Consider the following 57276-nt stretch of genomic DNA (forward strand, 5'->3'; position numbering starts at 1 on the left):
CAGTTCCGCCTGCGCCCGCATCGGCCACCCCACCGGCACCCGTCTCCGGCTCGGTCCCCGTGAGGCCCGCCTCCGGCTCCGTCTCCGCCACGCCCGCGTCCACCCAGATCGCTCCCGCGCCCCCGGAGACCCCCCGGCCCCCCAAGCCCGAAGGTGTCGTCTGGGACGAGCAGGACCTGCTGGAGTTCGCCGTCGGCAAGGTGGGGAACGTCTTCGGGCCCCGGTTCGCCCGGATCGACGGCTACCCGCGGCGCGTCCGGCTGCCCGCACCGCCGTACCTCTTCGCCACCCGCGTCACCGAACTGCGCGCGGAACCCGGCGAGTTCAAGCCGTCGTTCATCCGCACCGAGTACGACGTGCCGGAGGACGCCTGGTACGCAGTGGACGGCCAGGTGCCGCCGGCCGTCACCATCGAGGCCGGCCAGTGCGACCTGCTGCTGATCAGCTACCTCGGCGCCGACTTCACCAACCGGGGCCGGCGCGTGTACCGGCTGCTCGACAGCAGCCTCAGCTTCCTCGGCGACCTGCCGCGCACCGGGCAGACGCTGCGCTACGACATCTGGATCGACCAGTTCGTGCGCCAGGGCGACACCCTGCTGTTCTTCTTCCACTACGACTGCTACGCCGACGGCGAGCTGATCCTGAAGCTCACCGACGCCTGCGCCGGCTTCTTCACCGACGAGGAACTGGAGAGCTCGCCGGGCCTCGTCCAGGGCAGGAGCAAGCCCCAGGGCCCCGCGGAGCGCTCCGCGTTCAAGCCGCTCGCCCGCACCGACCGCACCGCCCTGACCTCCGCCGACCTCGACGCCCTCGCGGAGGGCCGGATCGCGGACGTGTTCGGGCCGGGCCACCGCCAGCCCCCCGGCTGCAACACCGCGCTGCGACTGCCCACCCGGCCCCTGCTGATGGCCGACGAGGTCACCGCCCTGGACCGCACCGGCGGCAGCCACGGCCTCGGCCGGATCGAGGCCGTCAAGCGACTGGAACCGGACGCCTGGTACTTCACCAGCCACTTCCCGGACGATCCGGTGCTCGCCGGCTCCCTCGTCGCGGAGGGCGCGGTGCAGCTGCTGGAGACGTACGCGCTCTCCCTCGGCCTGCACCTCACCCTGCCCGACGCCCGCTTCCAGCCGGTGCCCGGACTGAAGACCGAGGTGAAGGTGCGCGGGCAGATCACCCCGCGCAACAGCCGCATCGAGTACCGCGTCGACATCACGGACGTGACCCTGCTGCCGCGGCCCGCGCTCGTCGCCGACGTGGTCGTGCTGCGCGACGGCACTCCGTCGATCAGCATCACCGGCCTCGGCATCCGGCTGCGGGAGAAGCCCGGCACGCCCTACCGCCCCGAGGCCGGCGGGCGCGTGCCGCACTTCCTCGGCCGGCTCTCCCCGGCCACCGGCGAACCCGCGCTGCTCAACGAGTTCCACATGGCGCACGCCGCCAAGGGCGACCTGGCGATCGCGATGGGCCCCGAGTTCGAGATCTACGCCGACAGCCGGGCACCGTACATCCCCAACGGCGACTTCCTGTTCGTGGACCGGGTGATGAAACTCGAAGGCACCCGCGGCACCCTCAAGAGGGGCGCGGTGATGGTCACCGAGTACGACTCGCCCGAGGACGCCTGGTACTACGCCGACAACGGCGGCCCGGTCATGCCGAACTGCGTGTACATGGAGTCCAGCCTGCAGGCGGCGATCCTCCTCGGCTACTACCTGGGCGCCACGCTGCCCTACCCGCAGGAGCAGTTCAGCATCCGCAACCTCGACGGCCGCGCCACCCTGCTGAAAGACGTCGACCTGCGCGGAAAGACCATCCAGCACCGCTCCACGCTGCTGTCCAGCGACCGCATGCCCGGCTCGATCCTGCAGAACTTCTCCTACGAACTCTCCGCCGACGGCGAGGTCTTCTACACCGGCGAGTCCCTCTTCGGCTACTTCAACGACAAGGCGCTCGCCCGCCAGGTCGGCCTGGACAAGGGCGAGGAGGTGCTGCCCTGGCTGGACCGGCAGCCGTCCCGGCCCGCCGGCACCCGCCGGATCGACCTGGCCGCCCACCGCGCGGCCGGCCGCGGACCCCGCATCGCCGGCGGCAAACTCGACCTCGTCGAGTGGCTCGACGTCCTGCCCGGCGGGGGCGAGCACGGCGGCGGCTATCTGCGCGGCCACCGCTCCGTCCGCCCCGACGAGTGGTACTTCTCCTGCCACTTCCACCGCGACCCCGTCATGCCCGGCTCCCTCGGCGTCGAGGCGCTGCTGCAGGCGATGCAGGTGTACGCCGTGGAGGGCGGACTCACCGACGGGCTGCGCAACCCGCGCTTCGCCCTGCTGCGGGGCACCCCGACGACCTGGAGCTACCGCGGGCAGATCCTGCGCACCGACCCCGACCTGGAGTTCGACGTCCACCTCAAGGACGTCCGCCGCGAGAGCGGGCGCATCGTCCTCACCGGTGACGCGAACGTGTGGAAGTCGGCCTTGCGCATCTACCACGTCGGCGACATCGGCGTCGAGATCCACCACGACTGATCCCCACGACCGATTCCCACGACGGATTCCCCACGACTGATCCACCACGAACAGCGGCCCCCACCAGCCCACGAGGGAGACAGCAGATGACCACCGAGCAGCCGCGGCCGCGGTGGAGCGGACCCGTGGCACCCGCGGTCGGCGACAGCGCGATCCAGGACGTCCTCACCCGCCTCGACGAACCCGTGTACGTCCTGCGCGGCCCCCACGGCCTCGGTGCCGCCGCCGGTGGCACGGCGGGCCCCGGCGGGGAGCACGAGATCGTCGCCGCCGCGCCCGCGCTCGGCCCCGAACGCCTGGGCAGCGCCGCGTTCCTGCGCGCCCACGGGGTGCGGCAGGCCTACATGAGCGGGGCCATGGCCGGCGGCATCGCCTCCGCCGACCTGGTGATCGCCATGGCCCGCGCCGGCTACCTCGCCTCCTACGGCGCGGCCGGGCTGCTGCCGGAGACGGTGGAGCGGGCGCTTCAGCGGTTCGCCGCCGAGATCCCCGGGCTGCCGTACGCCTGCAACCTGATCCACAGCCCGAGCGAGGAGCGGCTGGAGCGCACCGCGGTCGAGCTGTACCTCAAGCACCGGGTGCCGTGCGTGGAGGCGTCGGCCTTCCTCGGGCTCACCCCGCACCTGGTGCGCTACCGGCTCGCCGGACTGCGCGCGGGCGGGCCGCACGGCGTCGTCGCCGAGAACAAGGTGATCGCCAAGATCTCCCGTACGGAGATCGCGGAACTGTTCATGCGGCCCGCGCCCGAGGCGATGGTCAGCGCCCTGCTCGCGGACGGCGCGATCACGGCGGAGCAGGCGCGGCTGGCCGCCCGGGTGCCGCTCGCCGACGACATCACCGTCGAGGCCGACTCCGGCGGGCACACCGACCGGCGTTCGCTGCCCGCGCAGCTGCCGGTGATCCTGCGGCAGCGGGACGCGCTGATGAAGGAGCTCGGCCACCCGGTGCGGATCCGGGTCGGCGCGGCCGGCGGCATCGGCACGCCGGACGCGGCCTGGGCGGCGTTCGCGATGGGCGCCGACTACGTGGTGACCGGTTCCGTCAACCAGTCCTGTGTGGAGGCGGGGACCTCCGACCGGGTCAAGGAGATGCTGGCCCGCGCCGAGCTCGCGGACTGCGAGATGGCGCCGGCCGCGGACATGTTCGAGATGGGGGTCGAGCTGCAGGTCCTCAAGCGCGGCACGCTCTTCCCGATGCGGGCCAAGCTGCTGTACGAGCTGTACCGCGACCACGACGGCCTCGACGCGATCCCCGCGCCGGTGCGCGCGCGGATCGAGCAGCAGATCTTCCGGCGGCCGCTGGCCGACGTCTGGGCGGACACCGCGGCGTACTTCGAGCGCCGCGACCCCGCCCAGCTGGCCCGCGCCGCCGAGAACCCCAAGCGGCGGGCCGCGCTCGTCTTCCGCTGGTACCTCGGCATGGCCTCCCGCTGGGCGACCACCGGCGACGAGGACCGCGCCGTCGACTACCAGATCTGGTGCGGCCCGGCCATGGGCGCCTTCAACGACTGGGTGCGCGGCACGTATCTGGCCGCCCCGCGCAACCGGCGCGTCGCCGACGTGGCCCACCACCTGATGACCGGCGCCGCCTTCCACCAACGCCTGTCACTGCTCCGCGCGGCGGGTCTCGCCCTGTCCCCGGCGATCGCCGCCTACCCGGTCCCGCACCCCGACGCAGCCGAGCAGGTGCTGTCATGACCACCCCGCCCACCGCCGCGGAGCGGCCCGACGACAAGTCCGGCCAGGCGACCGCGCACCCCGTCGGCCTCACCCCGCCGGCAGCCGCAGAGCGACCTGACGCCACGCCGGCTGCCGCCGCCGAGCATCCCGGCGGGGCATCCGCCATTGCCGAACGTCGAGCCGGCTTGCCCGCAGCCGAGGGGCCGGACGGCGCTTCCGTGGCCGTGGAGCGACTCGACGCCGTGCCGACGGCCGCCGAGCGCTCTCATGGTGCCTCCGCCACCGCGGAGCGGCCTGCCGGCCCGTCCGCGGCCCTGCGACCCGGCGGTTGGTCGGTCGCAGGCGAGTGGCGCGACGCCTCACCGGCTCCCGCCGAGCAGGCCCAAAGCACCTCCGGCGCCGGCGAGCCGGCCGCCGGCCCGTCCGGCGGCGAGGGGCCGGACGGTGCCTCCGCCTTCGGCGAGCGGCCCGGTGGCCCGGCTGTCGCTGCCGAGGGGACCGGGGCCGTGTTTCCCGGGGCCGAGTCGCTTGATGCGTTGCTCGGGGATCCGTGGCGGGGCGGGAATCCGTACGGGTTCGCCGCCGCCGTGGCCCGGGACGGGCGGGCCGAGTTCCCGCATGCCTTCGCCGAGCGGCTGGAGTCGGCCGATCTGCCGCTCGCGCATGTTCCGGCCGGGCTGGGCGGCACGCTGACGGGGCTGGACGACACGCTGCAGCGGGTGCGGGTCGCGGCCCGCCGGGACGCGGCGGTGATGCCGGCGACGCTGCTGTCCTGCGCGGCCGTGGCCACGGTCCTCGCGGCCGGCACGCCCGGGCAGGCCAGGGCCGTCGCCGACTGGGTGCACGCGGGCCGTACCGTCGCCTTCGCGCTCTCCGAGGAGCACGCGGGCAGCGACGTCCTGGCCAACACCTGCCGGCTGGAGGAGGCGCCCGGCGGCGGGTTCACCCTCACCGGGAGCAAGTGGCTGGTCGGCCGGGGCGCCACCGCGCACGCCGCGCTGGTCGTGGCGCGCACCGCGCCCCGCGGCCCCGCCGCGTTCACGGCGGTGCTGCTCGGCCCGCGGGAACTGGCCCGCGTCCGCCGGGCGGCCGCCCACCCGGTGACCGGCATGCGCGGCATCGACTTCGCCGACCTCGTCTTCGACGGGACGCCCGTTCCCGCGGACGCGGTGGTCGGCGCCGTCGGCGGCGGGCTGGCCGCGGCGATGCGCGCCCAGCAGCTGGTGCGGCTGCTGAGCACCGCGGCCTGCCTCGCCACCGCCGACACCGCCCTGCGTACGGCGCTGCGCTTCACCCGCTCCCGCAAGGCCGCCGGCGCGGCCGTCGCCGGCACCGCCCACACGGAGCGCGACATCGCCCTTGCCGGCGCCGAGTTGATGGCGGCCGACGTGCTGTCGCTGACGGCGGCCCGCTACGCCCAGCTGTCGCCCGGCACGTTCGGCCTGTGCTCGCACGTCGTCAAACGGGTCGCCACCCGGCTGACCGCCTCCTCCATCGTCCGCTCGCGCGGCCTGCTGGGCGCCCGCGGGTTCCTCGCCGACGGTCCCGGCTCGGTCGTCGACAAGGCCCAGCGCGACAACGCCGTCGTCGAGTCCATCGACACCAGCCCGCTCGGGGTGCTGCGGGCCGTGGCCGCCCAGCTCCCCGCCTACGCCGAACCGCCCCAGGACGCGCGGACGGCACCGCGGGACGTGCGGGCGCTGTGCGCGTACGGCGAGCCGCTGCCCGCCCTCGACCACACCGCCCTCGACCTGGCCGCCCGCCCCCGGGACCGCGTGCTGCTCGGGTTCGCCGAGCACGCCGCGACGGTGGCCGCGCGGCTGGAGGAGTGCGGGGCGCCGCGCGCCGCCGAGCTGGTGCGCGAGGTGCGCGCGGCGCTCGCCGCCACCGTCGCCGCGGCCGCCGACGCCCGCCGCGACCGCGCCCGCGCGGCCGGCCCCGAACCGCTCGACCTCGCCGACAGCGGCTGCCTGCTGTACGCGGCCGCCGCCGCGGCCCTCGCCTGGTGGGCGCACTCCGGCCGGGGCCTGTACGGCGAACGCGCCGACGGCGCCGGCTGGCTGACCGCCGTCCTCGCCGTGCTGCTGGCCCACGCCGACGGCCGCGACCCGCGCCGGGTGCCGGCCGGAGACCTCGCGCCCGCCGCCGAGGCCGTCACCCGGCTGGACGCCGACCCCCAGCTGTTCACCGCACTCCCGGTGCGGCTGTCCGACGCCCCGGGCCCCGCGTGAGCCCCCGACCGACCGAGGAGGAGCGGACATGACCGACCTCGCCGCGCTCATGGCCGACCTGGAGAACCACCTGGGCGACCCGTGGGACCCCGCCGGACCCATGCCCTACCCGCGCGTCCTCGCCCTGGACGAGGAACAGCGCTACCCGCACGTGTTCGTCGACCACCTGGCCGCCTGGGGCCTGTACGACTGGATCATCCCCGCCGACCAGGGCGGCCGCGCCGTCGACGTCGAGGACGGCTTCAACCTCTACCGGCTGGTCGGCCGCCGCGACCCCACCGCCGCCACCGCCATGGTGCTCACCAGCCTCAGCTACATGCCGGTGTGGGTCGCGGGCACCGAGGAGCAGCGCCGGCACTTCGCCGACGCCGTCCGCGGCGGCGCCAAGCTGGCCTGGGGCCTGTCCGAGCGCCGGCACGGCAGCGACGTCCTCGCCAACGAGACCACCGCCACCCGCACCGACGGCGGCTGGCTCCTGAACGGCGAGAAGTGGACGATCGGCAACGCCACAGTCGCCGACACCGTCATGGTCTTCGCCCGCACCCGCCCCGAGGGCGGCCCCGGCGGCTACTCCGTCTTCGCCGTGGAGAAGGCGGGCCTGACCGAGGGGCAGCTGCGGCACCTGCCGGACGAGCCCCTGCACGGGCTGCGCGGGCTCGACATGAGCGGGGTGGCGCTGCGCGACTGCCTCGTGCCGGACTCCGCGCTCGTCGGCCGGGCGGGACAGGGCCTCGAAGTGGCGCTCAAGAGCAGCCAGCTGGCCCGGATCGCCATCTCCAGCATCGCCATGAGCTGCGTGGACACCGCGCTGCGCACCACCTGCGACTTCGCCCTCTCCCGCGTCATCTTCGGCGGCACGGTCGCCGAGGTGCCGTACTCCCGGCGGCAGCTGGCGGAGAGCTTCGCCGAACTGCTCGTCGCGGACGCGCTGACCACCGGCGCCGTCCGTTCGCTGCAGCTCGCCCCGGCGCAGGCCAGCGTGTGGTCCTCGGTCGTGAAGTACTTCGTGCCGACGCTGCTGGAGGAGACCCTCTCCCGCCTCGCCACCGTCCTCGGCGCCCGCTACTACCTGCGCGCCCACCCCCGGCACGGCGTCTTCCAGAAGATGCTGCGGGACTTCGCCATCTCCAACTTCGCCGACGGCAACACCGTGGTGAACCTCAAGAACATCGCGCTGCAGCTCAAACGGCTCGCCGCGGACACCGTCGAGCAGGACCCGGCGCGCGTCGAACGGGCCGTGGAGGCCACCGCGCGCCTCTTCGACCCCGCCCACCCCATGCCGCCGTACGACCCCGCCGCGCAACAGCTGTTCAGCCGCGAAGGCGACGACAACGTGCTCGCGCTGCCCGCGGCCGCCGCCGCGCTGCGCCGCGCGGGCGAGACCGCCTCCGGCCGCGACGCCGGCGTGCTCGCCCGGTGCGCCGACACCGCGGACGCGCTCGCGGCGGAGGTGCACCGGATCGCCGCCGAGCACGCCAAGCTGGCCGCCGAACAGGGCCGGCGGGCCGGGCAGTCCGCCGAGCTGTACGACCTCGCCAAGCAGTACGCGGCGGTCTCCGCCGGGGCCGCCTGCGTCCACCTGTACCTGCACGGCCGGGACTCGCTCGCGCCCGCGCTGCGCTCGCCCGCCGTGCTGCTGCTGTGCCTGGAACGGCTGCTGCGCCGCTTCCACCCCCTGCGCCGGGTGACGGGACCCGACGACGTCGACGCGGTGGCCGCCGCGCTGACCGACACCCACAGCGCGGGGCTGCTGTTCGCCTTCCGTCCGTACCCCGTGCGGTGGTGACACTCCCGATGCGCCCCCCGACGCGCGCGATGGCGCAGCCCCCCGGCACGGCGCCGGAACCGGCCGGCGACCCGCTCGCCGGCTCGGCCGACGTGTGGCTGCTCGCCGAGGAGGACGTGGACCGGTTCGCCGCGGCGACCGGCGGCCTCGCCCTGCTCACCGAAGAGGAGCGGGCCCGGCACGACCGGCTGCTGTTCCCCGCCGCCCGCACCCGCTTCCTCGGCGCCCGGCTGCTGTCCCGGCAGGTGCTCTCCCAGTACGCCGACGTCGAGCCGGACGAGTGGCGGTTCGCCAAGGGCCGCTTCGGCCGGCCCACGGTCCAGGGCAGCGACTGGGGACTGGACTTCAACCTCACCCACACCAACGGGCTGATCGCGGCCATCGTGGTGCGCGGCCGCACCGCCGGCGTCGACGCGGAGGCCACCCCGGCCCGCCCCGAGGCGCTGCAGTTCGCGCCGAAGGTGTTCACCCCGCTGGAGCAGGAGATCCTGCGCCGCGACCGGGAGGACCAGCAGGGGCACGCCTTCGCCGACTCCTGGGTGGCCAAGGAGGCGTACACCAAGGCCACCGGCATGGGCATGGCCCGCGGCTTCGACGCGTTCTCCGTGCACCGGCTGCGCGGCGGCGGCCTGGCCGTCGTGGACGACGAGATCCCGGAGGACGAACGGCCCCTGTGGCAGATCCAGGTGATGCAGGTCTGGGACCGCTTCGCCCTCGGCATCGCCATCCGCGCCAGTGAGGACGACACGGGCCCGATCCCGGTCCGCCTCCGCTCGGCGATGGCGGAACTCCTGCCCCGGGGAGCCACCGGATGAGCACCGCCCGGCGTGCCGCCCCACCGGCCGCTCCGCCACCCCGGCCCGCGTGCGTCCTGCCTCGCCCCTGCCCTTCATGCGTTCGGCGCTGCATCCGGCCGCGTACGTCCGGCGTCGCCCCCGCCGGGCGTGCCGGGCGTGCGCCCGGCTGCGGTGTCCACTCCCGGTCTGGCCGCTACCTGCCAGCAGCGGCGGTTTCCGGCCGTCGTCGGGGGTGTGTTGCATGGAAGCCGGGAACCGCCGGACGACGGGGGCGGTGGGACGGAGGGCGAACCATGCCGGCGAAGGGGAACGCGGAACTGCTCGCGGGGTGCGCCCGCGGCGAGGCGGAGGCCTGGGACGAGACCGTCGACCGGTTCGGCCGGCTCGTGTGGTCGGTGGCGCGCAGCCACCGCGTCAGCCGGGTCGACGCCGAGGACGTACGGCAGCTGACCTGGTTCCGGCTGATGCAGAACGCCGACCGCATCCGCGACCCCGACCGGCTCGGCGACTGGCTGGCCACCGTGGCCCGCCGCGAGGCCATCAAGGCGGCCACCCGCGACCGCCGGCTCGTCCACGTCGGCGACCGCGAGGTGCTGGAGTCCCTGCTGGACCGCCACCGCGGCCCGCACGAGAGCCCCGAGCAGATCACCCTGCGCGCCGACCGCGGCCGGGAGGTGCGCCGCGCCCTGGACGGCCTGTCCGAGCAGTGCCGCGAGCTGCTGCTGCGCGCCCTGCAGGACCCGCCGGCGTCGTATCAGGAGATCGCCGCCGCGCTGGCCATGCCGGAGGGCTCCGTCGGCCCGATCCGCACCCGCTGCCTGCGCCGCCTGCGCCGCGCCCTGGACCAGGCCGCCGCCGAGCCCGGCCCGGCGCCGGCCGGCTGCGCCCGCTGCCCGCTGACCACCCCTGACCGAAGCACCGCCGACCGAACCGAGGTAGCCAGGTGAGGACTTCCCCGCACAGCCCCGTCCGGCCGGCCGGTGGGCACGCCCGCACCGGCGCACCGCTGAAGCGGCGGGAGGGGCGCAGGTGACCACGTCCACGCGGAGCGCGACCCGGCTGGTGAGCCGGGAGATCACCACGGGGGAGACGCTCGGCGAGGTGGAGCTGTCCACCCCCGACGCGGTGGCCTCCGCCGCCCGGCGGGCCGCGCACGCGGCGCCCGGCTGGGCGGCCACGCCCGCCGAGGAGCGCGCCGCGGTCGCCGACCGCGCCGCCGGCCTGCTGCTGGAACGCGTCGACGAGGCGCAGGAGCTGCTCGTGCGGGAGGGCGGCGCGATCCCCGGCAAGGCGTTCTTCGAAGTGCACCTGGCCGCGCAGGAGCTGCGGCACGGCGCCCGCCTGGCCCGCGACGGCGGCCCCGCGCACCCGCCCGGCGACGACCCCGGCCGCACCGCCCACGTCACCCGCGTCCCGCTGGGCGTGGTCGGCGTGATCGTGCCGTGGAACTTCCCGCTGCTGCTCGGCATGCGCTCGGTCGGCCCGGCGCTCGCCCTCGGCAACGCCGTCGTGCTCAAACCCGACCCGCACACCCCGCTCAGCGGTGGCCGGCTCTTCGCGGAGGTGTTCGCGCAGGCCGGGCTCCCGGACGGGGTGCTGCAGGTGGTGCACGGCGACGCGGAGACCGGCAGCGCACTGGTGCGGGCCGCGCAGGTCGACATGGTCTCCTTCACCGGGTCCACCGAAGTGGGCCGCGACATCGGCGCCGCCTGCGGCCGGCTGCTGAAGCGGGCCGTGCTCGAACTCGGCGGCCAGAACGCCTATGTCGTCCTCGACGACGCCGACGTGGAACAGGCCGCCGCGGCCGGCGCCTGGGGCTCCTTCCTGCACCAGGGCCAGATCTGCATGTCGGCCCGCCGCCACCTGGTGCACCGCGCGATCGCCGAGGAGTACACGCGGGCCCTCGCCCGGCACGCCGCCGCCCTGCGCGTCGGCGACCCGCACCGCGAGGACGTCCAGATCGGCCCGGTGATCGACCGCGGCCGGCTCACCGCCGTCGCCGCCGCCGTCGAACACGCCGTCGCCCAGGGCGCCCTGCTGGTCACCGGCGGCCGGCCCCGGTCGCCGTACTACCCGCCGACGGTGCTCGCGGGCGTCACCGAGCACATGGACGTCTTCCACACCGAGGTGTTCGGGCCGGTCGCCACCGTCACCCCGTTCACCGACGACGCCGACGCGGTCCGCCTCGCCAACACCTCCGACCACGGCCTGACCGCCGCCGTCTACACCGGCGACACCGCCCGCGGCGAGCGCCTCGCACGGCAACTGCGCTGCGGCGTCACCCACGTCGGCGACCAGACCGTCGTCCAGGACGCCGGCCTGCCCTTCGGCGGCGTCGGCGCCTCCGGCAACGGCTCCGGCTTCGGCGGGCAGGCCGCCCTGGAGGCGTTCACCCGCTGGCGGACGCTGACCACGAGCGCCCCGCCGCGCACCTATCCCTTCTGACCATCCCTCACGAGGAGTTCGCGTGGCCGCAAAGGTCGAGCTCGTGCCCCAGGTGGCGGACCCGCCCGAGGGCACCGTCGTGTTCCTGATCGGCATGCGGATCAACAGCCTCTGGAAGGTGCACCGCTGGCTGCCGTCCTTCCTGGCGATGATCCCGATGCTGGTCGAACTGAACAAGCAGCAGGAGTACGGCTTCCTGGGCGCCCGCACCTGGATCGGCCGCACGGTGGTCGTCGTCCAGTACTGGCGCGGCATGGACGAGCTCATGACGTACGCCCACGACACGAACGCCGCCCACCGCCCCGCCTGGGCCCGGTTCAACCGCGCCGTCGGCGACAACGGCGCGGTCGGCATCTACCACGAGGCGTACGTCGTCGACCCGGCGCGCACGCACACCGTCTACCGCAACATGCCGCCCTTCGGCATCGCCCGGGCCACCGCGAGCGTCCCGCAGCGCTCCGCCCCGGCGCAGCGCGCGAGCGGCTCCCGCGGCGGCAGCTGACACGAGCGGAGAACAACGTGACGACGACCCCGGGCCCGGTACGGGCCGGACAGGACGTCCAGTGGCGCCGGTGCGCGTCCTGCGGCGCCTTCATCTACGGCAAGCGCCTCGACCGCAACCGCAAGGTCTGCCCCGAATGCCAGTTCCACTTCCGCATACCGCCCGACGTGCGGATCGACCAGCTCGCCGACCCCGGCAGCTTCGAGGCGTTCCCCGACCCCGGCCCGCCGCGCGACCTGCTGGGCTTCACCGACAGCAAGCCCTACCCGGAGCGGCTGCGGGACGCGCAGGCCCGCACCGGGCGCGCCGACGCCGTCCTGGCCGGGCGGATGACCGTGCGCGGCCGGCCCGTGATCACCGTCGTCCTCGACTTCAGCTTCATGGGCGGCAGCATGGGCACCGTGGTCGGCGCGGCCGTCGCCGCGGCCGCCCGCACCGCGCTCGCCGAGCGCACCCCGCTGCTGCTGGTGGCCGCCTCCGGCGGCGCGCGGATGCAGGAGGGCGCGCTGTCGCTGATGCAGATGGCCAAGACCGCCCAGGCGATCGCCGCCCTGCGCGAGGCCCGCGTGCCGGTGGTCAACCTCAACACCGACCCCACGTTCGGCGGGGTCAGCGCCTCCTTCGCGATGCTCGGGGACGTCGTCCTCGCCGAGCCGGGCAGCCTCATCGGCTTCGCCGGGCCGCAGGTCATCCGCAACACCATCCGCCAGGAGCTGCCGGCCGGCTTCCAGAGCGCGGAGTTCCTGCTGGAGCACGGGATGATCGACGGGGTCGTCCCGCGCGAGACCCAGCGCGAGACACTGGCACGGCTGCTGACCCTGCTCGGCCCGTCCGTGCCGGAGCTGCCCGAACCCACCGCGCCCGAGGGCGAGTTCCTGCTCACCCGCCCGGTGCCGGCCGTGCGCACCACCCGCGAGACCGTCGCCCTGGCCCGCACCATCGACCGGCCCACCACCGCCGAGTACATCGGGTACGTCTTCGACGACTTCGTCTCCCTGCACGGCGACCGGGCGCACGGCGACGACCAGGCCCTGCTCGGCGGCCTCGCCCGGTTCGGCGGGCAGAGCGTGGTCGTCCTCGGCCACCAGAAGGGCCACGACACGGCCGAACTGGTGCGCTCCAACTTCGGCATGCCGCACCCCGAGGGCTACCGCAAGGCGCTGCGCCTGATGCGGCTCGCCGACCGGTTCGGGCTGCCGCTGATCGCATTCGTCGACACCCCGGGCGCCTTCCCCGGCATCGAGGCCGAGGAGCGCGGGCAGTCCGTCGCCATCGCCGAGTGCATCCTGGAGCTGTCCCGGCTGCGCGTCCCGGTGGTCTCCGTGGTCACCGGCGAGGGCGGCAGCGGCGGCGCCCTCGCCCTCGGCGTCGCCGACCGGGTGCTGATCCTGCAGAACGCCTACTACTCGGTGATCAGCCCCGAGGGCGCCTCCACGATTCTGTACGGCACCGCCGAGCACGCCGGCCGCGCCGCCGACGCGCTCCGCCTGACCGCGTCCGACCTGCTGCGGCTCGGCGTCGTCGACGGCATCGTGCCGGAACCGCCCGACGGCGCCCACACCGCGCCGCACACCACCGCGCTGACCCTGAAGAGCGCCCTGGCGCACACCCTCACCCCGCTGCTCGGCCGCTCCGGCGAGCAGCTCGTCGCCGCGCGACGCGAGCGGTTCGACCGCTTCGGCGACCTGGACCTGCAGCCCGTAGTGGACTGGGAGAACGACGATGAGCACTGAGGCGACCACGACCACCCCGGCCGTCGAGCCGACCGTGGAGGAGCTGCGGGCACAGGCCCGGCTGCTGGCCGGCGAACTCCCCGGCACCCTGCGGCGGATCACGCTGCGGGCCGGCGCGATCAGCGTGGACGTGGAGTGGGAGACCACCCCCGCCCCGGCCCCCGCTCCCGCGGCCCCTGTCCCCGCCGGCGCGGCGGCGGCCCCCGCGGCGGTGTCCGCCGAGACGCCCGCGCAGGGCACGGCGGACGCCGCGCCCGCGGACGTCGTCCGGGTCGGCGCGCCCCTCGTCGGCACCTTCTACCGGGCCGCGAGCCCCGGCGCGGAACCCTTCGTGAAGGTCGGCGACACCGTGGAGGCCGGGCAGCAGCTCGGCATCATCGAGGCGATGAAGCTGCTCAACGCCATCACCGCCGACGTCAAGGGCACCGTGCAGGCCATCCACGTCCCCGACGGGGAGGTCGTGGAGTACGCGCAGCCGCTCATCGACCTCGTCCCGGCCGGCTGAGGCGGGGCGCATGTTTGACAAGGTGCTCATCGCCAACCGCGGCGAGATCGCGCTGCGGATCATCCGGACCTGCCGCGACCTCGGCGTGCGCACGGTCGCCGTGTACTCCACGCCGGACGCCGACGCCCGCTTCGTCCAGGCGGCCGACGAGGCCGTGCACATCGGGCCGGGCGCACCCACCCGCAGCTACCTCAACATCCCCAACATCATCGGCGCCGCCGTCAAGACCGGCGCCGAGGCCATCCACCCGGGGTACGGATTCCTCTCCGAGGACCCCTACTTCGCGGAGATCTGCGCCGACGACGGCATCACCTTCATCGGCCCGCCGCCGGAGGTGATGGAGAACGTCGGTGACAAGGCCACCGCCCGCAAGCTGATGACGGCGGCCGGACTGCCGCTGCTGCCGGGCACCACCGAGCCGGTCGACTCGGTGGAGGCGGCCGAGGAGATCGCCCGCGAGATCGGCTACCCGGTCGTCATCAAGGCCGCCGCGGGCGGCGGTGGGCGCGGCATCACCGTGGTGCGCCGGCCGCAGGACCTGCGCGAGGCGTACACCACGACCCGGGCGAGCGCCCAGGCGGTGTTCAAGAACAGCGCCGTGTACATCGAGCGCTATCTGCCCCGCACCCGGCACATCGAGATCCAGGTGCTGTGCGACGACCACGGCGGCGCCGTGCACCTCGGCGAGCGCGACTGCTCGGTGCAGCGCCGCCACCAAAAGCTCGTCGAGGAGTCCCCGGCGCCCGGGATGAGCGAGAAGCTGCGCACCCGGCTCGGGGAGGCGGCGGTCGCCGGGGCGCGCGCGGTGGGCTACCGGGGCGCCGGCACGGTGGAGTTCCTGCTGGAGCCGGGGGAGACGGGCGAGGACGCCTTCTGGTTCATGGAGATGAACGCCCGCATCCAGGTGGAGCACCCCGTCACCGAACTCGTCACCGGGGTCGACCTGGTGGCCGAGCAGCTGCGGGTCGCTTCCGGCATGCCGCTCACCGTCACCCAGGACGACCTGAGCCTGCGCGGCCACGCCATCGAGTGCCGCATCAACGCCGAGGACCCCGCGCGCGGTTTCGTGCCGACCCCCGGCCTGCTGGAGAACTACCGCGTGCCGGGCGGCCCGTGGGTGCGGGTGGACACCGACTACGTGCCCGGGGCGCGGGTCAGTCCCTACTACGACTCGATGATCGGCAAGCTCGTCGTGTGGGGGCCGGACCGGGCCACGGCCCTGGACCGCGCCCTGCGCGCCCTGGGCGAGTTCGAGGTGTCGGGGCCCGGCGTGCACACCACCATCGGGCTGCACCAGGAGATTCTCGGCCATCCGGAATTCCGCCGCAGTGGCGTCACCACGGATTTCCTGGAACGCCACTTCGCTCTCTGAGGAAACAACCGCGGGCGCGGTGATGGAAATTCGTGATCGCCGTATTCGGCAATTCGCTCATCCGCGCCTTTACTTGACCCCGGACGAATCCAAGAGTGGGTGGTATGTCTGCTCACCCGACCACGAGCCACCCCTTGCGCGTCGTCGTCTCCAGCGTTTCCTCGGATGCGCACATGTGGAATCTCGTCCATCTGCACCTGCTGCTCGAAGAGGCGGGACACGAGGTGACCAATCTCGGCGTGTGCCCGCCGGACGCCACCGTGATGGACGCCTGCCGCGGCCCGGGCCGGCCCGATCTGCTGGTGCTCAGCACCGTCAACGGGCACGGCCACCTGGACGGGCTCCGGCTGATCCGCGCGATCCGCCGCGACGCGGAACTCGCCGGACTGCCCGTCGTGATCGGCGGCAAGCTCGGCGTGCGCGGCGGGGACGGCGAGGGCTTCGGCCGGCGCCTGATCGAGGCGGGGTTCCAGGCGGTGTTCGACGAGTCCGAGAGCACGCCCGAGCGGATGCTCGCCGGCTTCACGGACTTCCTGACGGCCCTCGCCGAGGACATCGCCGCCACCCGCCCCCACGCCGCGGACGCCACCACGGCCCGCCCGCCTGTCGCGGGCACCGCCACGGCCCGCCCGCACACCGCGGACGCCGCCACCGCCCGCGCCGAGGACGCCCCCGCCGGGCTGCCGGTCGCGCTCGGAGCGCGCTGATGGCCTCCTTCGCCGGCTTCGTGCGCGGCGCGGCCGCGGCCGGCCGGCTCGTCGTCCAGCCCCGCATGGGCTTCGGCACCGTGGAGCGGATGCGGGCCGGACTGACGGCCGTACGCGACTGCCGGGCCACCGCCGTCGGCACCGTCACCCTCGACAGCTACACCCGCGTCGGCGACCACGCCTCGGCCCGCCGCGCCCTGCGCGAGGGCGCCGACCTCAACGGCTTCCCGCTCCTCGCGCACGGCGCCGCCGCCGTACGGGACCTGCTGGACGCCGCCGGCCTCCCGGTGCAGGTACGGCACGGCTCGCCGCTGCCGCTGGACCTGTTCCGGGTGATGACAGCCGCCGGCGTGGACGCCACCGAGGGCGGCCCGGTGTCGTACTGCCTGCCCTACGGCCGGGTCCCGCTCGCCGAGTCCGCCGACGACTGGGCCCGCTGCTGCGACCTCGCCGCGAGCGCGCCCCGGCCGATGCACCTGGAGACCTTCGGCGGCTGCATGCTCGGCCAGCTGTGCCCGCCCTCCCTGCTGGTGGCGCTGAGCGTGCTGGAGGGCATGTTCTTCCGCGAGCACGGCGTCGCCTCCGTCTCCCTCAGCTACGCCCAGCAGGTCCACCCCGGCCAGGACCTGGAGGCCCTCGCGGCCCTGCGCACCCTGGCCGGCGCGTACCTGCCCGACGTGGACACGCACCTGACGCTCTACACGTACATGGGTGTCTTCCCGCGCACGCCGATCGGCTCGTTCCGGCTGCTGGAGGACAGCGTCCGGCTCGCCGTGCACAGCGGCGTGGAACGGCTCGTCGTCAAGACACCCGCCGAGGCCCGCCGTATCCCCACCGTCGGGGAGAACGTCGAGGCGCTGGAGTTCGCCGACGCGATCGCCCGGCAGGCCGCCGCCGACTGCGCCCGCGACCACTGCCCGCCGCCGGCCGGCACCGGGCTGCTCGACGAGGCCCGCACCCTGGTGGAGGCCACCCTCGAACTCGGCCGCGACGTCGGTGCCGCCCTGGTCGCCGCGTTCGCCCGCGGGGTCCTCGACGTGCCGTACTGCCTGCACCGCGACAACGCGGGACGCTCCCGCGCGGTGATCGACGAACGCGGCATGCTCGGCTGGTCACGGGCGGGCGGCATGCCCGTGCGGGTGCGCCGCACCGACGCCGACTGCGCCGCCCCGGTCACCGCCCGCTGGCTGACCGCCATGCTCGCCCACAACGAGCGCCGCTACGACCGCGAGGACCTGGTCGGCGCGCTGCTGCGGAGCGCGGCATGAGCGCCCGCACCCTGCTCGCCGACACCCTGGCCGCCGTCCGCCGGCGCGGCGCCGTGCGCGCCCTGGTCTCCCAGGGCCAGCCCGGCCTGTCCGCCCGCACCGCCGACGGCCGCTGGCAGGGCCTGGACGCCGACGTGGCCCGCGCGGTCGCCGCCGCCGTCCTCGCCGACCCCGAGGCTGTCGACTGGTGCCCGGTGGGTCCGGCCGAGCGGCTGAGCCGACTGGCCGGCGGCGACGCGGACCTGACGGTGTGCAACGTCAGCTGGACCATGGGCCGCGAGGCCGCGCACGGCCTGCTGTTCGCCGGGGTCACCTGCTACGACGGCGAGGGCTTCCTCGTCCCGGCCGCCTCCGGCGTCGACGACCCGGCCCAACTCGCCGGCCGCCGCCTCGCCGTGCACGCCGGCACCACCACCCCGGCCAACCTGGCCGCCTGGTACCGGCCGCGCGGCCTCGCCGTCGAACCGGTCGCCCACGACACCCCGCAGCGGGCGCTGGCCGCCTACGCCGCCGGTGAGTGCGCCGCGTACGTCCTGGACAAGGTCGCGCTCGCCGGGGCCCGCCGCACCCTGCCCGACCCGGGCGCGCACCGGATCCTGGCCGCCGAGATCTCCCGCGAGCCGATGGCCGCCGTGGTGCGCGACGACGACCCGCGCTGGTTCCGCGTCTGCCGCTGGGTGCTCCAGCTGCTGTTCGCCGCCGAGTACGAGAGCCACCGCCACGGGGTCGTGGGCCGCTACGCCGTCGCCCACCAGGCGGGCCGGCACGGACCCGCCGCCGGCCTGGACCCGCTGTGGGCCGCCCGGGTGCTGGACGCCGTCGGCAGCTACGCCGAGCTGTACGAACGCAACCTCGGCCGGGCCTCCGGGCTCGACGTGCCCCGCGGCCCGAACGAGCTGTGGACCCGGGGCGGACTGCACTACGCCGTGCCCCTGCACTGACGACGCACCAGGAATGAGGTACCGACCGTGACCCCACCCACCCCCCGCCCGCGCGGATCGCGGCAGGCCAGAGGAGCCCTGGAACTCACCGCGGCCATGGTGCTGTCGGGCACGCTGGGCGTGTTCGTCGTCGAGTCGGGCGTGTCCAGCTTCACCGTGGTCTTCTTCCGCTGCCTCTTCGGCGCGCTCGCGCTCGCCGCCTACTGCCTGCTGCGCGGGCTGCTGCGGCACCACGGCTTCACCCGGCGCACCCTCGCGCTCGCGGTGCTCGGCGGGGTGTGCATCGTCTTCAACTGGGTCCTGCTCTTCAGCGCCTACGGCCGGACCTCGATCTCGGTGGCCACCGTCGTCTACCACACCCAGCCGTTCTACGTGGTGCTGCTCGGGCTGCTGTTGTTCAAGGAGCGGCTCGACCGGCACCAGGCCGGCTGGATCCTGCTCGCCTTCGCCGGGGTGCTGCTGGTCGCCGACCTCGGCTCCGCCGACGGCCCCGACGGCGCCGGCTACCTCCTCGGCGTCGGCCAGGCGCTGCTCGCCGCGCTGCTGTACGCCTTCGCCACGGTCATCGCCCAGCACCTGAAGTCCGTACGGCCCGAACTGACCGCCCTGGTCCAGGCGACCGTCGGCATCCCGCTGCTGCTGCCATTCGCGCACTTCGCGCAGACCGCGCACCTCGGCGCCCGCTGGGGCTGGCTGGTGGGCCTCGGCGTCATCCACACCTGCCTGATGTACATCCTGCTGTACGCCTCGTACCAGAAACTGCCCACGGCGCGGATCGCCGTCCTGTCCTTCGTCTACCCGGCCGTGGCCATCTGCGTGGACTTCCTCGTCTACGGCCACCGCATCACGCCGCTGCAGGCCCTGGGCGTCCCGCTGATCGCCGCCGCCGGACTCGGCGTGAACCTCGGCTGGCGGCTGCTGCCCACGGCCCGCCGACGGCCCCCGGCGGACGGGACGCCGGCCCCCGCGCTCACCCGGATGGGAGACACCCGATGACGTTCGTCAACGACCCCCACGCCCCGCGGATCGCCGTCGTCGGCGCGACCGGGGCGGTGGGGCACACCCTCATCGAGCTGATCGCCTCGCGCGGGCTGCGCCACCGCGGCGTGCGGCTCGCCGCGTCCGCCCGCTCGGCCGGCCGCCGCCTCGACGTGGACGGCGCCACCGTCGTCGTGGAGGACCTCGACGGGTTCGACTTCTCGGACGTGGACCTCGCGTTCTTCTCCGCCGGGACGTCCGTCAGCCTCAAGTGGGCCCGGTCCGCCGCCGCGCAGGGCGCGCTGGTCATCGACAACACCAACGCCTTCCGCATGGACGACGACACCCCGCTGGTGGTGCCCCAGGTCAACGCCCACGTGGTGACCGGCCGCCCGGCGAGCGGCATCATCGCCAACCCCAACTGCTCCACCATCCCGCTGGTGCGGCTGCTGACCACCGTCCAGGAGCGCTGGGGCATCCGCCAGGTCGTCGTCAGCACCTACCAGGCGGCCTCCGGGCAGGGGCAGCACGGCATCGCCGAACTGCGCGAGGGCAGCGAGCTCGCCCTGCGCGACCCCGGCGCCGAACTGCCCGCGGAACGCTTCAGCGCGCCGCTCGCCTTCAACGTCGTGCCGTTCATCGACCGGCTGCTGGAGAGCGGGTTCACCCTGGAGGAGCAGAAGATGCTCCAGGAGTCCCGCAAGATCCTCGGCCTGCCGCACTTGGACGTCACCACCACCTGCGTGCGGGTGCCCGTCGTCACCGGCCACTCCGAGGCGGTGTGGGTGGAGGCCGCCGAGCCCGTCGACCGCACCGAACTGGTCGAGCGGCTGGCCGCGCTGCCCGAGGTCACCGTGCACGACCGCGAGGCACCCGGTGGCTTCCCCACCCCGCTGACCGCGGGCGACCCCGACCATGTGCACGTCGGCCGGGTGCGCGTGGCGCCGCACAACCCGCGCGGCTTCTGGCTCTGGCTGGTCGCCGACAACCTGCGCATCGGTGCTGCCCTGAACGCCGTCCAGATAGCCGAGAACATCCTCGAACGGGGGCTGCTGTGAGCGACGCCGCGATCCTGAAGTTCGGCGGTTCCACCTTCCGCACGCACGCCGCCTACGACGACCTGGCGGCCGGCCTGGAGGCCCGGCTGGAGCGGGAGAAGCGCCCGCTGGCCGTCGTCGTCAGCGCGATGCAGGGCGAGACCGAGCAGTTCCGCAGCCGGCTGCACGAGGTCAACCCGCACCCCGAGGACGCCACCTCGGCCGGCATGCTCGCCACCGCCGACCTGATCAGCGCCCACTTCCTGGCCACCGCCCTGCACCGCCGGGGCCGCAGCGCCACCGTGCTCGCCGGGCACCAGGTCGGCCTGATCACCAACTCCTCCTTCCTGTGGGCGCGGGTCATCGAGACCGACCCCGGCCCGCTCAGCCGCACCCTGGGCGAGCACGAGGTCGTGGTGGTGCCCGGCGGGCAGGCCGTGGACGCCCAGGGCCGGCCCACCTGGCTCGGCAAGAACAGCTCCGACCTGTCCGCCATCGCCGTCGCCCGCGCCGTCGGCGGCGGGGCCTGCGAGATCCACTCCGACGTCGACGGCATCTACACCTCCGACCCCCACCTGGTGCGCGGCGCACGGCTGCTGCCGCGGGTGTCGTACAACATGGCCGCCCTGATGTCCCTGTACGGCGCCAAGGTGCTGCACCGGCGCGCCGTCCAGCTGGCGCTGCGGCACGGCATCGAGATCGTCTGCCGCTACAACCGGGCCCCGTTCTCCCGCGGCACCACCATCAGCCGCGAGGGCGACCAGATGGCCGCGATCGTCTTCAACCAGCGGTCCGTCGTCCTCGGTTACGCCGACGACGAGACCGCCGACCTCGCGCACGGCGTCTTCCACACCGCCGGCATCGACACCGTGCGGCTCACCGACGGGCCGCGGGTCGCCGTCGTCGGCGGCTACGTCGACCTGGAGGCGGTGCAGCGCCGGCACGGCCTCGACCCCGGGCGGCCCCTCGGCGTACCCGTGGCCGAGATCCGCGGCTCGAAGGTCACCACGCACATCGCGGCCGACGGCGAGGACGCCCTGCACCTGGCCCAGCGGCTGCACGACCGGCTGGACCTGCCGGCCCAGGACCGGGCACCGCAGCCCCACCTCGCGGGAGTGTGAACGAACGTGACGTACGCCGACATCGCCCTGCCCGACGCCGTGCGCGACGCGGTCGGGGTGCAGCTGAGCCTGCTGCCCGACCCGTGTCTCGACGTCGACCGGGCCCTGACCCGCTACCACCAGGTCTTCGCCGCCCTGCCCACCGAACTGCTCCAGCAGGTGCTGGACTTCGGCCGGCACAACGACACACCCGGCCTGATGCTGGTGCGCAACCTCCCGGTCGACGAGCACCTGCCGCCCACCCCCGCCGACGGCCGGCCCGCCGGCGGCCGCGACACCTTCGTCGCCGAAGGGGTGCTGCTGGGGCTGACCGGACTGCTCGGGGAACCCCTCGGCGTCCTCACCGAGAAGGACGGCCGCCTCGTCCACGACGTCGTCCCGGTCCGCGAGGGCGCCCGGGAGCAGACCAACCAGGGCTCCGCCGTCTTCCTCAACTTCCACAGCGACATCACCTACGACCCGACCGGCCGCTACGACATCGCCAACCCCGACTTCCTCGTCCTGAACTGCCTGCGCGGCGCACCCGGCGACGACGCCGTCACCTACTACGCCGACGCACGCGCCATCGCCGCCGCGCTGCCCGAGCGCACCGTCGAGACGCTGCGCAGCCCGCTGTTCCGGCTCAACGCCCCCGGCAGCTACACCCGCACCGCCGCCGACGGCGCCGACGTCTGGTCCGAACCGGTCCCGCTGCTCAGCGGCGCCCCCCGGTTCCCGGAGATCGCCGTGTCCGCCAACGGGGTGCGGCCGCTGACCCGGGGTGCCGAGGACGCCCTTCGCGCGCTGAAGGAGACCTGCCGGGCCGTCGCCGACGAGGTCAGGCTGCAGGCAGGCCAGGCGCTGCTCATCAACAACCGCAAGGGCGTCCACGCCCGCTCCACCTTCCGCGCCCACTACGACGGCCGGGACCGCTGGCTGCAGCGCACCTACATCCGCCGCAGCCTGTGGAGCGTGCGCTACCGCGCCACCCCCGAGGACCGGCGCGTCCATTTCTGACGGGCATGGCGCGGACCGACTGCCCTAGGCTGAACGGGAACACATGGACGACGAAGCGTTGTGGCCATACGGGGGTGGGGAGTTGACGGACGGCGTGCCCCACCTCGGCGAACTCGCGGTGACCGCCTACGGCGTCGCCCTGGACAGGGGCCGCTTCCACGACAAGGAGATCGCCGCCGCCCTCGGCGAGGACGTCGGCCGGGTCGAGGAGGCGCGCAAGGCGCTGCAGGACCTGCACCTGCTCAGCCCCACCGTCCCCGGCCGGCCGGTGGTGCCGCTCGACCCGGAGATCGCCGAGGCCCAGCTGATCTCCCCGCTGGAGGTGGCGATCGCCCGCCGCCGGCGCGAGATCGGCCGCGTCCACCAGGAGCTGCGCACCCTCGCCGCCGACTACCGGGCCCGCCGCGGCGGGCCCGCCGGCGACGTGCCCATCACGGTGTACGACGACGTCGACGAGGTGCGCCGGGAGATCGACCGGGCCCGCTACGGCTGCACCAGCGAACGCATGAGCCTGCAGTCCGGCGGCGGCCGGCCCCCCGAACTGCTGGAGGCCGACCGGGAACACACCCTGGAACTGCTGCGCCGCGGGGTGCGGGTGCGCATCCTCTACCAGCACACCGCCCGCACCAGCCTCGCCACCCGCACCTATGTGCAGGAGGTCACCCGGCGCGGGGCGGAGGTGCGCACCGTCGGCGAACTCTCGGAGCGGCTCATCATCTACGACCGCAAGGTCGCCTTCATCCCCAAGGAGCAGAACGAACGGCGGCCGCCCGGCGCGGCCGTCGTCAGCGAGCCCACCGTCGTCGGCTATCTGTGCCGGTCCTTCGAGACCGTGTGGCAGATCGGCCGGCCCTTCGAGGTCGACGGCCAGCCCGCCGAGTACCAGCAACTCGCCGAAGAGGTGCGGATGTCCATCATCCGGCTCATGGCGCTGGGGCTGAAGGACGAGGTCATCGCGCGCCGGCTGGGCATGGCCGCGCGCACCTGCCGCCGCCACATCTCGGCCATCATGGAGGAGATGGGCGCGGTGAGCCGCTTCCAGGCCGGGCTGATGATCGGCCGTCAGGGCCTGCTGACCGACGACGACCTGTCCGGCGCGGCGGAAAACGGAACGACCACCGGGGATTGTGGCCGCTAACGGACGCCCCTGACCGAAACAAGACAGCGGCCGGACATGGAAATGCGTACCTCCCCGGTGATTCCCTGAGATGAGAAATTCCGTCCGGTGTCGGCCCAGGCAGGGAGAGGACATGGATATCAGGCAGCTGGCGGCGTTCCACAAAGTGGCGACGCTGCTCAGCTTCTCGCGGGCGGCGACGGAGCTGAAGTACGCGCAATCCAGCGTGACCAGCCAGATAAAGGGGCTGGAGATGTCCCTCGGGGTGGACCTCTTCGACCGCCTCGGCGGCCGGGTCCAGCTCACCGAGGCCGGGCAGCGGCTGCTGCCGTACGCCGAGCAGATGCTGGCCCTGGCCGGTGAGGCGCGCGGCGCGACCATCGGCTCCGAGGAGCCGTCCGGCGTGCTCACCATCGGCTCGATGGAGAGCATCACCTCCTACCGGATGCCGCCGCTGCTGGAGTTCTTCCACCACCGCTACCCGGCCCTGCACATCGTGCTGCGGCCGAGCCTGTGCGCCGAGACCTGCCACGCGCTGCGGCAGGGCATGTTCGACATGGGCTTCCTGATGGAGGCGGAGACCCGGCACCCCGGCGTGCAGACCGAGGTGCTCGGCTCCGAGCCGCTGACCGTGGTGGCCGCGCCCGACCACCCGCTCACCCGGGTCGCGAAGGTCACCACCGACGAACTGCGCCGCACGCAGGTCATCTCGGCGGAGGCCGGCTGCGCCTACCGCGAGCTGTTCGAGGCCGAGCTGAACGACGGCACGGGGGAGGCGCTGCCGTTCCTGGAGTTCGGCACGATCGAGTCCATCAAGCGCGGGGTGGCCGCGGGCCTCGGCATCTCCCTCCTGCCGTCGGCGTGCGTCGCCGACACGCTGGCGGCGGGCACGCTCGTCGAACTCGACTGGGACATCCCCTTCGAGGTCCACACCCAGCTCGCCTGGCGCCGCGGCAAGAACCTCACCCGCGAGATGCGCGCCTTCGTCGACCAGACGATCCGCTTCCTCGCGGAGGAGTACGGTAGGTAGCCCCGCCGGGGTCAGGCGGCCGCGCGCGGAGGACACGGCCCCCTGACCCCGCAGGCGGCCCCTCCCGGTCTCCCGCGGAGACGGCCTGCCTCTCGCGGTTTCCCCGCACGCTCCCGCGCCCCCGGCTCCGGTGCGCACCCCGGACTCCCACCCACGTTCCCGCGCCCCCGGCTCCGGTGCGCGCCCCGGGCTCCCACCCACGTTCCCGCGCCGCCGGCTCCTGTGCGCACCCCGGGCTCCCGCCCCGCGTCCTCGATCTCGGGGACGCAGCACGACGGCCCTCCCGGACATCGGGAGGGCCGTCGGGGGAGCGGGACCTGTCAGGGGGCCGGGGCCGTCGACGGGCGCAGGCCGCGCAGGGTGTCGGTGAGGACGGCGATGTGGGCGTCGACCGTCTTCAGGCCCATGCCCATCGTGCTCAGACACAGATGCGTCGCCCCCAGGTCGCGCCAGCCCGTGACGAAGTCGCCCCAGGCCGACTCGGGGACCTGGGCCAGCTTCAGACGGGCCTCGAAGCCGAGGGCGGACGGGTCGCGGCCCGCCCGGTGGGCGTAGGACCGCACCCGCGCCACCATCGCGCGGGACGTCTCGTCCGGCGGCCCCTGCGGCAGCCAGCCGTCGCCCAGCTCGCCGGCCCGGCGCAGCACCCGCTCCGCGTCGCCGCCGAACCAGACGGGGATGGTGCCCCGCGGCGGCCGCGGCAGGATCCCGGCGTCCCGCACCCGGTGCCAGCGCCCCTCGAAGGTGACCGTGGGCTCCGCCCACAGCGCGCGCAGCAGTTCCACCTGCTCCGCGCAGCGCGCCCCGCGGTCTCCGAACGCCGTGCCCAGCGCCTCGTACTCGACCGGGTTCCAGCCGACGCCCACGCCGAGCCGCAGCCGGCCCCCGCTGAGCACGTCCACCTCGGCGGCCTGCTTGGCGACCAGCGCGGTCTGCCGCTGCGGCAGCACCAGCACCCCGGTGGCCAGCTCCAGCGTCCGCGTCACGCCGGCCAGATAGCCGAACAGCACGAACACCTCGTGGAAGAGGTCCTCGCTGGTGTAGCCGCGCCACCCCGGCCGGTGGGCCGTACCCGCGCCCAGCACGTGGTCGAAGGCGACCACGTGCCGGAAGCCGGCCTCCTCCACCGCCTGGGCCCACGCCCGGACCGCTCCGGGGTCGGCGCCGATCTCCAGGTGCGGGAACACCGCACCGATCCGCATGTTCCGGTGGTTCTCCATCGTCCGGCCCGGTTATCCGATCCCGGCCAGACCCCAGCCGTCGTCCTCCCCGGACGCGGTCCGCCCGTGCACCGCAGCGGTGACATCCACCATGGGAACCTCCTCGTCGTTCCGTGCCGGCCGATCCGGCCGCCGTCCCACCCTCCTCACCGCACCCGCCCCCGGGGACCCCCCGAGAGGCCCTTCCCCGCACTCCGTCACACCGGCGATGACACTGCGTCAAGTGCTCTGTCAACCGGGAGAACTGACGTAGTACCCGGCCGGAGCTGACCAAGTCCGCCGGCCCGAACGCGCTGGACAGGACCCCCGCGCGCCCGCTCACTAGCGTCGGCCGGGACCGAACACCCCGCACGCCCCTCGCCCGCCGCGGCGGCCTGCCCCCGGAGATGCCCATGAGTTCCGCGGAAGACCGGCTCGACGTGATCGAGACCTGCACCAGGATGCTGTGGTACGTCGACCTGCGCCAGTGGGACGCACTGCCGGCCGTGCTCGCCGAGAAGGTGGCGCTGGACTACACCAGCCTCTTCGGCGGCGAACCGGCCGTCCGCGCCCGCGAGCAGGTCATCGCCGACTGGTCCGCCGGCCTCGGCCACCTCGAGGCCACCCAGCACCTGATCGGCAACCAGCTCGCCGACGTGCGCGGCGACGAGGCGGTGGTGACGGCCCACTTCCAGGCCACCCATGTGCTGCCCGTCCCGCACGGCTCGCCGACCTGGACGCTCGGCGGCCGCTACCGCTTCGAGCTGGCCCGCACCACCCGCCCCGAGGCGGCCGGCTGGCACATCACCGGCCTGGTGATGACGGCCCTGTGGGCGGACGGCAACCAGCAGATCATGACCGCCCCGGACAGCCCCAAGGAGACGACATGAGCGAGACCACCGAGCACACCCGGGACGTCGCCAAGCGCTGGTTCTCGGCGCTCACCAGCGGCGACTTCGGCACCGCCCTCGGCCTGCTCGCCGACGACGTCGAGTGGATCAACTACCGCCCGGTGCCCGGCTACAACGACGACATGAAGTGGATCGGCACCCTGCACAGCCGCGACGCGGTCGCCGAGAGCGTGCAGGTCTTCGCCGGCCAGTGCGACGTGATCTCCGAGGAACTGCTCGACCTCGTCGTCGAGGGCGAGCGCGCCGCCGGTGTGATCCACGAGATCTCCCGGGTGAAGGAGACCGGCCTCGAGTTCGAGATCGTCTTCACCCACTGGCTCACCGTGCGCGACGGCCGCATCGTCCGCTGGGAGTCGCACACCGACCCCTCGCCCATCATCGCCGCGCTCCGCGGCGACGACCCGAAGGCGTCCCGGTGAGCGCCGAGCTGATCGCCGCCGTACGCGCGCGCAAGACGGAGGAGGTGCGGCGGCTGCTGGCCGCCGGCGCCGACGCGAGCACCCGGGAGACCGGCTCCGGCCTGACGGTGCTGATGATCGCCGCCGGCCAGGCCGACCCGGCGACCGTCGGCGCCCTCATCGCCGCGGGCGCCGACGTGCACACCGCGGACAGCCGGGCCGGCGCCACCGCGCTGCACAAGGCCTGCCAGGGCGGCGACCTGGACGTCACCCGGCAACTCGTCGAGGCCGGCGCCTTCGTGGACGCCGTCGCCCCCACCACCGGGCACACCCCGCTGATGGACGCCCTGTGGTACAAGTTCCCCGACCTGGTGGAGTACCTGCTCGCGCAGGGCGCCGGCCTGAAGCTGCACACGCACTACGGCTTCTCGCTCGAGGAGCACTTCGCCTACGAGCTGAACGTCAACACCTTCGGCAAGGACAAGCTGCTGCGTGCCGAGCGGCTGCTGCAGGAGCGCCGCGAGAGCGACGCCCGCGCCGTCGAGGCCCAGCCGCTGATGGCCGCCGTCGCGGAGGGCGACACCGACCGGGTGCGCGAACTCCTCGCCGCCGGCGCCGAGGTGGACGTCCGCCACCCCATGCTCAACGGGTTCAACGACGCCCACACCCCGCTGCTGGTCGCCGCCCGCGACGGCCACGCCGAGATCGTCCGGCTGCTGCTCGACGCGGGCGCCGACATCAACGCAGTCGAGCCCTGCTTCGGCGCCGTGCCGCTGCACAAGGCCGTCTACAACGGGCACGCCGGCATCACCCGCGACCTCGTCGCCCACGACGGGATCGACCTGGACTTCCAGGGCGCCACCAACGGCTACACCCCGCTGCACGACGCGCTGTGGCACGGCTACGCCGACTGCGTCACCGCGCTCCTCGACGCCGGGGCACGCCTCGACCTCGTCGGCCACGACGGCAAGACGCCGCTCGACCTGGCCACCGAGGTGTTCGGCCCCGCCGACCCGCTGACCGAGCGGATCGCGGCACTCGCCGCGGTCTGACCACCGCCCGCCCGATCCCCAGGGGGATCCCATGCTGTTCTACGTCCAGATGCGCTGGAACCACGAGGGACGCATCTCCCTCGACGAGCTGTGGGACCTCGAGCGCGAGGAGGCCGAGCACGCCCAGGAGACCATCGACTCCGGGTTCTGCGTCGGCATCTGGAAGGTCGCCGCGCAGAAGCGTGTGATCGCCATCATCGACTCCCCGGACGCCGAGGAACTCGACCGCACCGCGCTCGGCCGGCTGCCGATGCGCGAGTACCTGGAGTTCGAGGAGGTCTGGCCGCTGCGCGACTACCTCGGCTTCGCCGAAGACGTCAAGAAGGCCTACAAGGTCTGACCCCCGCGCCGCCCGGAGGCCGCCATGATCCACCAGTTGATCTTCGCCCACCCCAAGCCCGGGATGTCCGAGAAGGAGTTCCAGGACTACTGGGTCGACGTGCACGCCGTGCAGTACGCGAGCAAGATCCCGCAGATCAAGAAGTACCTCATCGACACCCGCATCCCCTTGGGCCCGGAGCCCGACGACCCGCTGTGGAGCGGGATAGCCGAGATCTGGCTGGAGAACGAGCAGGAGCAGCTCGCCTCGCTGCAGACCCCCGAGTTCCTCGAGGGCGCGCGGCTGGACGAGCCGCGGTGGGCCGCCTTCTGGCGCACCGTCGTCCTCGACACCGACGCGCACGTGCTGCGCGCAGGCGACCACCCGGCCCCGCCCGAGGGGGTCAAGCTCGTGCTGCTCGCCAAGCGCAGCAACGGCACGAGCGTCGAGGCCTTCCGCTACCGCAGCCTCGGCGCCCACGCCGAGCAGATGCTGGACGTCCCCGGACTGCGCCGCTACCTGCAGTGCTTCACCCGGGACGGCGCCTACGCCATCGGCGAGGCGCTCCTCGACGCCGCGTACCTGCTGTCCTTCGACAGCGTCGAGGCGCTCGAGAAGGCCGTGGACTCCCCGCAGTTCGCCGCGGCCGTCGAGGACCTGAAGCAGTTCGTGGAGCCCCGCTATCTGCACCGGATGGCGGTCCGCGAGCACTGGGTCATCGGCTCCGAGAACAGCTGAGCCCGGGCGCCCCCGCCCGGCCGGCCCGTACCACGCACACAAGTAGAGGTGTTCCTGTGACTACTTCCACGCAGCCCGGACGGAGCGGGACCCGTACCGGCCCCGCCCTCGCCACCCTGGCCCTGGGCGCGTTCGTCATCGGCACGGCGGAACTCGTCATCGTCGGCATCCTGAACCTCATCGCCAAGGACACCGACGTCTCGGTCGGCACCGCCGGACTGCTGGTCACCGCCTACGCGCTCGGCATCTGCGTCGGCGGGCCGCTGCTGACGGCCGTGACCATCAAGCTCGGCCGTCATCTGCTGCTGTGGTCGGCGCTGGCGGTGTTCCTCGCCGCCAACGCGCTGGCCGCCGCCACGAGCGCCTTCGGTGTGCTGGTGCTGGCCCGCGTCGTCTCCGGTGCCGTCCACGGCCTGTTCATCGGCGTCGCCTCCGCGCTCGCCGCCCATCTGGTGCCGCCCGGGCAGCAGGGGCGGGCCGTGGCCATGGTGTTCGGCGGCATCGCCGTCTCCACGGTGATCGGCGTGCCGCTCGGCACGCTGGTCGGCCAGCAGATCGGCTGGCAGGCCACGTTCGCCGGCATCGTCGCGCTCACCGCGGTCGCGCTCGTCGCCACGCTCGTCCTGGTTCCGCGGGTCGGCATCACCGGCCCGGCCGGACTGGGCTCGCAGGCCCGGCACGCCTTCGCGCCCCGGGTGCTGGCCCAGCTCGGCGTCGGACTGCTGCTGCTCGGCGGCCAGTTCGCGGCCTTCACCTACCTCGCCTCCTACCTGGAGGACGTCACCGGCATCTCCGGCGGCGTGGTCAGCGCCTTCCTGCTGGTGTACGGCGTCGCCAGCGCCGTCGGCGTGTTCGGCGGCGGCCGGTTCGCGGACCGCGGCGCGGCCCGCACCCTGGTGGTCGCCAACCTGGCGCTCGCGCTGATCCTGACGGCGCTGCACTTCGTCGGGAAGAACCCGGCGCTGACCGCCGTCGCGCTCGCGGTGTGGGGCCTGGTCGGCTTCGGCCTGGTGCCCTCCTTCCAGCTGCGGGTGATCAGCCTCGCCGGCCCCGGCGGCGACCTCGCCGCCACCCTCGGTGCTTCCGCCGTCAACGCGGGCATCGCGGGCGGCGCGGCGGTCGGCGGCTGGGCGGTGGAGAGCCACGGCGTCGACTCCGTCGTCGTCCTGGCCCTCACCGTCATGTTCGTCGCCCTCCCCGCGACCTGGGCGGCCTCCCGCTGGCTGCGCCCCCCGGCGGCCGAGCCCACCCCGTCCGAGACCCCGGACACCACCCGGACCGCGGCAACGGACGCGGTCGAAGCCCCGCCCCGCCCGGCCTGACCCACCGCCCGGTCCGCCTCGCCCCGAGGCGGACCACGCCGAGCCGGTTCCGGCGGCCCGGGCCCTCGCCCGGACTGTGCCGGACCGGCCGGCGTGGGCACCGCTGCGGCCCGCAGGCCAACCCCGCGCCATCGCCTGCGGGTTCGCCCGGAACGAGGCCGGCCCGGCCACGCACGGACCCGCACCACTCGCGGCACCCGCGGGGCGGCCCCGCGCCGGCGGCGCGCCCCACGCGGGCGGGCCGCCGCCCCTGGGCGGCGCTCCCCACAGCGGGAGCCGCACGGCCCACCGCGAGGCCGGGCATGCCCGGTCCACCGGTCACCGGGCGGCCGGTATTTCCGGCCCCGGATCACCGGGGCGGCCGGTACTTCCGGCCCCCAGGTCACGGGGCGGCCCGTACTCCCGGCCTCCAGGCCACCGCGCGCCCGGCCCGCGGCCGTCGCCCGGCCGGACCGCCCGGACCCGTCGAAAGGACGGACCCATGCAGATCATCGCCAAGGACAGCCTGCCCACCGTGCAGATCAACGGCGAGGTGGCGGCCCACATCCTCAACGCGAGCGACCACGACGGGATCACCGTCTCGGCGTTCATCGTCGACGTCGCCACCGACGCCGGCCCCCCGCGCCACAGCCACCCCTACGAGGAGATCTTCATCATCGTCGAGGGCACGGTGCGCCTGGAGGCCGGCGGCGAGAAGGCCGACGCCACCCCGGACGACATCGTCGTCGTCCCGGCCGGCGTGCCGCACAAGTTCGCCAATCTGGGCCCCGGCCGGGCCCGCATGGTGAACATCCACGCCGCCGAACACGTCGTCACCGAGTTCGTCCCGGACGACGACGACCACAACGAGTCGTACGCCTACAACCGCCCGGGCGGGCAGGGAGAGACAGCTTCATGAGGATCGGCATCCTGGGCAGCGGTGAGATCGGCGGCACGATGGCCCGGCTGCTCACCGCCGCCGGCCACGACGTCGCCGTCGCCAACCGCCGCGGCCCCGCCTCGCTCACCGGCCTCGTCGCCGAACTCGGCCCCCGCGCCCGCGCGGCGACCGTGGAGGAGGCGATCGCCTTCGGCGACCCGCTGGTGATCGTGGCCATCCCGTTCGGCGCCTACGACACCCTGCCCGCCGGCCCGCTCGCCGGGAAGGTCGTCGTCGACACCACCAATCACACCCCGAGCCGGGACGGCGCGCACGCCGAACTGGAGAGCGGCCGGACCACGTCGTCCGAGCTGATCGCCGCCCATCTGCCGGGCGCCCGCGTGGTCAAGGCGGTCAACACGCTCAACTACAAGTACCTGCTCGACCTGGCCCGGCCCGGCGCGCCCCGCGAGGAACGCACCGCGCTGTTCGTCGCCGGCGACGACACCGAGGCCAACCGGCTCGTCACCGATCTCCTCGACGAGCTGGGCTTCGCGCCCCTGCCGACCGGCCCGCTCGCCGAGGGCGGCCGCCGCCAGCAGCCCGGCACCCCCGTCTTCAACCGCCCGCTGCGCCCCGGCCAGGTCGTCCTCGCCCCCTGACCCGCCGCCGAGGCCCCCCGAGACAGAGAGGTGGTCGTCATGACCATCGTGGAGACCATCCGCTTCAAGATCCGCCCCGAGGTCGGCGACGCCGAGTTCCAGGAGCGCAACCGCACCATGGAGAAGGAGTACCTGCAGAGCCGCCCCGGCTTTCTCACCCGCAGCACGGCGCGCAGCGCCGACGGCGAGTACCTGGTGGTCGTGCACTGGCGGACTCCCGAGGACGCCGAGGCCACCATCGCGGCCTTCTTCTCCGCGCCCGAGACCCAGGCCTTTCTCGCCGCCGTCGACCTGGAGACCGTGCAGCCGGGCCGCTACGAGCTGATCGAGGGCTGACCCCTCGCACCCCCGGGGCCCGTCCCGCGGGCCGGACCCCCGCCCAACCCGCCGCCCGGCGCAGCCGTGACCCGCGCCCCACGGTCACGCCCGCCGGGCCGGACGAGAAGTGGTGGACCCATGGCACTCCCAACGACCAGCCCCGCGTCGGCGGCCGCCGTGCGCGCCTTGCGCACCGGCCTGCGGGGCGAGCTGCTCACCCCCGGCGACGCCGGGTACGCGACCGCCCGGCGCCTGTGGAACGGCGCAGTCGACGCGGCCCCCGCGGCCGTCGCCCGCCCCGCCGACGAGCAGGACGTCTCCCGGGCCGTCCGCCTCGCCCGCACCCACCGGCTGCCGCTCGCCGTGCGCGGCGGCGGCCACGACTGGGCGGGTCGCGCCCTGGTGGACGGCGGCCTGGTGCTCGACCTGTCCGCGCTGCGCGCCGTCGCCGTGGACCGCGCCTCGGGCACCGCCGTCGCCCAGGGCGGCGCCCGCGCCGGCGACGTCCTGGAGGCGACCCGCACGCACGGCCTGGCCCCCGTCACCGGCACCGTCAAGGCGGTCGGCCTGGCCGGCGTGACCCTGGCCGGCGGCTACGGCCTGCTCGCCGGGCGCTGCGGGCTCGCCCTGGACAACCTGCTCGGCGCGCGCGTCGTCCTCGCCGACGGCCGCGCCGTCACCGCGAGCCCCGAGGAGCACCCCGACCTGTTCTGGGCGCTGCGTGGCGGCGGCGGCAACTTCGGCGTCGTCACCGAACTGCACCTCGCCCTGCACCCGGTGAGCACCGTCCTCGCGGGCATGCTGCTCTTCCCGCTCGCCCAGGCCGGCGCCGTGCTGCGCGGCTACCGTGAGCTGGTCGCCGAGGCACCCGACGAACTCACCGTGATGACCGGCTTCTTCGGCGGCCCCGGCGGCGAACCCCTGGTGTACGTGCTGCCGGTGTGGTCCGGCGACATCGAGGCCGGCCGCCCGGTCGCCGACCGCCTGGCCCGCCTCGGCACCCCGCTGGCCGGCACCGTCTGCCCGCAGGAGTACGCCGCCGTCCTCGGCATGTTCGACCAGGTCGTCGTGGACGGCCGGCACAACGAGGTGCGCACCCGCTGGCTGCCCGCGTTCACCGACGAGTCCATCGACGCGATCGTGGCCGCCGCCCGCACGGTGACCTCGCCGTACTCCGGGATGTACGTGCACCACTTCCACGGCGCGGCCGCCCGCGTCGGCGTCGACGACACCGCGTTCGCGCTGCGCCGTGACCATCTGCTCGTCGAGATCGGCGCCGCCTGGGAGCCCGGGCAGGACCCGGCGCCGCACCGCCGCTGGGCGCGCGAGCTGTCCGAGGCACTCGCCGGGCAGGCCCTGCCCGGCGGCTACCCCAACCTGCTCGGACCGGACGAGTACCAGCGCACCGCCGCCGCGTTCGGCCCGCACACGGGCCGGCTGGCCGAGGTCAAGGACCGCTACGACCCGGACCACCTCTTCCGCGCGGTGGCGGCGCTCGAACCGACCGACACGACCTCAGGAGCATGATGTCCACGACCGAAGAGGCGCCCGACTTCCGCACCGTGCGGGACGAGACGCTCGACGTGCTGCGCCGGCTGGGCCTGACGACCGTCTTCAGCAACCCCAGCCACACCGAGATGAAGCTGTTCGAGTACTGGCCCGAGGACGAGTTCCGGTTCGTCATGGGTCTGCAGGAGGCCGCCGTCGTCGGCATGGCCGACGGCTACGCCCAGGCCACCGGCGAACCCGCCCTGGTGCTCATCAACGGCGGCCCCGGCCTCGGCAACGCCATGGGCAGCGTCTACACGGCGGCCGCGGCGAACACGCCGATGGTGATCCTGGGCGGGCAGCAGGCGCGCAAGATGCTGCTCGGCGACCCGTTCCTGGTCGCCAAGGACGCCACCCAGCTGCCCAAGCCGTACATCAAGTGGGCGGGCGAGCCCGGCCGCCCCCAGGACGTGCCGGCGCTCATCGCGCAGGCGTACCAGATAGCGAAGCAGGCCCCGCAGGGCCCGGTGTTCGTGGCCGTCCCCGAGGACGACTGGGTCCGCCCGGCCGACCCGGAGCCGGTGCGCATCCCCGAGGTGGCAAGCGCCGTCGTGCCCGACCCGGCGGTGCTGCGCCGCATCGCCGACGCCCTGGACGGCGCCGAGCGCCCCGGCATCGTGGCCGGCGGCCCGGTGGACGCGCAGGGCGCGCGCGGCGACCTGATCGCGCTCGCGGAGAAGCTGAACGCGCGCGTGTGGGGCGCCCCCGTGTGGAACCGCGGCGCGTTCCCCGAGAACCACCCGCTGTTCGCCGGCGTCCTGCCGCCCATCCCGGAGCTGGTCAACGAGCGGCTCGCGGCGCAGCACGACGTCGTGGTGGTGCTCGGCGGTCCGGCGTTCACGCTGTTCACCGCGTGGGACCTGTTCTCCACCGCGCCCGCCGAGCTGGACCGCACCCCGCGGCCGACGCTCACCGCCGACGTGGAGTTCCTGCACGTCACCGACAACCCGCAGGCCGCCGCGGCGACGCTGGCGAACGCGAGCTTCGTCGCCCCGCCCGGCGCCGTCGTCAAGGCCCTGGTGCCGCTGGTGACCGAGCGGGAGCGGGTCGCGCTCACCCCGGTGCGCGAGCCGGTGCCGGTCCCGGAGCCGTCGGCGCCGCTCACCCAGGCGTACCTGTTCCACCTGCTGTCGCAGGAACTCCCCGACGACGCCGTGCTGTTCGAGGAGCTGCCGATCGCCCGCGCCGACTTCCACGAGCAGATCCCGCTCGGCGCGGACAACGGCTACTTCGCCACCGCCAGCGGCGCGCTCGGCTTCCCCTTCGCGGGCGCCGTCGGCTACGCGCTGGCCCACCCCGACCGCCGTACGGTCGTCGTGGTCGGCGAGGGCTCCGCGCAGTACACGCTGCACGCCCTGTGGACCGCGGCGCAGCATCGGGTGCCCGTCACCTTCGTCATCCCCGACAACGCCGGCTACCTGTCCCTGAAGTACTACCTGCAGGACCAGAAGTCCTGGCAGAAGGGCTGGGACCTGAGCGGTGTCGACATGGCCCAGCTGGCCCGCGGCTTCGGTGTGCGCGGCGAGCGCGTCGAGACCCCGGACGGGCTGCGCGAGGCGCTCAAGAGCGCGCTGAGCGCCGACGGCCCCGTCCTGCTCGACGTCGTCGTCGCCGACCCGGGCCTGTTCCGTCTGTGAACACCGGCACCCGGCACGACCTGGACGCCCTCCGCCGAGCGGGGGGCGTCCGTCCGTCCCGGGACGATCCCGACCGGTGCCCCGCGCCGCTGCGCTGGGCCACGGCGGTGGGCAACGCCGACTGGCACGTCACCGCGCCGCTGCTCGCCCCGCTCGCGGCCGGCCTCGGCACCGGCACCGGCACGGTGACGGCGGCCGTCGGGGCGTACTCGCTGGGCCACGGGCTGGCGCTGCCGCTGTGGGGCCGCCTCGCCGACCGGCACGGCCCGCTGCCCGTCCTGCGCTGCGGCCTCGCCCTCGCGGCGCTCGCCTCGGCGGCCGGCGCGCTGTGCGGCGGCGCGGCGGCCTGGCTCGCCCTGCGCACCGCGACCGGGGCGGCGTACGCGGCGGTCACCCCGGCGGTGGCGCTGTACTGCCACGAGACGGGCACCACACCGCAGTCCCGCCACCGCCGCTTCGCCGACGCCCTCGCGGTCTCCGCCGCGAGCGCCGTGGCGGCCCCCCTGGCGGCGGCCGCCCTGACCGCCCTCACCACCTGGCGCCTGGTCTTCCTCACCCTGTCCGCCCTCACCACAGCGGTCTGGATCACCCTCCCGGCCTCCACCCGCACCCGGAGCGCCACCCGGACCCCGACCACCCGCACCCGGAGCGCCACCCGGACCCCGACCGCCCGCACCCCCACGCCCGGACCCGCGGCCGCCGACGGCGAGCACCTCCCACAGGGGCCACCCGCACCCGACCACGAAACCCGCACGGGTGGTGCGGGTGGGAACCACACGGCCGAAGGCGAAGCCGAGGCCAGACCCGAACCCGACCCCGCAAAGCGCCCAGCACGCCACGTCCTGACCCTCGTCGTCCTGCTCGGCGCAGCCGAAGGCGCCGTACTCCTCGCCGTACCCGCCCTGCTGGCCCCCGCCCTCGTGGCGCACGGCGACGACGGCGGAACGGCCGTCGCCGTGGCGTACGGCGTGGCCGTGCTCACCGGCAGCGTCCTGGTGCGCCGGTGCGCCGCCCGCACCGCTCCGCCCCGACTCCTCGCCGTCGGCGGTCTGGCCGCCCTCGTGGCGGCCGCGGCGGCCGCGCTGCGCACCGGCCCGGCCGCCCTCACGGCGTGCGCCGTCCTGCTCGGCCTGTCCTGGAGCTTCCTGCACAGCACCCTGCAGACCTGGCTGCCCCGGATGCTGCCGCCCGGCCGGCGGGCCACCGCGGCCTCGCTGTTCGCCACCTCCGGCGTGCTCTCCGGCGGCCTGGCCGTCGCGCTGGCGGCGGAGCAGCTGGCGGCCGGGCGGATCCGCGCGGTGTTCGCCGCGGCGGCCGTCCTCGCCGGTGTGCTGACCGTTGCCGCGGTCGCGGCCGCCCGGCACTGGCCGACGGGCCTGGTCGCGCGCCGATATGACGGAGTGCGTCCTGCCACTTCGGGATGTGTGCCGTCCTCCGGGCCGGCTCCTGGCCCGGGCCACGTGCCGAAAACTAGACAGGGGTTCGGTGGTTCGCGTGTCCGATTCGAGCACCGAACGAGAGGAACATCCCCCATGAGCAGGCGCATTCTCGTCGTCCTGTCGGAGTACGGCTACTGGGGCGAGGAACTCATCGGCCCCCTGGAGACGTTCGACAAGGCGGGGTACCACGTCACCTTCGCCACCCCGACCGGCAAGCGCCCCGTGGCGCTGCCCCCGAGCATGGACCCCGACTACATCGACCCGCCGCTCGGCCGGTCCGTCACCACGCCGGAGATGGCCGCGAAGGTCAAGGCCGTCGAGGCCTCCGACCGCCTGGACAACCCGCTGGACCTGTCCTCCTGGCTGCCCGACCGGCCCTACCGCTCCCAGCCGTACTTCCTGCGCGACTGGGAGGCGTACAACAGCCGCCTGGAGAAGGTCCGCGAGCAGATCGCCGACCGCTACGACGCGCTTCTCATCGTCGGCGGCAGCGGCCCGATCGTCGACCTCGCCAACAACTGGCGGGTGCACGACCTGATCCTCGCCTTCCACGCCCTGGACCGGCCCATCGCGGCCGAGTGCTACGGCGTGACCTGCCTGGCCTTCGCCCGGGACCAGGAGGACCGCCAGAGCATCATCCGAGGCAAGCACGTCACCGGGCACTGCATCGAGTACGACTACCTGGACGGCACCGGCTTCGTCGGCACCGACTTCAACATGGGCCCGCCCCCGTACCCGCTGGAGTACATCCTGCGGGACGCGACCGCACCCGGCGGCGCCTACCACGGCAACTTCGGCAAGACCACGTCGGTGATCGTGGACTACCCGTTCATCACCGGCCGTTCCACCCCCGACTCCTACCTCACCGGACAGAAGACGGTCGAGGTCCTGGAGCAGGGCCTGCGCCAGTGGGGCTTCACCCCGCAGCCGCAGGCGTAACCCCACCGGCACCGCACGCGGAAGCGGCCCGAGGCGGCACGCGCACCACCACCCGATCCGCGACCAAGGACGAGAGGCGGCAGACATGGGCAGCAGGCCGGCGCGGGCAGCGTTCTGGGAACAACTGCAGGCGGCCGGGGTGAGCCACATGTTCGGCAACCCCGGCACGGTCGAGCAGGGCTTCCTGGACGAACTGCGCCACTTTCCCGGCACCGAGTACGTGCTCGCCCTGCACGAGTCCGTGGCCGTCGGCATGGCCGACGGCTACGCCCGCGCGACCCGCCGGCCGGCCGTCGTCCAGCTGCACTCCGGCGTGGGACTCGGCAACGGCATCGGCATGCTCTACCAGGCCATGCGCGGCCACGCCCCGCTCGTGGTGGTGGTCGGCGAGGCCGGCCTGCGCTACGAGGCGATGGAGGCGCAGATGTACGCCGACCTCGTCGGCATGGCCGAGCCGGTCACCAAGTGGGCCACCCGCGTGGTCGACCCCGACTCCACGCTGCGGGTGCTGCGCCGCGCCTTCAAGGTCGCGGGCACTCCGCCGTACGGGCCGGTCCTCGTCGTGCTGCCGGCCGACGTGATGGACCGGCCCACCGCCGAGGAGGCGGTGGAGGTGTCCTACCCGGACACCTCCGCCGTCCCCGACCCGGAGGCGGTGCGGCGCGCGGCGGCCCTGCTGGCGGGCGCCCGCAACCCGATCGTGGTCGCGGGCGACGGCGTCCACTTCGCCGGCGCCCAGCGGGAGCTGGCCCGCCTCGCCGAGGTGTGGGGCGCCGAGGTGTGGGGCGCGGACTGGGCGGAGGCCAACCTGGCCACGGACCACCCCGCCTACGCCGGCCAGCTCGGCCACATGTTCGGCGAGTCCAGCCGCCGGATCACCGGGGCCGCCGACGCGGTGCTGCTGTGCGGCACGTACGCCCTCCCGGAGGTCTTCCCGGCCCTCGACGGCGTCTTCGGTGACGGGGTCCCGGTCGTCCACATCGACCTGGACACCGATGCGATCGCCAAGAACTTCCCCGTCGACCTGGGCCTGGTGGCCGACCCCAAGCGCGCGCTCGCGCTGCTCGCCGACGCCCTGACCGGCGCCATGAGCGAGGAGCAGCGCACAGCCGCGGCGGGCCGGCTGCGCGAGGGCGGCGCCCTCCGCGCCGAGGCGCGCGCCGCCGCCGCGCGCCGCTCCCGCGAGGCCGCCGCCGCGGCGGACCTGCCGCACGTGGCCTTCGCGGAGGAGCTGGCCCGGCGACTGCCCGCGGACAGCGTCCTGTTCGATGAGTCGCTGACCGCCTCCCCGGACCTGTTCGGTCCGCTGCCGGCCGCCGAACCCGGCCGCTGGCTGCAGACACGCGGCGGCTCGCTCGGTGTCGGCATCCCCGGCGCGCTCGGCGCGCAGCTCGCCCACCCGGAGGCGACCGTGGTCGGCTTCACCGGCGACGGCGGCAGCATGTACACCATCCAGGCGCTGTGGACGGCGGCCCGCCACGGCATCGGCGCGAAGTTCGTGATCTGCAACAACGGCAGCTACCGGCTGCTGGAACACAACATCGACCAGTACTGGCAGGAGCAGGGCATCCCCGCCCACGAGCACCCGGAGATCTTCGACCTCTCCTCGCCCGCCATCGACTTCGCCGCCCTCTCGCACTCCCTCGGCGTGCCCGCGGTGCGCGTGGAGAAGCCGGACCAGGCGGCGTCCGCGGTGGCCGAGGCGCTGGGGCACCCGGGCCCGTTCCTGATCGACCTGGTCACCGGACGGGGGAAGGGACGCTGAGGTGCGACTGACCGGGCACAAGATCGCCGTACTGCTGGAGAGCGACTTCTACGAACCCGAGATCCTGTACTACCAGCACCGCTTCCCCGAGGAGGGCGCCGAACTGCACTTTCTGACCCGGCTGTGGGGCCAGGAGGAGATGACCTTCCAGGGGCACGAGCACCGCATGCCGTTCACGGTCACCGAGTCCTTCGAGGACGTCGACGAGTTCGCGCTGAAGGAGTTCAGCGCCGTCATCGTGCCCTCCGGCATGGTCGCCGACCGGCTGCGCTACACCGAGGACCCCCGGCAACTGCCGCCCGCCGCGCGCTTCCTGCGCCGCGCGTTCGCCGACCCGGCCATCGTCAAGGGCATCATCTGCCACGGCATGTGGCTGGCCGCGCCGGTCGAGGGCCTGGTCCGCGGCCGGCACGCGGTCGTCCACAACAACCTCCTCGGCGACCTGCGCAACATGGGCGGCGTCTACGTCGACCAGGACGTGGTGGTCGACGACGACCTGGTCACCGCGCGCACCGGCGAGCACTGCCATCTGTTCGCCCGTACCATCATCGACCTGCTCGCCGTCCGGGCCCGGGGGCTGACGGCACCCGCCTGGACCCCGCCACGGCAGCCGGCGCCGCCGGCCACGGTGGCCCTGCCGTGAGTGCCCCGGTGGAATCCGGTGGCGCCCCCGGCGTACCGGAGGTCCGGTACCGCGTCCCGGAGGATCCTTTCTCCGCGGACGCGGTGCTCGGCCCGCTGCTGCCCCTGCTCACCCCCTGGCTGGCGGAGCGCCGCTGGTACGAGGGGACCCGGGTGGACCGGCTCCTGCCCTGCACGGCGACGGTGGTACGCGAGGGCGCGGGGGCTCTCGTCGTAGCGGTGGTCACCGCGCACGGCCCCACCGCACCGGCCGCCGGCACCCGTTACCAACTGCTCCTCGGAGTCCGCCCCGACCTGCCCGAACGCCTCGCCCCGCACACCCTCGGCACCGTCCCGCACGGACCGTGGGCGGGGGAGCAGGTCTACGACGCGCTGGCCGACCCGGCGCTCACCGGCATGCTCCTGCGCGCGCTGGCCGCCGACCGTGCCCCGGGCCTGCGGCTGGAACGCGCCGGGCGCTATCCGCTGCCGGTCGGCCTGGTCCCGCGCCTGCTGACCGGCGAGCAGAGCAACAGCGCGGTGGCCTACGGCGACCGGCTGCTGCTCAAGCTCTACCGGCGCCCGGAACCCGGCCCGCACACCGAGTCCGAGGTGCTGCGCGCGCTGACCGCCCAGGACTGCCCGCGCACCCCCCGCCTGTACGGCTCCCTGCACCTGACCGACCCCGACGGCGAGTCGCTCACCCTCGGACTGATCGAGGAGTTCGTCCCCGGCGCCGAGGACGGCTGGACCAGCGCGGTCCGCAGCGCCCGCGACCACCTCCCCGACACCGACGGCACCGGCGGCGCGTTCACCGCGCGGGTCCGCACCCTGGGCCAGGCCGTGGCCGAGGTCCACCAGGCCCTCGCGCGCGCCTTCCCGCGCGGGCGGCTGAGCGCGGCGGAGATCGCCGAGGACGCGGCCCGCATGAAGCGGCGGCTCGCCGACGCCGTCCGCGAGGTCCCGCAGCTCGGCCGCCACCAGACGCGGCTGACGGCCGTCTTCGACGCCTACGGCCGCCTCGCGGGCCGCGGCTGCCCGGTGCTCGCCCAGCGCACCCACGGCGACCTGCACCTCGGTCAGGCCCTGTACACGCCGGGCGGCTGGCACATCGTCGACTTCGAGGGCGAGCCCGCGACGCCAGCGGGCGAACGGGTGCTGCCGCAGCCGGTGCTGCGCGACGTGGCGGGCGTGCTGCGCTCCTTCGACTACGCCGCGCGCACCGCGCTGGACGCGCTCGGCGACGCGGCGAACCCGGCCGAGCAGGCCCGCCGGCGCCGCCGCGCCGACGCCTGGGCGCTGCGCAACCGCCGCGCGTTCTGCGCCGGTTACACGGCCGCCGGCGGCGAGGACCCGTCCTGCCGTACCGAACAGCTCACCGCGTTCGAGGCGGAACGGGCCGTGTACGAGGCCGTGTACGAGGCGAGACACCGCCCGCACTGGTTACCGGTGCCGCTGGCCGCCGTCCACCGGCTGGCGGGTGCGGTGACCTGATGCATGCCGACGGGGGAGTGGGAAGGACGGCCGCGGCGCGGCGCGGATCAGCTCTGGTGCTGCGGGCTCACGGCCCGCGCCGGGTCGTAGGTCGCCGGCATGCCGGAGGCGTGCAGGGCCTGTTCGTAGGCGTTCAGCGCCTCCTTGGTGCGGCCCTGGCGCTTCCACACGTCACCGATGTGCCGCCACTCCTGCGCGGTCTCGTACGACGGCGCGAAGTGCCGCAGCTGCCGGGTCGCCGCGTGCAGCGCCTGCAGCCCGGTGTCCGTCTCGCCGCGCAGCAGATGGATCTCGGCGAGCCGCACCCGCGCGCCGACCGCCTCCACCCGGGGGCCGGAGCTGAGCAGCCCGAGGGCGCGGTGGGCGTGGTCGGCGGCCTCGTCCCACCGGCCCAGCCGGGTGTTGGCGTCGACCAGGCAGATCTCGCAGCGGGCCTGTTCGACGGCCGAACCGAGCTCGGCGAGCGTCTGCCCGGCGTCCTCGAGCAGGTCCCGGGCGCGCACCGGGTCGGCGTGCTCCGACTGCAGCTCCAGCCAGGCGACGTTCATCTTGAGCATCGCGACATGGCGCAGGTTGTCGTCGTCGGCCATCAGGGCGAGGGCCCGCTCGGTCAGGGCCAGGGCCTCCGGGAGCTGCCGCCGGGACAGCGCCACCATGCCGGCGTTCCAGTACACGGCGCCCCGCCCGGACCGGCCGCCGTGTTCCTCCGCGGCCGCGATCAGCTTGTCCGCGAGCAGGTGGGCACGGGTGAGGTCGCCGCGCATCAGATAGGAGCCGATGAGCGTCGACCCGACCTGGATGTGGTCCATGGTGACATCGAGCCCCAGGGCGTCGAGCGTGGCCAGGGCGCGCTCGCCGATCTCGATGCTCAGGCTGACGTCGCCCTTGTTCCGGTAGCAGCGGCTGAGCGCGACCGAGACGCGGCACCACTCGTCCGAGCCGGCGGCGAGCGAGGGATCCTTGGCCAGCTCCTCCAGCACGGGGATCGCGGCCTCGATCCGGTCGAGCTTCTCCAGCGCCGTCGCCTGGCCGATCCGCGCCCGCAGCCGCATCGGGGCGTCGAGGAGGGCGGGCTTGGCGAGCAGCTCGCCGAAGGACTGGAGGGCCTCCCCGTTGTCGCCGTTGCGCAGGGCCATTTCGGCGAAGGACAGCTTCAGCCGGGCGTCTTCCAGGGCGTGGTCGTCACGACCGGTGCGCAGATGGTCCGGGGAGCATCCCAGTTTCCGGGCGAGGGTGCCCAGTACCGCGTCCGAGGGAGCCCTTTTGCCTGATTCGATCAGGGAGATGTAGCTCGCGGAGATGTCCGTGGAAGCCAGATCCTGCTGCTTGAGTCCGAGTTTCACGCGCAGGTCGCGAATCCGCCTGCCCACCAGAACCGGAGAAGAGCTCTCGCTGTGATCCATGTGGCTTCCCAGGGTGAGCGCATGACTACGTCTGTCATAGATCACGCTACCAGCATGACTGGGTCACGCCAATGGGTCAGGCGTCCGCGCGGCCGATAATGCCCGTCCGGCGGTCCCTTGCTCCGCCGTGCAACGGGAAAGGGAAACTCCGATTCCATAATTCCCCTTTCCGGAATTCACGCTTGACTTGATCTGTAATTGTCCGATTGACTGAGCTCACCCAGAAAAAAGAAATAGCGCGACATGGTGGCATGGCGAGAGAATGGAGTGGGATAATGAATGCACGGTTCTTCGCATTTCTCGTGGCGTTGTTCGTCGCCGTCGGTCTCGTCGGCGGGGGCCTGCTGGTGCAATCGGGCGACGCCAAGGAGCGGCCGAAGGTGGCCATCGAGAACGGTCCGGGCCTGTGCTGCTGACGGCCGGCCGGAGCGTCACCGACCCGTTCCGGGGACGGCCGCATCGCCGGTGAGCGGAAAATGACACGCGACTGACCGTCCGCCCCCCACGCCCCCCACGCTTTCCACGGTCGCCACCGGAATTTCCCGCTCGCATTTCTGCCGCCCGTCCGGCGGCAGTGAGGTGAACACGGGGCAACGTGTCCTGAACCGGCACCCCGCCGCCGGCACGCCGACCGCCGGCGGATCGCTCCGCAGCACCACGGCCGCCCGCGCCCGCTCGACCGCCGGATCCGGCACGGGCACCGCATCGAGCAGCGCCCTGGTGTACGGATGGCCCGGCCGTCCGAACACCTCCGTGACCCCGCCGGTCTCGACGACGCGACCGGCCAGCATCACCGCGACCCGGTCGGCGACATGCCGTACCGCGGCCAGGTCGTGCGAGACGAACAGCGCCGACGGGCCGGGATCCTCCTTCAGCCTGCGCAGCAGGTCGAGGATCCCGGCCCGCACCGACACGTCCAGCGCGGAGACGGGCTCGTCGAGCAGCAGCAGCCGGGGCCCGGCCGCCAGCGCCCGGGCGATCGCGATGCGCTGGCGCTGCCCGCCGGAGAACTCGTGCGGATGGCGCTCCGCGTCCCCGGGACCGAGCCCGACCAGCCGCAGCACCCGCGCGACCCGGGCGGCGATCCGTTCGGCCGGCCACCGCTGCACCCACAGCGGCTCCGCGACCACGTCCCCCACGGGCATCCGCGGGTCCAGGCTCGACATCGGGTCCTGCGGCACGTACTGCACCGCGCCGCGCAGCCGCCGGGCCGCCTCGCGGGACAGCCCGGCCGTGTCCTGCCCGAGGACCTCGATCCGCCCGGCCTGCGGCACCGCGAGCGACACCACCTCCAGCAGCGTGGTGGACTTCCCCGCGGCGGACTCGCCGACCAGGCCGAGGGTCTCGCCCGGGCCGATCTCCAGATCGACCTCCTCCACGGCGCGCACCTCCGCCGGGCGCGGCCCACGCCGCAGGAGTCCGCGGCCGGGCGGGGCGAAGGACTTGGCGAACCCGCTGACCCGCAGCACCGGTTCCCCGCCGACGGCCCTGCCGGCCGACCGCGCCGGCGCCGCCGCAGCCGATGTCAGGAACAGCTCCTCCGCCCGCAGCCGCACCGCCTCGCCGGCCCGATGACAGGCCGCCAGATGCCCTCCTTCGCCGTCGAGTTCGGGCGTCCGCTCCCTGCAGACCGGCTGCGCCAGCGGACAGCGCGGCGCGAACGCGCAGCCGCCGCCCCGCGCGCCCGCCACGGGCGGATCACCCGGCACCGGCGTCGGCGGCACCGCCGCGTCGACCCGCGGCACGGCACCGATCAGCCCCTTGGTGTACGGCATCCGGGGCCGGGCGAACAGCTCCGCGCACCCGGCGCTCTCCACGATCCGCCCGGCGTACATCACCGCGACGCGGTCCGCCGCGCCCGCGACCACTCCCAGATCATGGGTGACCAGCAGCAGCGCGGCCCCCGTGGCGCGGCGGGCCGCCGTCAGGGCGCCGAGCACCTGCGCCTGGACGGTGACATCGAGCGCACTGGTCGGCTCGTCCGCCACGATCACGTCCGGGTCGCCGGCCATCGCCATGGCGATCAGCGCCCGCTGCCGCGTCCCGCCGGACAGCTCGTGGGGACGGCAGCGCGCGGCCCGGTGCGGCTCCGGCACCCCGACCGCGTCGAGCAGCTCCACGGCCCGGCGCAGTGCCGAGTCCCGGGCGGGCCGGGGCCGTTCGTGGATGCGCAGCACCTCACCGATCTGGTCGCCGACCCGCTGCACCGGGTTGAGCGCGCCGAGCGCGTCCTGGAACACCAGGGCGATGTGCCGCCCGCGCAGCCGGGCCAGGTCGCGCACCGGCATTCCGACGAGCTCCCGCCCGAGCAGCCGCACCGACCCGGTGACGCGCAGCCCCGGCGGACACAGCCCCAGCAGCGCCAGCGCGGTGAGGCTCTTGCCGGCCCCCGACTCGCCGACCAGCCCGAGCACTTCCCCCCGGTGCAACCGCAGCCCGACCCCGTCCACCAGGGGCACCTCGGGCGTCCCCCGGCCTCCCGCGCGCGTCACCCGCAGTCCGCGGACGTCGAGCACCACCTCCGTCACCGCGCGCTCCCCGTGTCCAGTGCGGAACGCAGCGCCTCGCCGAGGAGGTGGAACGCCAGCAGGAGCAGCACCAGCAGCGCGGCCGGTGCGGCGAACATCCACGGATACGTGGTCGCCACGTCCGAGGAGTCGGCGATGAGCGTGCCCAGGGAGACGTCCGGCGGCTGCGCCCCGAAGCCGAAGTAGGACAGGCCGGTCTCGCTGACGACGGCCCCGGCGACCGCCACCGTGGCGTCGGTGACGAGGAAGGACGCCAGGTGCGGCAGGATGTGCCGGCGCACCACCAGCGCGGCGGGCACGCCCATCAGCCGGGCCACGACCACGAACTGGCGCTCCTTCAGCGACATCGTCATCGCCCGTACGGCCCGCGCCGTCACCATCCATCCGAAGGCCGCGATCAGCGCGACGTACCCCACCGTGCCCAGGGCCCGCAGCCTAGGCGCCGCCACCACCAGCACCAGGAACGCCGGCACCACCAGCAGCAGATCGACGGCGAACATCAGCACCCGGTCCGTCCAGCCCCCGGCATAGCCGGCGCACACCCCCACCAGCGCGGCGAGCCCGGTCGCGAACGCCGCCGCCGACACCCCGACGAACAGGGACTTCTGCAGGCCCCGCGCGCACTGGGCGAACACGTCCTGGCCGATCCGGTTGGTGCCGAGCCAGTGCCGGGCGCCGGGCGGCCCGGCCAGATCCGTGTAGTCGACGTCGGCGTACCCCCACCCGGACAGGTGCGGCCCGGCGAAGGCGAGCACCAGCAGCGTCAGCAGCAGGACCAGCCCCGCCAGGGCCCCCGGTGAGCCGGCCAGCCGGCGGCGCACCGCCCGGCCGCGCAGCGACGACGTCACGCGGGCCGCACCCGGGGATCGAGCGCCACATGCAGCACCTCGGCGACCAGGCCGGCGAGCAGGACGAGCGCCGCGCCGAACACCTCGGTGGCGACGGCGGCGTTGACGTCCCCCTTCTCCACCGACGCGACGAACCAGCTGCCCATGCCGTGCCAGCCGTAGACCCTCTCCGTGAAGACCGCGCCGGTGAACACCCCGATGAACCCGAAGGAGAAGAACGCGGTCAGCGGGACCAGCGCGGTGCGCAGCCCGTGCCGCAGCAGCGCCCGCCCCGGGGTGAGCCCCTTCGCCAGGGCCGTGCGCAGATGGTCCGAGCCGAGGACGTCCGCGGTGGCCGCGCGCTGGTAGCGGCTGTACAGGGCGATCGCGCCGAGAGCCACGGCGAGCGTCGGCAGCGCCAGATGCACCGCCGCGTCCCACCACCGCGTGAGCAGGCCGCCGTTCAGGCCGGGGGTGCGCTCGCCGGTGTAGCGGATCACGGTGCGCCCCGCCGCGTCGTTGACCGCGAGCGCTCCCGCCTGCAGCGCCAGCCCCAGCACGAACGGCGGCACCGAGAGCACCGTGAAGGAGAACACCGTCAGCGCCCGGTCGGGCAGCCGGCCCCTGCGCACCGCCGCCCACACCCCGGCGAGCACCCCGAGCGCCGTCCCCAGCACCGTCCCGGTGACCAGCAGCCGTACGGTGACCCCGACCCGGCGGCCGAACTCGGCGCTGACAAAGGTGCCGTCGAGCGTGCGGCCGAGGTCGCCGTGCAGCGCCCGCCACGCCCAGTGGCCGAACCGCTCGGTGACCGGGGTGTGTTGGTCCAGCCCGAGTTCGGCGAGGCGCGCGTCGACGGTGGCGGCGGAGGGACGGGGCGTCTGCTGGGCGTAATAGGCCCGCGGATCGAGCGCCGCCGAGGAAAGGCAGTAACAAAGAAACGTTGAAACAAGAAGCAATAACAAGCAAGAAGACAGGCGTTTCGCCAACCATGCGAGCATCGCGCGTGGACTCCCGGCACATGTCGGCGTCACCTGCTTGACATGGGCCAATGCTAAGCTCGCGCCGGCTCATTTGGACACCCGTTCGTGGATTCCCGTGCCGGCTCGGCGAAGACCTTCACCCCGGGGGAGGGGCGACGTCATGACGCGATCAGGCACAGGAATCCGGACACGGTGGCGAATTCTCATGTGTCTTCTCCTGTGCGCCGCGCCGGCCGCCTGCACCTCCGCCGCCCGGGACCACGCCGACGCCCGCGGCTCGCGGGCACCCCTGCCCGCCTACGGCAGTTCTGACATCCACCCCCGCCCGCCCGGGCAGGTGCGGCAGGGCGGCACCCTCACCCTGCCGATCACCCAGTGGCCCCACCAGTTCAACGCCTACCACGTGGACGGCGCCTGGGACGACGTCTCCACCATCATGGGCCTGCTCGAACCCCGGCTGTTCCGCGTCGACGCCCGCGGCCTGCCCCACCCCGACCCCGCCTACCTGCGCTCCGCCAGCGTCACCTCCACCGCGCCCCAGACCGTCACCTACCGGCTCGCGCCGAACGCACGCTGGTCCGACGGACGACCGCTCGGCTGGCGCGACTTCGACGCCCAGTGGCGTGCCCTCGGCCGCGGCGACGGCCGCTACCGGGTCGCCGACCCCAGCGGCTACGAGGACATCACCGGCGTGAGCCAGGGAGCCGACGCCCACGAGGTGCGGGTCACCTTCAAGGAGCCGTTCGCCGACTGGCAGCGGCTGTTCACGCCGCTCTACCCGGCCGCCGCCTTCGCCACGCCCGCACAGTTCAACACCGCCTGGCAGGACCGCGTCCCGGTCACCGCCGGCCCCTTCCGGATCGGCACCGCCGACCGGGCCGGCCAGACCCTCACCGTCGTCTCCGACCCGCGCTGGTGGGGATCCCGGCCCCGCCTGGACCGCATCGTCTTCCGCACCCTCGACCCCTCCACCGCCGTCCAGGCCTTCCTCAACGGCGAGATCGACGCCGTCAACGCCGCCGCGGCCGACGTCCTCGACCGGCTTCGCGGCGCCCGCGACACCGACATCCGCACCGGTTACGCCTGGGACGACGTCCAGGTCGCCCTCAACGGCGCCGCCGGCCCCCTCACCGACCTCCAGGTCCGCCGCGCCGTGCTGCGCGCCGTCGACCGCCGCGCCCTGGCCGAGGTCGCCGGCAACGGCCTGCCCGTCGGCGTGCCCCTGCTCGGCAACCACTTCTTCATGACCAACCAGCCCGGCTACGCCGACCACGCGGGGCCGTGGGGCACCTACGACCTGAAGGAGGCCGAACGCCTGCTGGACCGGCAGGGCTGGCACCGCACCGGCGACGGCGTCCGCCGCCGCGGCGGCCGGGAACTGCGCCTGAGGTTCGTCCTCAGCCAGTCCACCAACCGCCTCGGCCTCGACCTGTCCCAGCTGATCCAGCAGATGCTGCGCCGCGCCGGCATCGCCGTGGACATCCAGAAGGTCCCCGCCGACGCCTATCTGCCCCAGTACCTCAACCGCGGCAACTTCGACCTGGCCATCTTCCGCGTCACCGGCCAGACCTACCCCAGCGCCCTCTACCCCCTCTACCGGCAGCCCGCCGGCAACCAGGTCTACGAGAACTACGGCCGCGTCTCCAGCCCCCGCATCGACGCCCTGCTGCGCGAGGCCGGGCACACCCTCGACCCGGCCCGCCGCAACGGGCTGTACAACCAGGCCGACGCCCTCGTCTGGCAGCAGGCCCACGACGTCCTGCTCTACCAGCGCCCCCAGGTCCTCGCCGTCCGCGCGGGCCTGGCCAACTACGGCGTGGCCGGCCTCGGCGACATCGACTACACGGCCGTCGGCTGGGAGCGCTAGGGGGCGTCGAGACACCCCCTAGGGCCGGCGCAGCGCGTCGAACCCGAGGGCGACCGAGGCCAGCGTGACGTGGTGGTGCCAGCCGCGGAACGAACGGCCCTCGAAGTCCGCGAGACCGAAGTCCTGCTGCAGCCGCTCCAGACTCTGCCCCGACAGCGCCCGCAACTGGGCCAGCGGCAGCACGTCCGCCACCTTGCGGGCCGGCAGGTTCGTCAGCCAGTACGTGCGCGGCTCCGGCCGCCCGTAGGGCCAGTCGGTGACCAGGTGCCGGGGGCGGCGGGCCGCGCGGGCCCCGGCCCCGCCGCCGTGCGGCGCCTCCGACTGCAGCAGCGCGGCCACCGACAGCACCTGCGACTGGCGCGGCCGCGACGTCGCCCGGTCCTGCCACACGATCGGGGTGCGCTCGCGGTGCTGCGCCGCGTGCGCCGCGAGCTCCTGCAAAGTGCCGCTGCCGGGCGCGGAGCCCGCGCAGGGCCGCGGCAGCGTGACCGCCACCGTCGGCGCGACCTGCACGAGATACGCCAGCCCCCGGGCCTCCAGGCCCCGCAGCAGCGCCCCCAGGTCACCCTCGCCGCGCCAGTCCAGCAGCACCGGCAGCGGCTCCAGGAACCACTCGTCCAGCATCTCGTCCACGGCCTCCAGGACGTACCGCCAGCGCGGCCGGGCCCGCTCCTCCGACGGCAGATGGGCCTGCCGGCGCAGCCGCTCGTCCCGGTCCCAGCGCTGCGGCAGCAGCAGCCGCCAGCTCACCGGGACCCCGCCGTGCCGGCCCACCAGGGAGGTGGCGAGCGCCAGCTGGCAGTTCACCGTGCGCTCCAGCGAGGAGGCGTACTGCCGGGCCACCCCCACCGACCGGTCGCCGTTCTTGGTGAAGACCACCTCGTCGACGCACCAGGCCTCGTTGCGCAGCGCCCGGCTCACCCGCCCGGCGAGCCGCTGGCGCACCGGACCGCACGACCACGGGCTCTGGTTGACGAACTGCTGGATCTGCTGCACGGCCGGCCGCCCCAGCACATGCTCGGAGATGCGCGCCGGCGTCTTGCGCCCGGAGACACCGAGCAGCCCCCGCACGTACACCTCGCCCCAGCGGCGCTGGTCGGAACGGGCCAGCGTGCCGAAGAGGTCCTGGCAGTACGCGGAGAAGTCCACCGGCTGCACGGGCGGCTCGGGCGCCGGGCGGTCGCTTCGTCCGGCGGCGACAGGGCCGGGGGACAGGGTGATGGTCACGGATCAGTCCTCCTCGCCCTCGTCGAGTACGAAGGCGTCGGTTGCGAGCAGGGCCGCGCGGATCTCGGGCAGGACGCTGCCGACGACGACGAAGTCGACGTCGAGCCCCGCCTTGGTGCGCTGCACGAGGAGTTCGTTGACGGCGGGCCGGCACATCTCGGTGACCTCGTCGAGGTGGAACTCCACCCGCCGGGGACCGGCGGCCATCACCTCGCCGAGCATCCGGCGGAACTTGTCCAGCTCGGTGCCGTCCACCGCGCCGCCGCAGCGCACGTGCGCGGTGCCGCCGTCGAACTCGCTGCGGATCCGCAGCCGCATCTGGACCGGCTCCAGCTCGACCCGCACCCGCACCGGGACGTCGCTCTCCGGGAGCTTCACCGTCAGCTGCTTGGCGTCGAAGTGGTGGTGCGGCACACCGTCCACCCACACCCGGGTCAGCTCCACCGAACCGGCCGGCAGCAGGTCCGGCGCCACCCGCAGCTCCCGCTCGGGCAGATCGGCGGGGCGCGGGCGGAAGTGCAGGGTGAGCGGCTCGTGACTGATCAGCAGACCGGTGTAGGTCGCCGCCAGGTAGCACAGCTCCAGGGCGTGGTAGCCCGACATGGAGTGCGAGCCCTTGAGCCGCTCGGTGCCCACCAGGTAGGGGATGCCGGAGGCCAGCACGTTGAAGTACACACCGCCGTCCTGGTGGTCCAGGAAGAAGGCGTTGTAGAAGGCGGCCGCCTCGCGCGCGAGACGCAGCTGCTCGGGGTTGCCGGAGGAGCCCGCCAGGATCAGATAGGCGAGGATCGCCTGCTCCTGCTGCCACCAGGCCTTGCGGTCGTGCCACACCATCCGGTGGATGCCGCTGTCCGGGTCGGGCCGCCGCTCCACCACGTCGTACCAGCCGCCGCGCAGCTGGTCGCTGCCGACGGCCGGCATGATCTCGGCGATCCGGTCGGCGGTTCCGGCGTACTCCGGCTTGTCGCGCAGCGCCCTGATCCGGGTCAGGTTCCAGGCGATCTTCAGGTTGTGGCCGACCACGGCCCGGTCCTGCTGCCAGCCCCAGGTGCGGTCGGGGGTCCAGTCCTCGTGGAAGCGCTCCTGGACGAAGGGGCTGGCCGGCTCGTCCGGGAAGTGCTCGACGATCGCGTCCGCCGTCTCCTCGAGCAGTTCGGCGAAGTCCTGCCGGCCGGTGGCGAGGAAGGCGTTGATCAGATACGCCGGGGCGTGGTCGCCGACCGAGTTCCAGTTCTTGCGCGAACGGTTGCGGCCGAGCGCGTCGTCGCAGGGGCTGAGGTTGATCGGGTCGATGTGCGAGAAGAAGCCCCCGCGCTCCTCGTCGCGGAAGTACCGCTGGAACAGCGCGACCGTGCGGTCGATGTCCTGAAGGATCCGCGGGTCGCCGGTGATCCGGTACGTCTGGGTCGGCCCGGCCAGCGCGTAGATCTGCTCGTACATCGGGATGGCGTCGAAGTCGTCGCCGAACTCGGAGGCGAAGACCTTGCGCTGCCCGTTCGGCGTGATGTCCATGCCGTGGTACCAGTAGACGATCCCGTCCTGCTGGTCGTCCACGCGCATGTACTGGCGTAAGTACTCCGTGCCGCTCTCGGCCGCGTCCAGGAACCGGTCCTCGCCGGTGAGCAGATACGCCGTGGCCAGGCCGTACACCAGTCGGGAGATGGTGTCGGTCTCCTGCCGCACGTTCTGCCCGGCGTGCTCGGGCAGGTGCGCCCCGTCGAGCGTGAGATGGGTGCGGTAGGTACGCCAGTCGAACTTGCCGTCGGGGAACTGACCGCGCAGGTAGAAGTCGGCGATCGCGGCCGCCTGCTGCACCCACCACCGCGGGTGCTCGAAGACGTACTGGCCGCGGCTCTCCTCGGGGAAGGTGATCTCCTTCGCCTCGAAGCGCGAGCCGCCCTCCCACTCGTAGAAGATCCCGTAGGCGAACAGGAAGCGGCCCGAGCTCAGCATGTCCCGGGTCTGCCCGGTGGTGTCGCGGTAGCCGTCGCCGAGGTTGCGCACGATCCGGGAGACGACGTTGCGGGCCAGGTGCACGGTGAACTCGCGGCCGTCGGAGGTGCGCAGCCCGAACCGGTGCTCGGTGGGGCTGAAGTACGTGACGTAGCCGGCGAGGGTGTCGGAGTACGTGCGGCGTTCGGCGGTGGCGCTCATGTCGGTCAACCCTTCTCGTCGGGCAGGGACACCAGCAGCACGACACTGCGGCCGTGGGCGTGGAAGGAGTGCGCGTCGACCGGTTCCTCGTCGCCGGGGGCCCGCAGGTCGCGCGGGCCGGGGCAGGCGGTGTCCAGCACCCGGTGCCAGCGGTGGCCGTCGAGGACCGGCAGTTCGAAGTCCAGACCGAGGTGGAACATGTTCAGGATCAGGTGCAGGTCCGGGTCCCCCTGGAAGCCGCCCAGCGTCGCGGCGAGGACGCGGGCCTCGGGGTCGTTCCAGCCGGGGCAGTTCAGCCGGGTGCCGTGCCAGGTCACGTCCGGCACGCCCCGCTCGTTGAGGCGCTCGGTGAAGAAGCGGGGCTCGCGGAAGGTCGCGAACCGCTTGCGCAGCGCGATGACCCGCTCGGCGAAGGAGCGGATCTCCGTCTCCTTCTCGGCCTGCTCCCAGTCCAGCCAGGAGACCTGGTTGTCCTGGCAGTAGGCGTTGTTGTTGCCGCCCTGGCTGTTGCGGAACTCGTCGCCGGCCAGGATCATCGGCACGCCCCGGCTCAGCATGAGGATCGACTGGAAGTTCTTGATCTGGCGGATCCGCAGCCGCTCCACCTCCTCGGAGTCGGTGGGGCCCTCGACGCCGCAGTTCCAGCTGAAGTTCTCGTGCGCGCCGTCGGCGTCCGCCTCGCCGTTGGCGTGGTTGTGCTTGTGGTCGTAGCTCACCAGGTCGTTGAGCGTGAACCCGTCGTGGCAGGTGACGAAGTTGATGCTGTTGGTGGGCAGCACCTGCTGCGGGAAGAACAGGTCCGCCGAGCCGCCGAGGCGGGAGGCGATCTCCCCGACCAGCCCGGCGTCCCCGCGCACGAACCGGCGCACATCATCACGGAACGGGCCGTTCCACTGCGCCCAGCGCTTCCCCGGGAACCGGCCCACCTGGTAGAGCCCGCCGCCGTCCCACGGCTCGGCGATGATCTTCGTCTCGGCGAGCACCTGGGACAGCTCGATCGCCCACAGCGCGGGCGGCACCGCCATCTCGTAGCCCATCGGCCCGCGGGACATCTCCGAGGCCAGGTCGAACCGGAACCCGTCGACGTGGTGCTCGGTGACCCAGTACTCCAGGCACTCCAGGATGAACTTGGTGACCATCGGATGGTTGGCGTTGACCGCGTTGCCGCACCCGGTGAAGTCCATGTAGCGGCTGCGGTCCTGCGGCCACAGGTGGTAGTACGCCTCGTTGGCCGCGCCGCGGAAACTGATCGTCGGGCCGTGCTCGTTGCCCTCGCTGGTGTGGTTGAACACCACGTCCAGGATCACCTCGATGCCCCCCCGGTGCAGGGCCTTGACCATGTCCCGGAACTCGGTGATGTGGGCGGCGAGATGAGGCTGCGAGCAGTAGCCGGTGTGCGGGGCGAAGAAGCCGTACGGGTCGTAGCCCCAGTAGTTGCGCAGCGCCGTGCCGTCCGGCCCCATGCGCAGGATCTGCGTCTCGTCGAAGTCGAAGACGGGCAGCAGTTCCACGGCCGTGATGCCGAGCCGCACCAGCTCCGGGATCTTCTCCACGACCGCCGCGAAGGTGCCGGGGTGCGCGGTGCGGGAGGTGGGGGAGGCGGTGAGCCCCCGTACGTGCATCTCGTAGATGACCGTGTCGGCCATCGGTGTGCGCAGCGGCCGGTCGCCCTCCCAGTCGTAGTCGTCGAGGTCGACGACCAGGCTGCGCATGGAGTGCTCGACGTTGTCGGCCTGGCCGACGGCCTGCAGACGGTCCCAGCGGCTGTTGATGTTGGCCCGCGCGTACGGATCCAGCAGGACCTTGCGGTGGTTGAACCGGGCCCCCGAGTGCCGGGTGTTGCGCGGCCCGTCGATCCGGTACGCGTAGACCTGGCCGGGTCCGAGGCCGGCCACGTGGCAGTGCCAGAAATGGAAGCTGCGGTGCTGCTCGGGGCTCAGCCGGATCACCCGCGAGGGCTGCGCGGCGTCGCAGCGGTCGAAGAGGAGCAGGTCGACCCGGGTCGCGTGCTCCGAGAAGATCGAGAAGTTCACGCCGTCGGCGTCCACGGTGGCGCCGAGCGGCTGCGGCCGTCCCGCGGTCACCGCCGAGGCGGCTTCGGGCCGGCGCTCCAGCATCAGGCTTCCCTGGGTATTCACAGAGCTTCACCTCTTGTCACCTGGGAGTCACGTCGGTTGTCAAAGCCCGGTTCAAGACACCCAAGAGGCCCATGACGACGTGGCGGGACTGTGCCGAAGTCAGTCAACAAGGCTTGTAAGGTCGAGTCAAGCGAGTTGTAAATCCGGAAGCCTGTGCGAAGGGTGACCCCACGTTCGAGCGAGGGCTGGGCTGCGGGTTCTCCGGCGAGCAGGAATCTTGCGGAATCCGCCCCCGAGGGGCGGGATCGAGCCTGCCGGGCCTCGGCGCGGGCCGGCGGGCCGTGCGGCGGGCAAGTGCGGGCGTGCGGCGGGCAGGGCCGGGCGTGCGTGCGGCGGGCAAGGGCGGGCGAAGGCGCTCGTGCGCGCCACACGACGAAGCCCCGGCCGCTTTCCGCGGCCGGGGCTCCGGCTGGTGTCCGAGGGGGGACTTGAACCCCCACGCCCGATAAAGGGCACTAGCACCTCAAGCTAGCGCGTCTGCCATTCCGCCACCCGGACAAGGTGTGCGTCGTGCGGGGTTTCCCTCGCGGCGACGACGTAAACATTACCAGGCTTTCCGGGGTGGCCGATCACCCCCGCCCCCGGGCCGGCGCACCGGGAGCGCCGCGTGAACGGCGTGTGACGGGCCGGGACCGGTCTTGGGCCCGAACGGGGGCCGGGGGGAGGATGAGGGGGACCCACCAGCAGTGACACCGGGAGGAAGCAGCGTGAGCGAGACGGACACGGCCAGGGGCGTCACCGGCGAGGACGAGGTCGTGGACCTCTGCCGCGAGCTGATCCGGTTCGACACCAGCAACTACGGCGACCACTCGGGCCCCGGTGAACGCAAGGCGGCCGAGTACGTCGCCGAGAAGCTCGCCGAGGTCGGGCTGGAGCCGAAGATCTTCGAGTCGCACCCCGGCCGCGCCTCCACCGTGGCCCGCATCGAGGGCGAGGACCCGTCCCGGCCCGCGCTGCTCATCCACGGCCACCTCGACGTCGTGCCGGCCAACGCCGCCGACTGGACCCACGACCCGTTCTCCGGCGAGATCGCCGACGGCTGCGTCTGGGGACGCGGGGCCGTGGACATGAAGGACATGGACGCCATGACCCTCGCGGTCGTGCGCGACCGGCTGCGCTCCGGGCGGCGCCCGCCGCGCGACATCGTGGTCGCCTTCCTCGCCGACGAGGAGGCCGGCGGCACCTACGGCGCCCGCCACCTGGTCGACCACCACCCCGATCTCTTCGAGGGCGTCACCGAGGCGATCAGCGAGGTCGGCGGCTTCTCCTTCACGGTGAACGAGCAGCGCCGGCTCTACCTGATCCAGACGGCCGAGAAGGGCATGCACTGGATGAAGCTCACCGTGGCCGGCACCGCCGGGCACGGCTCGATGATCCACCGGGACAACGCCATCACCGAGCTGAGCGAGGCCGTCGCCCGGGTCGGCCGGCACAAGTTCCCGGTGCGGGTCACCAAGACCACCCGCGCCTTCCTGGACGAGCTGGGCGACGCGCTCGGCACCGAGCTGGACCCGGAGGACATGGAGTCCACGCTCGCCCGGCTCGGCGGCATCGCCAAGCTGATCGGCGCGACCCTGAGCAACACCGCCAACCCGACCCAGCTGAACGCCGGCTACAAGGTCAACGTCATCCCCGGCGAGGCCACCGCGCACGTCGACGGCCGCTTCCTGCCGGGCCACGAGGAGGAGTTCCTCGCCGACCTCGACCGGCTGCTCGGCCCGAACGTCCGCCGCGAGGACGTGCACGCCGACAAGGCCGTGGAGACCACCTTCGACGGCGCGCTGGTGGAGGCCATGCAGTCCGCGCTGGTCGCCGAGGACCCGGCCGCCAAGGCCATCCCGTACATGCTCTCCGGCGGCACCGACGCCAAGTCCTTCGACGACCTCGGCATCCGCGGCTTCGGCTTCGCGCCGCTGAAGCTGCCGCCGGAGCTGGACTTCGCCGGCATGTTCCACGGTGTCGACGAGCGGGTGCCGGTGGACGGTCTGAAGTTCGGCGTGCGGGTGCTCGACCGCTTCATCGACGCGTCCTGAACGAGCCGTGGGGCGGCCCCCCAGGGGGCGCGGCCCCCCCCCCGTTTGCCCGGTGTAAAGCCACATAAAGCGACGACAAGAATAGGGGGGGGGTGGGGGCAAAAAAAGATAGGTAAATCGGGGGGGTT

General features: G+C 73.8%; 46 protein-coding genes, 1 tRNA gene and 1 pseudogene (1 of these 48 running past the window's edge). 39 read left to right on the forward strand and 9 right to left on the reverse strand.

Annotation, left to right across the window (positions count from 1 at the left end):
* From ACF1AL_RS13065 to ACF1AL_RS13160, 20 genes are all read left to right on the forward strand, one after another.
* Positions 1–2522 carry the final stretch of a beta-ketoacyl synthase N-terminal-like domain-containing protein gene (locus ACF1AL_RS13065; RefSeq protein ID WP_391825939.1) on the forward strand. 5287 nt of this gene lie to the left of the window's left edge, so 2522 of the gene's 7809 nt are visible here — the last part of the coding sequence; its start codon lies beyond the left edge, outside the window; its stop codon occupies positions 2520–2522.
* An 86-nt stretch (positions 2523–2608) separates the two neighbouring features.
* Positions 2609–4219 carry a PfaD family polyunsaturated fatty acid/polyketide biosynthesis protein gene (locus ACF1AL_RS13070; protein ID WP_391825940.1) on the forward strand — a complete coding sequence of 537 codons (1611 nt, stop codon included), beginning with the start codon at positions 2609–2611 and terminating at the stop codon, positions 4217–4219.
* On the forward strand, positions 4216–6432 hold the full coding sequence (locus ACF1AL_RS13075) for an acyl-CoA dehydrogenase family protein (protein ID WP_391825941.1): 2217 nt from the start codon (positions 4216–4218) through the stop codon (positions 6430–6432). Before ACF1AL_RS13070 ends, ACF1AL_RS13075 begins: the two co-directional genes overlap by 4 nt.
* 28 nt (positions 6433–6460) lie before the next feature.
* The gene (locus tag ACF1AL_RS13080) at positions 6461–8218 is read left to right on the forward strand and encodes an acyl-CoA dehydrogenase family protein (protein ID WP_391703162.1); all 1758 of its coding nucleotides are present in this window, start codon (positions 6461–6463) and stop codon (positions 8216–8218) included.
* An 8-nt stretch (positions 8219–8226) separates the two neighbouring features.
* Positions 8227–9033, forward strand: coding sequence for a 4'-phosphopantetheinyl transferase superfamily protein (locus ACF1AL_RS13085; protein ID WP_366836171.1), 807 nt, complete (start codon positions 8227–8229; stop codon positions 9031–9033).
* 275 nt (positions 9034–9308) lie between these two features.
* Positions 9309–9962 (forward strand): RNA polymerase sigma factor, encoded by a 654-nt coding sequence (locus tag ACF1AL_RS13090; protein WP_386584864.1) that lies wholly within the window; start codon positions 9309–9311, stop codon positions 9960–9962.
* Positions 9963–10044: 82 nt separating this feature from the next.
* A complete protein-coding gene (locus tag ACF1AL_RS13095) occupies positions 10045–11460 on the forward strand; it encodes an aldehyde dehydrogenase family protein (RefSeq protein WP_391825942.1) in 1416 nt (471 codons plus the stop codon).
* 22 nt (positions 11461–11482) lie between these two features.
* Positions 11483–11962 carry a DUF4188 domain-containing protein gene (locus ACF1AL_RS13100; protein WP_366836168.1) on the forward strand — a complete coding sequence of 160 codons (480 nt, stop codon included), beginning with the start codon at positions 11483–11485 and terminating at the stop codon, positions 11960–11962.
* A 17-nt stretch (positions 11963–11979) separates the two neighbouring features.
* A complete protein-coding gene (locus tag ACF1AL_RS13105; protein ID WP_391821329.1) occupies positions 11980–13695 on the forward strand; it encodes an acetyl-CoA carboxylase carboxyltransferase subunit alpha in 1716 nt (571 codons plus the stop codon).
* Positions 13685–14200 (forward strand): acetyl-CoA carboxylase biotin carboxyl carrier protein, encoded by a 516-nt coding sequence (gene accB, locus ACF1AL_RS13110; RefSeq protein WP_391703176.1) that lies wholly within the window; start codon positions 13685–13687, stop codon positions 14198–14200. Before ACF1AL_RS13105 ends, accB begins: the two co-directional genes overlap by 11 nt.
* Before the next feature lie 10 nt (positions 14201–14210).
* Positions 14211–15572 (forward strand): acetyl-CoA carboxylase biotin carboxylase subunit, encoded by a 1362-nt coding sequence (gene accC, locus ACF1AL_RS13115; RefSeq protein ID WP_384207817.1) that lies wholly within the window; start codon positions 14211–14213, stop codon positions 15570–15572.
* A 104-nt stretch (positions 15573–15676) separates the two neighbouring features.
* Complete coding sequence (locus ACF1AL_RS13120; RefSeq protein ID WP_391825943.1) at positions 15677–16279, forward strand: cobalamin-dependent protein; 603 nt, start codon at positions 15677–15679, stop codon at positions 16277–16279.
* Positions 16279–17547, forward strand: coding sequence for a methylaspartate mutase (locus ACF1AL_RS13125; RefSeq protein WP_391825944.1), 1269 nt, complete (start codon positions 16279–16281; stop codon positions 17545–17547). The genes ACF1AL_RS13120 and ACF1AL_RS13125 overlap by 1 nt, the downstream gene beginning before the upstream one ends.
* A complete protein-coding gene (locus ACF1AL_RS13130; protein WP_366836162.1) occupies positions 17544–18488 on the forward strand; it encodes a transporter substrate-binding domain-containing protein in 945 nt (314 codons plus the stop codon). Before ACF1AL_RS13125 ends, ACF1AL_RS13130 begins: the two co-directional genes overlap by 4 nt.
* Before the next feature lie 27 nt (positions 18489–18515).
* Positions 18516–19484 carry a DMT family transporter gene (locus tag ACF1AL_RS13135; RefSeq protein WP_391825945.1) on the forward strand — a complete coding sequence of 323 codons (969 nt, stop codon included), beginning with the start codon at positions 18516–18518 and terminating at the stop codon, positions 19482–19484.
* Positions 19481–20524: an aspartate-semialdehyde dehydrogenase gene (locus tag ACF1AL_RS13140; RefSeq protein WP_391780573.1), complete on the forward strand. Its 1044-nt coding sequence runs from the start codon at positions 19481–19483 to the stop codon at positions 20522–20524. The genes ACF1AL_RS13135 and ACF1AL_RS13140 overlap by 4 nt, the downstream gene beginning before the upstream one ends.
* On the forward strand, positions 20521–21624 hold the full coding sequence (locus ACF1AL_RS13145) for an aspartate kinase (protein ID WP_366836159.1): 1104 nt from the start codon (positions 20521–20523) through the stop codon (positions 21622–21624). Before ACF1AL_RS13140 ends, ACF1AL_RS13145 begins: the two co-directional genes overlap by 4 nt.
* A gap of 6 nt (positions 21625–21630) precedes the next feature.
* Positions 21631–22620, forward strand: coding sequence for a TauD/TfdA family dioxygenase (locus ACF1AL_RS13150; RefSeq protein ID WP_391825946.1), 990 nt, complete (start codon positions 21631–21633; stop codon positions 22618–22620).
* A gap of 43 nt (positions 22621–22663) precedes the next feature.
* Entirely contained in the window at positions 22664–23758 is a 1095-nt protein-coding gene (locus tag ACF1AL_RS13155) for a LuxR C-terminal-related transcriptional regulator (RefSeq protein WP_391825947.1), read from the forward strand.
* A gap of 112 nt (positions 23759–23870) precedes the next feature.
* The gene (locus ACF1AL_RS13160; RefSeq protein ID WP_391825948.1) at positions 23871–24767 is read left to right on the forward strand and encodes a LysR family transcriptional regulator; all 897 of its coding nucleotides are present in this window, start codon (positions 23871–23873) and stop codon (positions 24765–24767) included.
* Between the two features lie 320 nt (positions 24768–25087).
* On the opposite strand, the gene ACF1AL_RS13165 is transcribed toward ACF1AL_RS13160, so the two are convergent.
* Positions 25088–25969 carry an LLM class F420-dependent oxidoreductase gene (locus ACF1AL_RS13165; protein ID WP_391703200.1) on the reverse strand — a complete coding sequence of 294 codons (882 nt, stop codon included), beginning with the start codon at positions 25967–25969 and terminating at the stop codon, positions 25088–25090.
* A 410-nt stretch (positions 25970–26379) separates the two neighbouring features.
* Between ACF1AL_RS13165 and ACF1AL_RS13170 the strand changes: the two genes are divergently transcribed.
* The 16 genes and pseudogenes from ACF1AL_RS13170 (at position 26380) to ACF1AL_RS13245 (ending at position 41988) form a co-directional block, all read left to right on the forward strand.
* Positions 26380–26856, forward strand: coding sequence for a nuclear transport factor 2 family protein (locus tag ACF1AL_RS13170; RefSeq protein WP_391825949.1), 477 nt, complete (start codon positions 26380–26382; stop codon positions 26854–26856).
* On the forward strand, positions 26853–27296 hold the full coding sequence (locus ACF1AL_RS13175; RefSeq protein ID WP_366836153.1) for a nuclear transport factor 2 family protein: 444 nt from the start codon (positions 26853–26855) through the stop codon (positions 27294–27296). The genes ACF1AL_RS13170 and ACF1AL_RS13175 overlap by 4 nt, the downstream gene beginning before the upstream one ends.
* Positions 27293–28327, forward strand: a complete 1035-nt coding sequence (locus tag ACF1AL_RS13180) for an ankyrin repeat domain-containing protein (RefSeq protein ID WP_391825950.1) — start codon at positions 27293–27295, stop codon at positions 28325–28327. The genes ACF1AL_RS13175 and ACF1AL_RS13180 overlap by 4 nt, the downstream gene beginning before the upstream one ends.
* A gap of 31 nt (positions 28328–28358) precedes the next feature.
* Positions 28359–28667, forward strand: coding sequence for a muconolactone Delta-isomerase family protein (locus tag ACF1AL_RS13185; protein WP_366836151.1), 309 nt, complete (start codon positions 28359–28361; stop codon positions 28665–28667).
* Positions 28668–28691: 24 nt separating this feature from the next.
* Positions 28692–29384, forward strand: coding sequence for an EthD domain-containing protein (locus tag ACF1AL_RS13190; protein ID WP_391825951.1), 693 nt, complete (start codon positions 28692–28694; stop codon positions 29382–29384).
* Between the two features lie 56 nt (positions 29385–29440).
* The gene (locus ACF1AL_RS13195; protein ID WP_391703203.1) at positions 29441–30706 is read left to right on the forward strand and encodes an MFS transporter; all 1266 of its coding nucleotides are present in this window, start codon (positions 29441–29443) and stop codon (positions 30704–30706) included.
* A 481-nt stretch (positions 30707–31187) separates the two neighbouring features.
* On the forward strand, positions 31188–31604 hold the full coding sequence (locus ACF1AL_RS13200; RefSeq protein WP_366836146.1) for a cupin domain-containing protein: 417 nt from the start codon (positions 31188–31190) through the stop codon (positions 31602–31604).
* The gene (locus tag ACF1AL_RS13205; RefSeq protein ID WP_391660730.1) at positions 31601–32227 is read left to right on the forward strand and encodes an NADPH-dependent F420 reductase; all 627 of its coding nucleotides are present in this window, start codon (positions 31601–31603) and stop codon (positions 32225–32227) included. Before ACF1AL_RS13200 ends, ACF1AL_RS13205 begins: the two co-directional genes overlap by 4 nt.
* 39 nt (positions 32228–32266) lie before the next feature.
* Positions 32267–32563 (forward strand): antibiotic biosynthesis monooxygenase family protein, encoded by a 297-nt coding sequence (locus ACF1AL_RS13210; RefSeq protein WP_391825952.1) that lies wholly within the window; start codon positions 32267–32269, stop codon positions 32561–32563.
* Between the two features lie 120 nt (positions 32564–32683).
* Entirely contained in the window at positions 32684–34072 is a 1389-nt protein-coding gene (locus tag ACF1AL_RS13215; protein WP_391825953.1) for an FAD-binding oxidoreductase, read from the forward strand.
* On the forward strand, positions 34069–35730 hold the full coding sequence (mdlC, locus tag ACF1AL_RS13220; RefSeq protein WP_391825954.1) for a benzoylformate decarboxylase: 1662 nt from the start codon (positions 34069–34071) through the stop codon (positions 35728–35730). Before ACF1AL_RS13215 ends, mdlC begins: the two co-directional genes overlap by 4 nt.
* A 107-nt stretch (positions 35731–35837) precedes the next feature.
* A pseudogene (locus tag ACF1AL_RS13225) lies at positions 35838–36971 on the forward strand (MFS transporter); the annotation flags it as partial.
* 291 nt (positions 36972–37262) lie between these two features.
* Positions 37263–38108, forward strand: a complete 846-nt coding sequence (locus ACF1AL_RS13230) for a type 1 glutamine amidotransferase domain-containing protein (protein WP_366836320.1) — start codon at positions 37263–37265, stop codon at positions 38106–38108.
* An 85-nt stretch (positions 38109–38193) separates the two neighbouring features.
* Entirely contained in the window at positions 38194–39873 is a 1680-nt protein-coding gene (locus ACF1AL_RS13235) for a thiamine pyrophosphate-binding protein (RefSeq protein WP_391703213.1), read from the forward strand.
* A 1-nt stretch (position 39874) separates the two neighbouring features.
* Positions 39875–40516 (forward strand): DJ-1/PfpI family protein, encoded by a 642-nt coding sequence (locus tag ACF1AL_RS13240; protein ID WP_391660734.1) that lies wholly within the window; start codon positions 39875–39877, stop codon positions 40514–40516.
* Positions 40513–41988, forward strand: coding sequence for a hypothetical protein (locus tag ACF1AL_RS13245; RefSeq protein ID WP_391825955.1), 1476 nt, complete (start codon positions 40513–40515; stop codon positions 41986–41988). Before ACF1AL_RS13240 ends, ACF1AL_RS13245 begins: the two co-directional genes overlap by 4 nt.
* A 47-nt stretch (positions 41989–42035) precedes the next feature.
* Here the strand turns inward: ACF1AL_RS13245 and ACF1AL_RS13250 are convergent, their stop codons facing one another.
* Positions 42036–43391, reverse strand: coding sequence for a helix-turn-helix domain-containing protein (locus tag ACF1AL_RS13250; RefSeq protein WP_384207851.1), 1356 nt, complete (start codon positions 43389–43391; stop codon positions 42036–42038).
* A gap of 275 nt (positions 43392–43666) precedes the next feature.
* On the opposite strand from ACF1AL_RS13250, the gene ACF1AL_RS13255 reads away from it, so the two are divergent.
* Positions 43667–43807, forward strand: a complete 141-nt coding sequence (locus tag ACF1AL_RS13255) for a hypothetical protein (protein WP_366836137.1) — start codon at positions 43667–43669, stop codon at positions 43805–43807.
* Positions 43808–43822: 15 nt separating this feature from the next.
* On the opposite strand, the gene ACF1AL_RS13260 is transcribed toward ACF1AL_RS13255, so the two are convergent.
* Genes ACF1AL_RS13260 through ACF1AL_RS13270 form a run of 3 tightly spaced genes read right to left on the reverse strand, consistent with a single transcriptional unit; the run spans position 43823 to position 47747 of the window.
* Positions 43823–45919: a dipeptide ABC transporter ATP-binding protein gene (locus ACF1AL_RS13260; RefSeq protein WP_391825956.1), complete on the reverse strand. Its 2097-nt coding sequence runs from the start codon at positions 45917–45919 to the stop codon at positions 43823–43825.
* Positions 45916–46767, reverse strand: a complete 852-nt coding sequence (locus tag ACF1AL_RS13265) for an ABC transporter permease (protein ID WP_391660737.1) — start codon at positions 46765–46767, stop codon at positions 45916–45918. The genes ACF1AL_RS13260 and ACF1AL_RS13265 overlap by 4 nt, the downstream gene beginning before the upstream one ends.
* Positions 46764–47747 (reverse strand): ABC transporter permease, encoded by a 984-nt coding sequence (locus ACF1AL_RS13270; protein WP_391821341.1) that lies wholly within the window; start codon positions 47745–47747, stop codon positions 46764–46766. Before ACF1AL_RS13270 ends, ACF1AL_RS13265 begins: the two co-directional genes overlap by 4 nt.
* 187 nt (positions 47748–47934) lie before the next feature.
* Here ACF1AL_RS13270 and ACF1AL_RS13275 point away from each other — a divergent pair, with 187 nt between their 5' ends.
* Positions 47935–49596 (forward strand): ABC transporter family substrate-binding protein, encoded by a 1662-nt coding sequence (locus ACF1AL_RS13275; protein WP_391821342.1) that lies wholly within the window; start codon positions 47935–47937, stop codon positions 49594–49596.
* Between the two features lie 18 nt (positions 49597–49614).
* Here ACF1AL_RS13275 and ACF1AL_RS13280 read toward each other — a convergent pair whose 3' ends face one another.
* From ACF1AL_RS13280 to ACF1AL_RS13295, 4 genes are all read right to left on the reverse strand, one after another.
* A complete protein-coding gene (locus ACF1AL_RS13280) occupies positions 49615–50823 on the reverse strand; it encodes an IS701 family transposase (RefSeq protein ID WP_391825957.1) in 1209 nt (402 codons plus the stop codon).
* A 3-nt stretch (positions 50824–50826) separates the two neighbouring features.
* On the reverse strand, positions 50827–52977 hold the full coding sequence (locus ACF1AL_RS13285) for an AGE family epimerase/isomerase (protein WP_366836131.1): 2151 nt from the start codon (positions 52975–52977) through the stop codon (positions 50827–50829).
* A 5-nt stretch (positions 52978–52982) separates the two neighbouring features.
* Positions 52983–55115 (reverse strand): glycogen debranching protein GlgX, encoded by a 2133-nt coding sequence (gene glgX / locus ACF1AL_RS13290; RefSeq protein WP_391825958.1) that lies wholly within the window; start codon positions 55113–55115, stop codon positions 52983–52985.
* A gap of 410 nt (positions 55116–55525) precedes the next feature.
* Positions 55526–55613 (reverse strand) — tRNA-Leu (locus ACF1AL_RS13295).
* A gap of 209 nt (positions 55614–55822) precedes the next feature.
* Between ACF1AL_RS13295 and ACF1AL_RS13300 the strand changes: the two genes are divergently transcribed.
* Entirely contained in the window at positions 55823–57148 is a 1326-nt protein-coding gene (locus ACF1AL_RS13300; protein ID WP_366836129.1) for a M20/M25/M40 family metallo-hydrolase, read from the forward strand.
* Positions 57149–57276 lie beyond the last annotated feature (128 nt).

The organism is Streptomyces sp. NPDC014801 (assembly GCF_043082085.1).
In the GTDB taxonomy this organism is placed as follows: Bacteria; Actinomycetota; Actinomycetes; order Streptomycetales; family Streptomycetaceae; genus Streptomyces.

What these genes read in the sequence shown, in the direction of transcription:
- ACF1AL_RS13070 (WP_391825940.1), top strand. Translation starts at nt 2,609, where the DNA reads ATGACCACCGAGCAGCCGCGGCCGCGGTGGAGCGGACCCGTGGCACCC.
- ACF1AL_RS13075 (WP_391825941.1), top strand. Translation starts at nt 4,216, where the DNA reads ATGACCACCCCGCCCACCGCCGCGGAGCGGCCCGACGACAAGTCCGGC.
- ACF1AL_RS13080 (WP_391703162.1), top strand. Translation starts at nt 6,461, where the DNA reads ATGACCGACCTCGCCGCGCTCATGGCCGACCTGGAGAACCACCTGGGC.
- ACF1AL_RS13085 (WP_366836171.1), top strand. Translation starts at nt 8,227, where the DNA reads ATGCGCCCCCCGACGCGCGCGATGGCGCAGCCCCCCGGCACGGCGCCG.
- ACF1AL_RS13090 (WP_386584864.1), top strand. Translation starts at nt 9,309, where the DNA reads ATGCCGGCGAAGGGGAACGCGGAACTGCTCGCGGGGTGCGCCCGCGGC.
- accB (WP_391703176.1), top strand. Translation starts at nt 13,685, where the DNA reads ATGAGCACTGAGGCGACCACGACCACCCCGGCCGTCGAGCCGACCGTG.
- accC (WP_384207817.1), top strand. Translation starts at nt 14,211, where the DNA reads ATGTTTGACAAGGTGCTCATCGCCAACCGCGGCGAGATCGCGCTGCGG.
- ACF1AL_RS13120 (WP_391825943.1), top strand. Translation starts at nt 15,677, where the DNA reads ATGTCTGCTCACCCGACCACGAGCCACCCCTTGCGCGTCGTCGTCTCC.
- ACF1AL_RS13125 (WP_391825944.1), top strand. Translation starts at nt 16,279, where the DNA reads ATGGCCTCCTTCGCCGGCTTCGTGCGCGGCGCGGCCGCGGCCGGCCGG.
- ACF1AL_RS13130 (WP_366836162.1), top strand. Translation starts at nt 17,544, where the DNA reads ATGAGCGCCCGCACCCTGCTCGCCGACACCCTGGCCGCCGTCCGCCGG.
- ACF1AL_RS13140 (WP_391780573.1), top strand. Translation starts at nt 19,481, where the DNA reads ATGACGTTCGTCAACGACCCCCACGCCCCGCGGATCGCCGTCGTCGGC.
- ACF1AL_RS13155 (WP_391825947.1), top strand. Translation starts at nt 22,664, where the DNA reads ATGGACGACGAAGCGTTGTGGCCATACGGGGGTGGGGAGTTGACGGAC.
- ACF1AL_RS13160 (WP_391825948.1), top strand. Translation starts at nt 23,871, where the DNA reads ATGGATATCAGGCAGCTGGCGGCGTTCCACAAAGTGGCGACGCTGCTC.
- ACF1AL_RS13165 (WP_391703200.1), bottom strand. Translation starts at nt 25,969, where the DNA reads ATGCGGATCGGTGCGGTGTTCCCGCACCTGGAGATCGGCGCCGACCCC.
- ACF1AL_RS13170 (WP_391825949.1), top strand. Translation starts at nt 26,380, where the DNA reads ATGAGTTCCGCGGAAGACCGGCTCGACGTGATCGAGACCTGCACCAGG.
- ACF1AL_RS13175 (WP_366836153.1), top strand. Translation starts at nt 26,853, where the DNA reads ATGAGCGAGACCACCGAGCACACCCGGGACGTCGCCAAGCGCTGGTTC.
- ACF1AL_RS13185 (WP_366836151.1), top strand. Translation starts at nt 28,359, where the DNA reads ATGCTGTTCTACGTCCAGATGCGCTGGAACCACGAGGGACGCATCTCC.
- ACF1AL_RS13190 (WP_391825951.1), top strand. Translation starts at nt 28,692, where the DNA reads ATGATCCACCAGTTGATCTTCGCCCACCCCAAGCCCGGGATGTCCGAG.
- ACF1AL_RS13200 (WP_366836146.1), top strand. Translation starts at nt 31,188, where the DNA reads ATGCAGATCATCGCCAAGGACAGCCTGCCCACCGTGCAGATCAACGGC.
- ACF1AL_RS13205 (WP_391660730.1), top strand. Translation starts at nt 31,601, where the DNA reads ATGAGGATCGGCATCCTGGGCAGCGGTGAGATCGGCGGCACGATGGCC.
- ACF1AL_RS13210 (WP_391825952.1), top strand. Translation starts at nt 32,267, where the DNA reads ATGACCATCGTGGAGACCATCCGCTTCAAGATCCGCCCCGAGGTCGGC.
- ACF1AL_RS13215 (WP_391825953.1), top strand. Translation starts at nt 32,684, where the DNA reads ATGGCACTCCCAACGACCAGCCCCGCGTCGGCGGCCGCCGTGCGCGCC.
- mdlC (WP_391825954.1), top strand. Translation starts at nt 34,069, where the DNA reads ATGATGTCCACGACCGAAGAGGCGCCCGACTTCCGCACCGTGCGGGAC.
- ACF1AL_RS13230 (WP_366836320.1), top strand. Translation starts at nt 37,263, where the DNA reads ATGAGCAGGCGCATTCTCGTCGTCCTGTCGGAGTACGGCTACTGGGGC.
- ACF1AL_RS13235 (WP_391703213.1), top strand. Translation starts at nt 38,194, where the DNA reads ATGGGCAGCAGGCCGGCGCGGGCAGCGTTCTGGGAACAACTGCAGGCG.
- ACF1AL_RS13250 (WP_384207851.1), bottom strand. Translation starts at nt 43,391, where the DNA reads ATGGATCACAGCGAGAGCTCTTCTCCGGTTCTGGTGGGCAGGCGGATT.
- ACF1AL_RS13255 (WP_366836137.1), top strand. Translation starts at nt 43,667, where the DNA reads ATGAATGCACGGTTCTTCGCATTTCTCGTGGCGTTGTTCGTCGCCGTC.
- ACF1AL_RS13270 (WP_391821341.1), bottom strand. Translation starts at nt 47,747, where the DNA reads ATGCTCGCATGGTTGGCGAAACGCCTGTCTTCTTGCTTGTTATTGCTT.
- ACF1AL_RS13275 (WP_391821342.1), top strand. Translation starts at nt 47,935, where the DNA reads ATGTGTCTTCTCCTGTGCGCCGCGCCGGCCGCCTGCACCTCCGCCGCC.
- ACF1AL_RS13285 (WP_366836131.1), bottom strand. Translation starts at nt 52,977, where the DNA reads ATGAGCGCCACCGCCGAACGCCGCACGTACTCCGACACCCTCGCCGGC.